The organism is Acinetobacter sp. PFS20, assembly GCF_052261015.1.
GTDB lineage: Bacteria > Pseudomonadota > Gammaproteobacteria > Pseudomonadales > Moraxellaceae > Acinetobacter.
On the sequence record NZ_JBPVZE010000001.1, the window covers coordinates 2882841 to 2940511 of the forward strand.

A 57671-nucleotide genomic window follows, 5' to 3' on the forward strand; every position below is an offset into this window, starting at 1 on the left:
TCTCCATGAGGAGTGGATAAACTAATTTTTAAGTTTATTTAAGGATATAAAAAGAATAGAGAAAATACCGATTTATGAGATTTTTGTCCGCAAATCGGACAATAAATATTCTAAAAAATCATTAAATGACCTCCTGAACCAAAGCTGTCTTTTGACTTTTTCCCTTAAAATTTTTATTGAAATGTCATATCTAATCTAACCAAGATTTATAAAAATAATTTTTATAACTTAAATAATGGATAATTAAATATGGATCGTTTTAAAACTATTTTATTTATTGCAAGCACATGTTTAACAACAACTATTTATGCCAAACAACAAGAAGTCTGTGTGTTTGACCCAATTGGTAAATCGGGAGACGCTTTCGCTTTAGCCAAAGACTATGCACTTGAAGCCAAAAATTGGGGAGCTGATATATCCTTAAAAGCATATGTTGATGAACGTGTTGCGGCTGAAGACTTAAAAGTCGGCAAATGTGATGGTGCTATTATTAGTGGCTTACGTGGCCGTCAATTTAATAAATACACAGGCTCTTTAGATGCGGTTGGCGCATTAACAAATATGAAAACGGCAATTAATGCCTATAAGCTGTTGTCCTCACCTATGGCCGCAAAAAACATGGTGGTAGGTCCTTACGAAATTGCAGGTTTAGGGACGATTGGTCCTGCCTATCTATTTGTAAATGATAGAAGTATCAATACACTTGCTAAGGCTGCTGGTAAAAAAATTGGGGTATTTAAATACGATGAAGCACAGCCAAAGCTTGTGCAACATGTTGGAGGTCAAGCTGTATCTGTAGACGTCACCAATGCCGGTGCGAAATTTAACAACCATGAAATTGATATTGTGCCTGCTCCTATTGTTGCATTTAAACCTTTTGAACTACACAAAGGTTTAGGTGAGAAAGGAGCAATCATTCGTTTTCCTTTAACTCAAATTTCAGCAAACTTCATTATTCGTAAAGACCAGTTTCCAACAGGTTTTGGGCAAAAGTCGCGAACTTGGGTAGCCAGCCAACTAAATAGAACGTTTGGCATTATTGCTAAATATGAAAGTGATATTCCTTCAAAATATTGGATGGATATTCCTAAAAATGAACAATTAAATTATATGAAAATGATGCGTGAAGCACGTATACAGCTAACCAAAGCTGATATTTACGACTCTAAAATGATGAGTTTTTTGAAAAAAGTAAGATGTAAAGAAAACCCAACTAATTTTGAATGTGCATTAAATGATGAATGAATAAAATTGCCCAATTTATACTTTTGAATTGGGCAATTTTTATAATGTAATGCTTTTTTCATCCTATGTAGGCTTATTCATCTTGATAAAGTCTTGTTCCCCATTAAGCCATCTCAACTTAGAAAATAGTGATAAAGAATCTGGGTCACGTTCTAACAATTTATCTAACAAGCCATCTTCTGCTAAAGCCCAATGAAGCATCATAAAATGACTACGACCATCATTACCAAAATAGACCATCTCATACGGTACTTTAGGATCTTTTATTTCGATTTCTCTCTGCTTAAATGCAATTAATTCATTACTCTGTTCCCCGAAAATTCCATAAAACAATACATCGTTATTACCGTGGTATATGCCATATATATAAATAGTGTCACCACTCCACTCTTCACTTAAAGATATACCTAACACATTTTAGTTTTAAAATTTTAATTGTTTTCCAAACCATACATAAGAATAAATGCAAACTCTAAATTCCAAGAATTTGCATAAGTAAATGGCCGAGTTGTGAGTCAATAATATTTATCTTGGAGACACTAGTAAAACATTCAAACCAATAAAGTTTACAACTTAGGCAAAGCTTGTAAAGTAGATACTACTGTTCCTTTTGGCAAAATAATTTCAGAATAGCTTTTTTCATAATCAAAAGTATAAAACAATCTTTCGCTTTCCTTGTTAAAACCTAAAACCATACCAAAGCCAAATTGGAATAATTCGCCAGTATCTAACCATATTAAATCCTGACTATCAAAAGAACAAAAATCTATTCTCTCAATTGGTATATTACCTATATCACTATTAAGTTCTTTAATCTCTTCAATATTACTACTTAAAATATTAAAAAGAGAATTTAATGTAATATTTATCCCTTTTACTGGATAACATGTATCATTAATCCAAAAATTAAACACTCCAAGATTTAAATCATTTTTTAATGGATAAACAACATCCCACTGTATAAAAAAATCATCACTATATTTAACTATCATTTCGATGCTTTCGATGTGTAACTTATTCTTCGCAGCTCTCTAATTTACTATTCAGTAAAGATTAGAGAGCCCGCACATTTCTTCTAATTAAAATCTGCATGCTCAATTTCACAAACTATCTTTTCTAGTTCATTTTTCTTAATAAAGCACTCATTTATTTCATACTGTTTTAAATCTTTTAGAGAGAAATATGTATTAGCAATTTTATAAGAAATTAACCTTACCTCATCTTTATATCCAATACAAAATAAATCATATCTATCCTCCCCAAACAAACTACTTTCTAAATTAGCGCTATAAACAAATTCATTATAATCATAATTAATCCAATCCTTATCATTGTATTCACTCTCACTTTCAGCAACAAAATTTAAATAACGATATGAAAGCATAGATTTAAAACATTCATCCAAATTCATATAGTAATAGTCACTATTATCAATAATATGATTTAAAGCTCCTTCTATAATAGATTGCCTTTGTACATTAAACATTACAGATACATCAGAAATATAATCATTATCATTTATAAAAAAGCCACAAAGACAATCATAATCATTCATTCCATTTATATTACCAATTGGATTCATGACTAGAGCTAATTTTTCTTTATTACCAAAAATCATTATTTATTTACCTTCTTAGGATTAATGCCAAAATGTTTAAATACTTCATTAGGGATCGTATTTACTTTCATTATCTGCTGAGGGTTTTGATCTATCCCTGTTCGTCCTGCCCAATGGTAAGTATTTGAACCTGCCCCCTCATAGGTAAATTGATGTATATTCCCTTTCGAATCAACCGAATAGCGTTTACTAGAATCCCCCGAAATTGAAATAGACTTTTCAAATAGTTCTAATGAGTTTTTCGGCTCAATTCCCGCATTCGGTCTATTCCCCTCACCACCTGGAGTATGTTTAGGATTAGATTTATAGAGTAAACCATTCTGGGCTACGGTAGGTGTGGAAACAGGTAGTCTTTTATCAATATTGGCTGATGATTTTTCTTTTACACCTTTAGCTCCAATACCTCCTGTTACTGCAGCCATTACAACAGAAGCTGTTAACTTGGCAGTTTGATCATCCATTCCATATTTTTTTTGCAATTCTTTTGCAAAAACAGTATTCGAAACTGCTCCTTCTGCTTGTATTTGCTGATATAGCAATACTCCTTGATCAAAACTAGGAATATTCTGTGCTTGTATAATAGTATTTTTTATAGAATTTCTTTCTAATAAAATATTACCGTACAATTGTTTGCATAATGTGGCATTCACAGAACATATGGCAACCAACTTATCATCTTGACTATTAGCTATATTTCTATATTTTTCAATAATACTATCGCAATTCCCACCATTAGTTTTACATTGCTTCATTTCAGCATTATATTGACTAATTTGCTTACTAGTTAAATAGTTATTCTCAACCGCATTCTGTCCAATCACACCTGCTAACTGTGCATTCGATGCCGAATCTCCAACTGTGCCCCCTACAACTGCACCAATCGCTGCCGTTAAGTCTCGTATACTCGATTTCACATTTTCTGGTAATAGATTCGCATCAAACTTACCTGTTTCAGGGTTAATAGCGGTTTTGCCATCGTTGTATTGATTCGCAAAATAATCTGCCGCTGCCTCACTCGCAACTGCGGCACTGCCTCCTGCTGCTGGATTGCCTCCATTTAAGTAAGCTAAAGTTGCACCCAGAATTGCATGTGATGCTAATTGTGCAGCCTTGTTCTTGTCTTCTCCATGTCCAAACTTCTCACCAATTATATTGGCTGCATAAGGTGCAAGTGTATTGGCTGCAACCTGAATATCAGTTTGTCCACCAAGTGCGCCAGTAATCACTGTTGTAACAGCATTCAAGGCACGTCCTTTATTACCTCCCAGCCCCCATTGCTGGGTTACTGCTTTTTCATTTGCGAGCGCAGCATCATAAATACCATATTGTGCTAAGTATTGATCCTTCTCTGCCGCAGACATTTTTTTAATTTCTGCTTGTTGTTCAGGACTTAATTGACTGGCAATCTGCTTTCCAATCGTTTCTTTTTCTGCTGCTGCATTCTTGATCTGGTCTTGCGCATAGGTACGTGATGCCGCTGCAATCGTAGAAGTCGCATCTGCTACTGTCTTTTGCTTATCTAAAATAGTTTGTAAATTCGGTAAAGACTCAACCACTCTGTTGGCTGTTGCTGCATCGCCATGAATGCCCAATTGCTCAACCGTAGTCGACTGACCACCAACTTTAATATTCCCCTCACTTAAAGTGGCATAAGTCGTACTGCTGTCTTTATCAGACTCATGTTGCGGTAAGCTTGGACTAAAGCTGGTTGCATTACGCCAGTTATCATTATTGGTTGGTGTTGGTGCTTTGCTATCTCCAGTTTTACCTTTACCTAAACTTGTGCCTCCAGATAGGCTGACTGTAGTCACATCGTACTGGCTTTGATTTTCGATATTGCTAAAGGTTAAACGGTTCGTAGTCAGGTCATTTTTATCTTTAGTTGCAGTCGAAACAATTGCACCACCTTTTAAGTCAACACTATCCGCTTTTACATGGTAACCACCATCTCCAGCAAATAAACCAGACTGTTGATTAACGCTATTGGAATCACCCGAAGCCTTGCTACTACTAAAATTACCAGATGCCTGCCAAGCTGTACCAAACGAAGCTTGCAAGCGACCTCCTGCTCCAGTTTGTTTGGTATTTTGCTCAACAGTGTCTTGTAAACTTTCAACTTTGAGCTGACCACCTACATTTGCATCAATACGATCTGCTTTTGCCTGTGCTCCACGTAGTGTGGTGTCACCTTTACTGGTTAAGCTAATATTTTTTGCATCCAAAGTCGTTTGGCTATGTGTATTACTGTCTAAATGATTGCTGCCTTTACCAAAACCAGCCTCACCATAAATGTAAGCACCTGTTTGCGCACCGACAGAAACACCAACACCAACACTTAAGCCTGCATTACTGTTTTTACCATCGGCTTTATTTTGGCTTTGACCAGATTCCAGAATAATATTTTTTGAAGAATCTAGATTAATTTTATCTTCTGCTTTGACCTGCGTATTTTGAAGATGAATATCACCATTAGTACTGGTTAAGTTGACATTGCCGCCAGCTTTTAAGTTGTTTTGTTGAGAAGTGGCATAGCTACTATTTTGCTGATTTTTGCTGGTGCTAAAGCCAATACCAGATTCAGCTTTAAATAGTGCGCCACCTTTTATATCACTATAGGTTTGGTAACCCTGAGCACCTGCTGCAACAGCTTGTAATGCTTGGGTACGGTCATCTGCTTTACTGTTTTTCGCTTTATCTGCTGCATTCAACAAATCAATGAGTGGTGAACTTACACGACTGAATTGTCCAATTTTTAGGTCTTTGCTATTTTCAGATGAGCTACCTGTGTCATGGCCTTCTAAAACCTGAATATCTTGTGCCTTAATATTTAAATCTTTCGCAGCTACAACATCAGCGACTTGTTGAGTATATTGACGGCCTGCCTGAATATTGACATTGCCTTCTAAACTGCCCACTTGACTGCGTTGCTGTTCAACACCTTTACTATTGCTTTGGTTCTGACCATTCATATAACCATAGAACTGCTCAGTATCTGAAATCTGCGCGCTACCAATACCTTTGTTTGAACTCTGCTCACTTTGGCTTTGGCTGTTCTGGCTCGATTTGATATTGATATCACGAGCAGCATTAAGGTTCACATCACCTTTTGAGGCAACTGAACTACCTATAATATTAATATCGCCTTGCCCAGTTTGTAGCGTTGTTTTTCCACCCACCGAAAGCTGAGTTCCTGTCATTTGAGTACTACGACCATCACCTTGGTTTTTGTTTTTGAATGTTCCAGCAGGTGCAGCCCAATCACGGTTATCAATACTAAAACCACTTTGTTTACGGTCAGCAGTTTGCTCTGAATGACTCTCTGCAATACCCAGATTAATATTTTCCTTAGCATGCAATAATGCATCGCCTTCTGCAGAAAGCTCGGCACCTTGGCTATTAATACTTCCTTCTGTTGCAATAATATTTAAATTGCCTTTAGCGGTAGCTTGAGTGACTACAGCTTGAGTGCTGGATGTATTACTGACCTGATTTGTTTTATTGCTACCAGCTTGGATAGTAACTGGTGTCATTGCTGCCATAGACGCTTTTCGTACAGCTTCACCTTGAGCCATCACCTGACCAACGGCGCTATCCGAGAATTGACCATTGTTCATACTGTTTTTGTAAGCAGATGCGGCAGCCATAGCTGGAGAATAGGTCACACCAACCGAAACGCCAGATTGTTTGCTATGAACTTCTGAATGTTGCTCATCGGTTGCATATGCTGCATTTAAATTAACATTTGCACCTTTTAGATTAAGGTCTTTACCTGCATCTAAAATAGCTGCTTCAGTGGTCAAATCTTTACCAGCAATAATGGTCGTATCACCTTTTTTGCTACGAACTACACTTTGAGTTAAGGTTGTAGATTTTCCATCCTCTTTTGTATTTAAGCTCGATTTTCCATAACCTACACTTGCCACTCCATCAGAGAGGCTCGCTTTAAATCCTGTTTTTTTAACAGTCTGCTCTTGTTGATTTGAATATTGATTTTGTGCAGCAGTAATGTTCACATTTTCTTTGGCCTGAATTTGAGTCAATTCATTCGAAACTACCTGACTACCACGAATATTGACATTCTTGGCATCTAGAATGACTTTGTTACCTTCGACCGTACTTGCTATTGATTCATCACGTTGATCATGGATAGACTCACTTGTAGTTTTACTACTTAACGTACCTTTATGTTTATTATAAGACTGATAATCATACTGGCTTGCTTTACGGCCTTCTTCAATATCTAACTGATTAACTGCAGAAAGTTGAGTTGTACCTTGTTCGCTATTTAAACCAGAACCTTGTACTTTTATATTTTGTCCATTTAACAATAATGAGCCATTGCTATTCAGCTGACTACCGACATCTTGAGTTTTCTGGCTAGTCGCATGATTTTGTGCATCACGGTAAGTTGTAAGTTTATAACCCGTTTGTACTGTGCCAATGTCAACATTACCTAACGTATTGATCACCGCTGCACCATTGCTGTTGTTGAGTTCCGCAGCTTTAAGAACCGTATTTCCGGCAACATCAACAACTAGAGTTGCCTTATTCGGTTGAATCTTATTACCACTACCTACATAAAGCCCAGCAACACGATCCACTCCTGTTGTACTTGAACCAAAACCACCTACCTGAGTTGTCGATGTTCTTGTCGTAGTCTCAATTTTGAGATTACCGCCGACTTTAACAGCCATCGCATCTTTGGCACTGATTTGACCACCAATGTTATCGAGGTCTTTTTTCGTAGTGATATCAACGGTATTGCCCTGAATACGGCCCATCAGGTTATTAATATTATTTGCAGTAATCTGAACAGCTTCTCGTCCAGCAATGGTTGAACCATTTAGTAAGTCACCATTTAATTTAAAGTTAACACTATTACCCGTAAGTAGAGAACCGTCTCCTTTTAAGTCTCCTACACGTGCTTTTACATAAACTTGCGGAACAAGCGCTTTTGTTTTCGTTCCATCCTGTAGAGTCACGTCTTTTTCAACTAGCCAGACAATATCACTGGTCAATTGCGCAATTTGTGCAGCACTTAAAGCAATACCCGGACGTAAACCATATTGTTTGGCAAAAGTCACCCCGTTATTCATTAAGGCTTTATATTGTTCCTCATCAGATGCATAACCTTCCAAGAAACGATAACCAGTTAAGTTAGCTATCTGGTCTTGCACCATATGCTGCTCATAAAAACCATCTCCTAAACGTTTTTGTTGCAGTGCAGGATCAAGTCCTAAAGCATTCAACATATAGTCTGAAGACAACCATTGGTTGTAATTGGTAAAGTTCGGGTCAGTCTCAATGAGATAACCTGCTTTACTATCCGCCCCTGTTCTATACAAGGCGTTATTTGCAACTTTAATATTGTTGTTATTAATGGTACGAATTTCGAGTTGCTCTCCCGTACCAGCTTGATCAGGTGCAGTGGCCTGATCCGAAGCCGAGGCACCTGAAACTTGAGAAGCTTTTTGACCTTGTAATTGGTCCAAAACAGAGATTTGAGTAATATTATCTTTCAGTTGAACGCTAGATGAGTTTCCATTTAGCCCTGAAGTTTGAACATCTGTTTTTACAGAAGTTTGACCTGCTGCTTGTAAATCTTTGTTTTGTGCTACAGCTGCTTGCTCAACAACAGTTGTATTAGATGTAGCTGTTAAATCATTAACCTGAGTTGTTTTGGTCTGTGCATTAGTAATTGGGCCACTTGCACTCTTAGAAACAGCCGTAATATCTTGATTCGTTTGGTTCAGCTCATAATGATCGGCAACTTGACCTATTGGCACATCAATTGTTGTTTCAGTTGAAACTTCAAAAGGCCCTTCCCAATCACCCTCATGTTCCCAATGTTTATATACTGTTCCCTGATCTACAACCTTTCTGGTCCCGTTTATACCATTAGCTGAAACAATGGTGCCTCCCAAATTTATAAGCTCGCCTCCAGCTAAAATTTGGCTCTTATCATTAAATACCTGTGCACCGCTTAAATCCAAATTACCGCCAGCTTTAATTTGCCCCGGTGCAGACTCAACCATTTTAGTTTCATAGGTAATTTCACTATAGGTGTATTTCATCCAGTCTTCAAACCAGTTGCCATCATCATACTGGCCATCAAAGGTACACCAAGCATTACAGAATTTTTCTAGGCCATCTATACGTGATACTTCAACATTATCATCGGTTATAAAATGCTTATTAATATTATTAATCTGGGCGGCAGATAAGCGCATATTGCCTAAAGATTCAATGGTCGCGCTTTCATTGTTAACCGCACTGGCTTGACCAGTCGCTTTACGGTTCTCATCTAAAGCACCACCTAAATATAAGTTTCCGGCACTAAATATAAGCGCCTGACTTGCATAATCTTGCGTATTCGCCAGATTATTCAACACACCTACACCAAGGTTCATATCACCTCGTGAAGCAATAACAGGAGCCTTACCTTGAGCATCTGGCAAGTTATTTAAAGTGTTAGCACTAATCGCAAGATCTGTACCATAGATACGGCCCGTACCTTGGTTATTTACAGTATTTGCTTTTAGTGTGGTGTAATCACCATTAATTAGCCCAGTGTTATTAATCTGCTCTTGTGCTTCAATTTGTGTATCGTGACTTTCAATCTGAGCATTGCTATTGTTGGTTATATTGGCTGCATTTAATTTTAAGATATTGCCAGCATTAATTTTTCCATCGTTGGTAATATCCGAAGCAGTACTTAAACTAAGATTTTTATTCGCTTGTAGTTGTCCGTCTTGAGTCTGCTTAAAACTTTCTTTCAGTGTAATATTCGCATCACCCAAACTGGCAATCTGACCATCACCCGTAAGCGATTGAGCTGTAATATTTAAATTTTCACCTGATAGTAATTTGCCTTTTTGGTTATTAATAACAAGCTGATCGCCTTGTAAATTAAGCTGTTTAACGGCGCTGATTTCACCAGATTGGTTATTCAACTGTCCATTAACATTAAGTACAGCATTTTGGTTACTACGGATTGCACCAGACTTGTTATTCAAAGTTTGGGTGCTCAAATTTAGATTTCCAGCATCAATACCTTGAACAAACGCGCTATCCGTAGTTAATGTATTTTGGTTATCTAACTGCTGAGTTACAAGATCTAGCTGCCCCGTGGCCATAATATGGCTATCTGGGTCTGTTGCCACCAATTTACCTTGGTTGTTGATCTGTTCAATGGTCAACTGCATATCACCCATCGACAAAATCTGGCCAGATTGGTTATTTAGCAGTTGTTTTTGACCCGTCCCTTGTAATTTCAGGTTTTGGGTTGCAAGCAATGTTCCTTTGTTATTAATAACCTGATTCGCACTTAAATCTAAATTTTGCCCACTTGCAATGTAACCTTGCGTATTATCGAGAGCAGTAAGATTTTTTAAAGTGAGATTACCTTGGCTAAGTAATCCACCTTGTGTACCGCTATTGGTATTCACCAGATTCTGCCCGTTGGTATCAAGCACAAGTGATGTTTTCGCTTGTACAAGGCCCTGATTATTATTAAATAGACCAGATGAAATCGAAACCAGATCTGAGCTAATTGTACCTTGTTGGTTATTGAATGCTTGTTGTTGGCTATCTATATTTATCGCTTTTAATGATGTAATTTTGCCTAATTTGTTATTTACACCACCTGCTTTAACATCAATTACGCCAGTCGACTGTAATGATCCTGATTGATTATTTAAAAGTGAAGAACCTGCATTAATATTTAATGCACCATTCACACTTCCAATTTTACCTTTTGTGTTATTTAAACCATTAATGTTAAGCGTAAGATCCTGTCCTGCTGCCAAAACACCTGTTTCATTATTCAAAAGACCTGTGCTTTGTAGAGTAGCTCTACCTTGTGCATTAATCTGTCCTGATAATGAGTTATCAATTGAGCCAGCTATCACGGACATATCTTGTCCAGATTGAATAATACCAGCTTGGTTTTGTAACGCTTGCGTACCCGCTTGAAGCGTCAAATTATCTTTGGTTGCCAGCTTCCCTTGATTGTTAATCAAACCTTGACTATGGATATTGAGGTTTTGATCTGCAACAATTGAACCTTGAGTATTATTAATAGTTTTCTGGCTATTTAAATCGATTGTACCCTGAGCACTGAAGTGTCCAGCTGTATTATCTACAGATAAGGCTTTTGCCGTTAAATCAGTTTTTGCCTGTAATACGCCAGACTGATTGGTGAGAGCCTGATCGCCAGCATCAATAACTAATCCGCCTTGGATACTGCCAATCTGGCCCTGATTATTATTTAAACCTTTACTGCTCAAAGTTACATTTTGGTTTGCAACCAAAGTACCTGCTTGGTTATTAATAAGGCCTGCACTAATGATATTTAGTGCATCTTGTGCACTGATTTGCCCTTGCTGACTATTATCTAAAGAATTTACTTGTAGGTTCAAGCCAGCACCACTTAGTAATTGGCCTGCTTGACTATTATCTAATGCCCCATTGATCACCAAATCTAAAGCTGAACCACTACCTGACTGAATGGTTCCAGCCTGATTAGTTAAATTCTGAGTTGTAATTGTGGTATGAGCATTCGATGCAATTTTCCCTGCTTTATTGCTGATGTCACCCGTGCTTGTAATTGTACTATCGGTAAGCGCAAGAATAGTGCCCGAATCGTTATTCAAGCCACCACTCGTGATTTTCAGACTCGTTCCTGCTTGAAGTGAACCCGAAGTATTTAATAATTTTTCTTTTTGAGCATCAATGGTTAATGAACCTTGAACACTACCAATTTGCCCACCTGTATTATCCAAGCCCTGACTTTGAATAGAAACGTTCTGATTAGCGGCCATTACGCCATTTTGGTTGTTAATCCCTTGTTGCGATAAAACAGTTAGAGCATCTGTAGCATTAATTTGACCTTTATTACTGTTATTTATCGAGCCTGCTGTAATTTTTGTAGTATTGCCCGTCAATTTTCCTGATTGACTGTTATCTAATGCACCACTGATATTTAAAGTAAGATCAGCATTTGTCTCAATTGAACCACCTTGGTTATTCAGACTCTGCCCCGTAATTTCTATCGCATCGCCACTTTGAATTTGCCCTTTAAGGTTATTTAATTTTTGAACTTTTAAGGTCAAATGTTTTTGAGCAGAGATAAGACCAGACTGATTATCTAAATTTTGAGCGCTTAAAGTCAGATCTTGAGCAGCAAGTATTTTGCCTGCTTGATTATTTAAATCGCCTAAACCTGCATCTAATGAAACATTGCCCTGAACGCTACCAATCTGTCCTGAATTATTGGTCAAACCTTGACTGTGTGTAGTCACATCTTGTTTAGCAATGATTTGTCCAGATGTATTATTAACATCTTTACGACTACTTAAACTAAGTGAGCTTTGGCTATTCATAAGACCAGATTGGTTATTAATCTGATCAGCAGTTACAGTTAAATCTTTTTCAGCTTGTAGAGTTCCAGAAGTATTATTAACTACACCAGATCCTGCATTAATCGCTACAATGCCTTGGCTACTACCAATTTGGCCACTGCTATTGTCTAGGCCATTAGAAGTAAGAGTGACATCTTGATTCGCTACAATTTTACCAGACTGGTTATTAATGATTCCTAAGCTGGTCAGAGTTAATGCATTTTGTGCAGAAATGAGTCCACTTAAACTATTATTAATAGAACCAGCTTGAATAACGCCATTCTGACCTGCATAAATTTTGCCTGATTGACTATTATCGAGTAAGCCTGCCACATCAAGTTGTACATCATAATTAAGAGCAGAACTTAACTGACCACCCTGATTATGAAGAGTAGTCGTTTTTAGTTGTAAACCCGATTGGCTCTGAATAAAACCTAATTGGTTATTCAGTTGATCTTTAATCGCTAAGGTGAGCGGTTTCAATGTTCCGCGCTGAACCATTTGACCTTTTTGATGACTCAAACTATCCGAAGAGATATTGATCTGATTCGCCGAAGTAATTGCACCATCTAATACAACTTGTCCACCTTTGAATAATAACTGTCCATTACTGAGAATCTGGCCTTGTGCGCCTTGCAATTGATCGGCAGTGATATTCAGTTGCTGATTCCCTGCATGGATAATCTTTCCAGCTTCATTATTCAGAGCAGACGTGTTCAGGTTAATTGAAGATGCATTACTGCTAATTTCACCTGATTTGTTATTTAAACCGTTTATAAAATTTAGGGTAAATTCATTGTTCCCAGTATGCTGAATTTTACCTTGACTGTTATCAAGTTGTTTGGTGTTCAGCACTATATTTTGAGCACTCAATTGTCCTTGTTGATTATTAATGAGGTTCTGGCTAACTAGGTTGAGTTGATCTTTGGCAACTACGCTTCCAGCCTGTGTAGATATATTGCCTGTCACACTACCTAGCTCAATATTTTGTGCCTGCAATTGACCTTTTGCTGCATCAATATTGCTTTGCGCTTGTACTTTTAAATTACCGCCAGCTAAAGTTTGTCCATGTAAACCGATTTGATCAGAACTAATCGAAACATCACCAGCATTAGCTAATTTGCCTTCACGATCTAGGCCCGCTGCAATCAATCCACCTACACTATGTTCTAAAGTTGAACTGGTAATCTGGACATTTTTTCCAGCCGCCAAAGTACCAGCATTCTGAGTATTTTGTCCTGTAATCGTTAAATCTTGATCTGCATAAATACTACCCGTGTTTTTAAGTTGATCATGCTGTAACTTTATTGATTTAGCTTGAATCTGACCTTGAGTATTATCAAACTGCTGAGCAGTACTGTTTAAATTTTGCTGAGCCGCAATAGATCCTTGATTGTTATTAACCATCACATGTTTCTGATTAATTTGATTTGCAACAATTTGTCCAGCAGTATTATTAAGAGATTGGCTATTCAGATTTAAATTAGTTTTAGCCTGAATGAGCCCCTCAGTATTATCAATTGCTTTGTTTGCTTTGATATCTACAGCTTGGTTTTCTGAATAAACAACACCTGACTGGTTCTTCAAATCACTTGCAGTAACATTGACAGTTGCTCCACTTGCAATTTGTCCATCAACATTATTCAACTCACCAGTTACATCTAAATCAAGCTGTCCAATCGACTGGATTTTTCCACCTTTATTGTTGGCAGACTGACTTTGAATATTGAGACTACTATTAGAAGCAAGCTGGCCTTGTTGGTTAGTAAAACTTGAGGTTTGGATATTGGCACTTTTAACAGTAAGCTGACCTTGGTTATTATTAAAGCTATTTCCTTTAATATTGATAGCACCTAAATTAAGTTGGCCGCCTTGGTTATCTAAACCATTTTGGCTGTCTAAATCTACACCACCATTGGCAACAATTGCACCTTGATCATTATTCAGTACATCTGACACATGGATAAAACCAGTATCGTAAGTTTTTGGAGTTGTATCTACTGGAGTTACAACACCTAAACTTCCACCATCTTTAGATGGATCTGTTGGGACCGTCGGAACACTTCCACCTGTAGATCCCCCCGTACCGCCACCAGTATTACTCTTAGCAATTCCGATTTTACCGCCAAGGTTTGTCATTGAGCCTGATTTTAAATCAAGCCCTTGTAAACCAGTCTGTTCGATAGAACCGCTATTTTTTAATTTTGTAGAGTTAATTGCTATTCGGGCAGCATTTAACGTACCACTATTAGTAATTGTATTCTGATTTTGAAGATGTAACTCATCGGCACTACTGATTAGACCAGAGTTATTTAGATTTTGGCTCTCAACTGAAATTTGTGAAGTTGCGCTACTGATATTACCTGTATTCTGAATGTTTTGAGCTTTAAGTTGCACCTGATCTTTATTTGCAATCAAATTTCCACTATTGACCAGATCACCTTTTGCATTCAGGGTAAGGGTGCTTTGAGTACTGTTAATCGAGCCAGCATTACGAACACCTAACCCTTGCTCTGTCCCCACCAAAAAGATTTTACCAGCATACATTCCACCAAGCTGGCCCACATCTAAGGCAAAGTTCGGCTTAGGTGTAGATGTAGCCCCTGTAGTTGCTGTAATTTTAGGAGTAACTTGGTCTCTAACTTGAATATCATTTTGTCCAAGTACCGTGTTAAGTTCATTGGCATATAGCCCCGCGTTGACCTTTAAGGCACGCGTATAAATATCGGTATATGGTGTTAAGCTTCCATTTAAGCCTTTACCTTCAATCGTAACTTGCCCTTCACGAACGCGGAATGATTCAAGATAACCTTGATTCATTACTGCTTGGCCTGTAGTTAAAGTAAAACGGTCTGCGTTAATCACACCACAGCCATCACAAATTAGACCTGAAGGGTTTGCAATTACGACTTGAGCTTGTTTTCCGGCAACTTCGATATAACCTTTAAGCTGACTTGGGTTACTGCTATTAACCTCGTTCAAAATAACTTTGGCTTCACCTGTGGCAAGCCAAGGGTTGCCTTGTACCCATCCACCAATCTGGGTTTGAGTATTATTACGCGAATTATTTAAAATCGCGCCTTCTTGCCCAACATCAAACTGCGTATAGGTATTCCGCGAAACCCCACCCGCACTAGGTGTCTGAATATTGACTTGAGTTGTTCCATTGGCACTATTTAAAATAGTTGGCTGCTGTGATGTCGGAGCACCTTTGTCTGCAACGATTTGAGTTCCAGCAACACTACTCATTGGCAAGCTGATTACCAATGCCCCTAAACAACCAATAACTGCAAAGTTAAGTGGATTTAATTTTTTATAATGAATAGGTGGAACAGAAGACTCCACAGCACCTGTTTCCATTGTTCCCTGACTTTGCCCTGCTTGCTTAGTTTTACTTTTTACAATCTCGGCAACAGCAATAAACATACCGCGAGCATGACTAAAAATAATACGGTAACGGTTCTTATTCATTTTAAAATCTCACTAAATCTTTTTTTAATACAATTGATTGCGTTCAGGACCTTTGAACTTAAATTAATAGGTCCAGTTCACGCTAAATCCAGTCGTGTAATCATCCGTTTCAAAGTGATCTGGCTTTTTCAACGGTGCTCCGACAAAAACGTCATAATTCAAACGCAGAGGGGCAATTTGTCCACGCAAACCGACAACTGCACCTAACAAACTAGTACCTGGTAAAGGGTTCGGATAATGCGCGGTTTTTCCACCTACTTCACCATAATCAATACCTGCATACCATGAATATGGTTTATTCATGATTGAGCCACTCAGTTCATTGCGAACTAAAAAGCCATTATCTGCCAACAAAGTTTGCTCACCGTCAAAGCCTCTTACGGTATAACGGTTTCCAATCGAGAAACGGTCTTGTGGTGTTAGAGGTTTATTACTGTGCTGGGTACGCCATTCTGTAAGATATTGCAGGTTCTGTTGCCCTACTTTAAAAGGAACTTGTAAACTGGCATTGGCCTGTAAAATCCCGACATGTGTATAAGCTTCACCAAAATCTTCTTCTGGTGCTCTCATTGCATTAAGCCAGCCTGTACCACGCTTATAAGTCACATTACCGCTTAAAGTGGCATTAGAAAAATATTCAGTATGATCAAGACTTGCTTTCCAGCCCGCAGTTTTTCGGCGTTGTACTTCTACTTCGACATCATTGATATAGTTTTGTGATTCACGGTACCAACCACCAAAACCTACGGCAGTTTTACGGTGCGCATCGCGATAAATAATTCGGGACAAATCTGCATTAATGAGTTCGCTTTTACCGCTATATTGATAGGTCTCACTACTTCCAGCAACTGTTTGTAAATAGTTAGAGCGGCTATAACTGGTTGAAAATAACCAATAATCAAATGGAATGGTATAACTTGCATAAAGGCCATCTGTACCATGCTTACCAGAGCCGCTACCACCTAAATCATGGTTATAACTAACGTAAAATAAATCATTTAAAATCAACACATGATCAAGTGACAAAGTCGCTGTACCTTGATATTTTCCTGTAGCATCAGAACCTGAATCATCAATTCCCACATGTAAGCGATAAGGTTTAGCCTGTTGCCATGCAAGAATCACATCACTATAGCCTGGCTCATTTTTTTGTTCTGCTGGTTGGATTTTAAAATCAGCCTCAACCGTAGGTACTCTTTTAAAGTTTTCTAAGCCTTGCTCCATATCACGAATATTTAAAAGCTCACCCGACTTCATCGGTAAAGCGTTCCATAAATGAGCACGTTTAGAAGTACCTTCCGCAAACTTAATCTGATCAACTCGGCCTGGAATAACACGAACGCGTACTGTGCCAGATGCGATATTTTGCTGAGGAAGCAAAACTCGTGTTGTGACATAACCATCTGCAATAATTTTGTTTTGAACAAGATCAAGTGCCTGATTTAGGCCATTTACCCCCAAGCAACGTCCAATAATATTGTTCTTACCAGTCGTAATCACATTAAAATCTGATATGAATTGATGAGCTAAATCACCTTCTAAAAGTATTTTTTTAATTTCAAAACAAGGAGTTTCACTATTAGAGCGTAAATATTGTAATTGTTGAGCTAAATTTTTATTTTGTTCTTGCCCCAGATTGACATTCACATTGGGCTGGATTTGTTTTTCTAGTGCCGTATCACGTTGTTGTTGGCGAGTAGACTGATCAGCCTGAATTCGCTGTCGAATCGGGTCATCAGGATCTGCAGCGTAACTTAATCCCCCCATAATCGATAAACAGATAAATAAGGCACTTTTATTAAATTTGTTATAGTTCACCATAAACTAGGCAATCCGTGATAAATATCAACTTAATTTTATTTTAACAAAACCTTAACAAAGTGGAAGCATTTTTTATACAGATTTGTCTGTATATAAATCAAAATTCAATGATTTTCGTCGGAAAATATTTAATAAACTAATAAATTAAACGTTTGATGCATCTTATCAATTCGATGCATTTCATTTGACAGAACACTTACTCACTCCCCCCTTACAAATTGTAATTGATGATATAGCTGGTATATTCGGTTCTTATCGTGACGGTTATGATATATAGCAAAGCTGCTTTTAAAGATAAAAACCTTTTTATGGTTAAAGGTGCGAGCCATTATGACTTATATGATCAACCTGAACCTGTTGCTCAAGCTTTAGAAAAAATTATTCCGTTTTTTTAAAAACATCTTTAAGTGAAATATTGGAAAGTTTCTCAATCGGGGAACTTTGCAACCTTCATCGTGTGCATCTAATTTAGTAAAAACAATTAAGAAAATAATATATTGATTTCCAATTTCAATAGTTAGAGAATCACTCGCAATCATAAATAACTACAATAGAGTTTTATATGCTTTCTAAGCAGAAAAAGAATATAGCCCTTTACTATATTCTTTCTTTAATTTTAGTGATTGGCTTCTATGCCTTTTTTCGTGTATCTATTCTTCCTTATATTTATACCAAGATGGATAGATGGAGGACAAGTCGTACCAAATCCATCCTATACCAATCATGAATTTACAATCACATCTGCGACAAGACGTAAAAAATGAAACAGCAATTAGCACTATTTATTATTGGTTCAGCACTTCTAAGCGGCTGCAGCAACGCCTCTGAAAGCACGAAACAAACCGAAGTAAAAACTGAAACTCAGGCACCTAAAAAGCTGTCTGCTAAGGATCAGCAAATTTTAGATAAACACAATGATTATGTTCAAAAGTATTCTCTTGAAAGTCCAGAAGTTTTAAAAAAACGTATGAAGGAACTATTGCCTGAAATTAATGCAATGGAAGACCAGGGCAAAAGAGAAATGCTTCAAATGAATGTGTACTTAGCTGCACAGATGTACGATGAAGCCTTAGCTTTAACTGATAAACAAATAGCAAGAAAGCCTGAAAATCCTGCTCTATATATCGCTAAATGCCAGATATTAAATATCCAGCAGAAAGATAAGCATTTGATTACTCAATGCTTTGATGATGCAGCATACATTTTAAAAGCAGAGCTAGATAAGCCAGAAAATAAGACAGATCCTGATTATAAGCAAGGTGAATTTACCTATTTACTAGCCAAGTACAAAGGCGGACACCCAGAGTACAAAGAGAAAATGCAAAAGTACATTGATGGAACTCAAGATGAAAAACTAAAGACTTCGTTTAAAACTATTTACGAAGTTGAAGTAGGTAATTAATTAAAAAGCCCTGATTCCTCGGGGCTTTTTTTTAAAGTGCTCTAACGTAAATAGAAGCATCTGACTTAAGCACTCTAAGCTAGCTATATATTTCGTTAGTAAGGCTATGTTCTATATTTCACTATAGTTGTATATGCATTTGAATAGTTACTTCTAGTTTCAAACAAGCCTCTTATAATAAATAGCTGTGCCGTCGTAGTTCCCATTTGAGCTTAATGCAAAATCTGGAATTACACCCACACGGACAAATCCAATTTTACTATATAAAAGTTCGGACACATCGCCTTCACGTGTATCTAAGACAAGTAAGCGCAGACCATTTTCTCTTGAAAATTTTTCTAGTTCATTCATTAGTAACGTGGCTATTCCTTGTTTTCTTGAAGATGTCAGAACCATGAGTTTTTCAACTTCTGCTCTATGAACGCCGTTCTTTTTACTCACCAAAGATAATTGAACACTACCTACAATTTTTCCTTGTTGAATGGCAATCCATAGACGGCTATTACCTTGTGCTAATTTATGGTTGACCTCACGCCAATAATTTAAGACATCATTCTTTTCTAGAGGAGCTAAGAAGCCTATTGAAGCTCCGTTATTTACAGAATCTTCTAATAATAACGTTAAGCCTTCTTCATAATTGCCAATTTCTTTTATTTCTAAAATTTCAATGTCTTTCATATTTTTTCTCAAAGTTATTTGAATGAAATTCAATCTAGCCATTTATAAAATGATTATCAGGTAAATGATAAAATTATTTAATTAATTGAAAAATTATTTTAATATAAATTTTTGTATATACAAAATCGAGGTAATTTAGTTGAAAGATAATTACATTAATTCTCTCACTCAGAAGAAAGCTTTTGATTATTCAAAAGCTTTTATTTAATCCTAAACTTAGATATGAATTAAAATAAATTAACTAATTATTTAAAATTTAAAGCAATCCTATCAAGAGGGTATTAAAGTCAATATTTAGAGAGTTAAGAATTTTTAACTAAAGCATCGATTCTAATCTTAAATAACGATCTATCTCTAAAATTTCATTTTCAATTCCATCAATTAAATTTAATTTTTCTTTACTTTTATCAGTGAGTAAATTCAGAATATACCAATTACGCTTACCTTCAAATGTAAGAATACTAGCATTTGAAAAATCTCCTCCTAAAAAAGTTACTAATGCTGATTTATCATCTAATATTTTCTGCATCCATTTTTTTGCATAAGGGTCATCTTTTTTTACATTTTTATAAGCAAAGTTAAATATACCTGCTATTGCATCTGCCAATTGAATCCCATGTGCAATTTTAGAATCAATCATTGAAATTGGTTGTTTTAAATTAAATGTTATTGGTTGTTCAATTTCTAACTTTTCATGAATTTGACTTTTCTTTTCAATTCTACCAATCATTGCATTAAATATATCTTGATTAGCATTTAATGGTTTTGAATCATCACAATAAACATCAAGACTATTAATTTTTTCACCCCATTGAGCTAGTGATGAAAATAGACACGTTGTTGTTAAATCTAATAACCACTTTCCAGAACCATTACCTAAGTATCCATCCATTTCATTAATGAAACTATTTTTATGATAATAAGAAAAAGTTTTTATTTGATCCAAAAGTGGATGGGTGCTATTTGAAAGTGGTTGGAATAAATCCATTGTAGGTGTTTCTACACCTTCTTTAACAATAGTATAGAACTCATCAAACAAATCTTCAGCAGGTTTATCTTCTAAAGTCAATGCCAAATGTAAACCATCAGTTATAAATCTATGAAAATCAAGATTATAAAAAATAGAGTTTTTATTAGCTAAGGAGGGCTCAAAAATATATTCAAAAAATTTTCCAGCTATCGAATATTTTTTATCACAAATACATATTTTAAAACGACCATCTTTTAAATATTCAAAAATTTCGTCTAAGGCTTTTTTTCCATTTTCATATTGCAATAATTTATTAGATTTAATTTCACCATTTTGAATATTATACTTATCAATAATATAATTTACAAAATTTTTAGCATCTTCATCTGTTGACAATACTGATGCATAAGTGAAAATAGGTTGTTCTTTATCTAACAATCTATTTCCAGTAAATCCTGATTCATCACAAAATATTTTTAATTCCATATCAAACTCTATTATAGGTAACTAGAAAATTACATGAGTTTATTATATATAAACAATTAATAAAATAAGAGCATATACCCAGTACTGTGAACTCTTTTACTTATAACCAATAAGCTTTAATTTCAGTATAATTAATCGCTAAATTCAAAGCCCCAAAGTTCCCAGGATTTCCTAAATTTCCTATATTTCCAAAATCACCTAAAGATCCAAAATTCTGTAATTTATAGGGAGAATTAGTATCGTAAACCAAACGTTCATCAAAAATAATTTCCCCTAAATAGTTACCCTTCATATCAATAAAAATTTCCAAATCAGGTAAATAATGTCCAATATTTTCACCAGTCGGAGCATATAATTGTTCATCAACCCAATTAGCAATATGTTTACCTGTTAAGTCAAAAATAAAATCAGGTTGCTTTTTATTAGTCATAATTTCCTCAAGTATTAGTTTGCTTTTAAATTCAACAACATCATTCTATATGAAAAAATATATAAAAACTGCACTACATATCAAATTTTACTTATTTGTTGATACGCTATTTCGATCAAAATTATCCCTCACCCAAACCCCAACAAAAAATACTCAAGCAATCTCTTCCGTTCATCTGGTTTGTTTGGGTCTAAAAGCTGAACCATTGCCCCATCAATCACAAACAAAAACATGTGTGCATCTTGTTTTGAAGCATTTTCATTGCTTTTTAAAAGCAAATTATAAATTTCATTAATAAACCAGTTTCGATAGTCAACCACGGTCTGATAAGCCTTAGGATGTGTTTTAGCAATTTCAAAAATCGCTTTAAACGGCAAATGGTAAAGCCCATCTAAATCGGCGTGTAAGTAATAAATTTTGCGGAGTTTTTCAACTAAGGTTAATTCTTTTTGAACATTGATAATCGACATGACCTCATGTTTAAGCCCATCTTTTTGAAAGGTTAGGCTCATTTCAATGAGACGTTCTTTAGAGTGAAAGTAGTTATAAAAAGTCGCTTTTGGAATTTCAGACTCTTTAACAATTCTATCGATGCCGACCAGATGAAACCCGTTGTAGTGAAATAACTCAATTGATTTATTTACGACTTTTAATGCACGTGTTGGGAGAACTAAATGCTGCATATTTTTACCGTTATAAAATTATTTTTGTATATAAATGAGATATAAAAACCGCTGCCTTTTGGGAGAAAAAAGGCATAGCAAAGCCGTAAAGACTATGCGCAGCACATCTCAAGTTTTAATTGTCTAAGTTTTAAGTAATAACGAGCTAAAGCCTGAAAAAGCCTTACGGCGATCAAGCTGCGTTAAATGTTTTAAGCTGTGTTGTTATAGCTTTTGGCAATGGTTGCCAAGAAATAATGGATGTGCAAAGCCAACTCCTTATATATGGAGTTCTGCCAAGACATTAGAATTATGGTGGCAGAACGAAAGAGGGTTCGCAGACTGGTTTGGACTCCAGCACACCCGAAGGTGTCCCTCTCCCGTCCTACCGCTACGGGAGGGAACGAGATTTACATGCAAAACTATTCCTCAGAAGAAATAGCTCTGATGTAGTCCAAAAAAACGGTCTGCGAGAACCGACTGGCAATGTAGGCCAGCCCGCAAATGGTAATCTCCAATATTTGAAGTGTCAATGTGAAATTGGCTAGAAATTATTTAAATAGTTATTGTTTTTCATTTAATTAGATAATTAAGGAAATTCTTAATTAATATTTAACATCTACTTTTATATCATTAAGTTAAAGTTCAAAATTTTAGAAAGTTAAGTTTTAAATTGGCTCCTCTTAACTAAGAATGAATATATAAAAATGAGTGACTAATCTTATTAATAGATATTTTTTATGAGTGGCTATTCAGTATAAAATTGTGTTTAAGCTTCCAATCTCACCAATTAGACCGCGTCATATACTAAAACTGATAAGAGCAAAAAATGACTCAAAATAAAGTTGAATTAGCAGAGAAATTATCAAAAGAATCGCATCAAGGTCAAAAGTATGGTCCTCATGATTACTTTGAGTACCATATTAAAGGTGTGGTTAATTCATTAATTGAGCACCGATTTTCACAAGTCTATATTATTACCGCCCTTCTACACGATAGCGTTGAAGACACACCTCTTACGCTAGACAAAATCGAAAGTTTGTTCGGAAAAGAAGTCCGTGATGCCGTTGATGCATTAACTAAACGAGAAACTGAAACACGCGAAGAATATTTAATTCGTTGTAGTTTGAATCCGATCGCTCGAGTTGTGAAACTTCATGATGCAGCTTTTAATGCGCATAACTCTCATAAGGACAATAATCACTCACGTGTAGATTATTACCTTCAAACGATGCTAATTGTTTCAACGGCGCAAGATAGATTGGAGTAAAAAGACAACGAAATGAATCCGTTGCCTTTTTATTTTTTACGATTGTGCAAATGCCCAAATGTCTTTTGATGCAACTGTGTCAGATACGAGTCTAAAACTCATAGGTTCTAAGTCTTCATCTACCACAACATAACCTTTTAAGTTGTTTTTTAGCGCATCACACTTATTATCGGTAAGTTGATAATTTGCAGTGTCCGCTAATGCACTTTCAGTAATAACACCTGTAAACACACAATTTGGGTCTTTTGAGACAATCTGTCCTTGTGCATTGACCTCGGCATTGACCGTTGTTCCATCTGGAAACGATAAATCATAGGTGCCGACCAATTGATTCAGAGAAATTTTCTGATCATCAATTTTTTCATAATGTGCTAATTCAACGGTCATTGCTTGGTTAGACTGATTGCTCTGCCAAGCTTTGGTTTTTGCATCATAGCTCATCACAATCTTGGCGCGATTTTCGTCATCATCTAAAACCAATAATTTAGAACCATCTGCACCAGAGTAATATTTACCCGCCATAGGTAACTCTTCATCAGTTTCGGTACTAATAATATAAGTACCGACATCTAAGCTCGGAGCTAGTACAGGTTTTTCAGTCGAAACTTGGTCATCATGATCATTGTCATTACAAGCCGCCAAGCCAAGCCCAAGAAGTAAAACCAACAAACAACGTTTCATGGTCTTTCCCCTTACTTGTTAAATAGGCTTTTTAAACGAATTTTGAGCCATTCTTGAGCTGCTGGTCGCTGGTCGTAAGCAACTTGCATTGCAGTTACAGCAATTTTGCTTTGCATTACGGCGCTTTCATCCGACATTTGCGCGGCGGTTGGAGCAGATGGTGCCGCATCAATTCCTAGGCCAAATTGATTGTTGCCTTTATTGTCTTTAGTCACTTGGAATTTCAGCTTATATAAGTCATACGTCCCAATTTTTGAAAAAGCAAAAGGTGTGCTGGTTGTTAAATTTTTAGGAAAATTAACATTTAAGGTAATGCCTTTTGGCAACAATTGGCCCTTACCTGCCTTAGCTTGTAATTCTTTTAATAACACTACAGTTTGTTTTGCCACAATCGCAGAGTTAGGGTTGTTTAGAGTTTTATCATCTACCGTGTTTGTATCTGCGCTTAAGGCAATAGATGGAATGCCACGCCCTGCTGAAAACTGTACATTGCCAATCGTGCCAGAGTGCACAACGACTTTTCCGACATTTTGTCCTTCATTCGGGCCAGATAGAACTAAGTCTGGCGCTTTACCCCAACGCTTTGGCGCAACCACATCCAGTCCATAAACTGTTGCCATCACTGGTGTGCCATGCGTGTAGTTCCAGTCACCATTGGTATAACCCGCTTTGGTAAAAATTCCAGCAGCAGGTGCGCCGATTGGTGCTGCGCCATTGTGACAACCATTTTCAGTCGCAATTTGCTTATCATTATCTGCCGAAATAGTCGTTGAGCTGTACATGACAATTGCGCCACCACGACCACTTTGTGGTGAACACGGTACAGACACAAGCACGTTATGACCATTTGCTTTTAATTCATCATAAAGCGCTTTGACATTGCTGGTTAGACCGTCATCGTTAACCAATAAAATATTTAGTGCAAAAGCTGGAGTTGTACACAAAGATAGAATCAGACCGCCCAATAAACTTTTTTTCATCACTTAACTACCATGTTCTTAAATTTCGATTTGTATAGTAGTTGCGCTATATGTACGTTTAGTGACTACGCATCAATAAAAATTAAAATAATTTTCCATTAAAAATTAAATAATTATATTATAAGTTATTGCTATATTTTCTTTTATAAACTGATCTTCAACTTCAGTGCTCATATTCAAAATGACAAAACCCACATTCGTGGGCTTCATTCAAAGTATCACTTCAAGCTTTAAATCAAATACGTCCAACCTCTAAGTACGGAATCAGGTTTTTATCAAAATGTGGTCGTGGGTCGCCTTCATAACTAATAAAACCATGCATACCCGTTAGGCGTTCACCTTTATAAAACTGGTTTAACTGATGGCGCGGATCTTTATGGGAAAGCGTAAAGCTCACTACACCAACGCCCTGCTGTTTTGACTGGTTATAGGCATCTTCAAGCATTTTATGATGCAAAGCTAAATCTTCTGGATGGCACATAAGCGTATGTAGCACATGGTATTGAATAGAGTCACCGAGTTTAGGCAAACGCATACCCTTAGTTAACGGAGTCAATAAGTTATAAACGGGTCTAAAAATTCCAATGACTGAACTGTAATGCAAAATTTTAGTTTGCTTAATACTATGCTGATCCCATAAACCAAACATGCCCACTAGTTTTTCACCCTTAAAATAAAGTGAAAAGTCTGAGAGTTTTATTCCTGAAAAGTACCGATGCCCTTGGGCCAGTTCTTCAAAGTTATAGGCGGGAATAAAGTTATAAAACTCTGCCATGTTGGCAATAAACTGATTCATGGCTTCCACGTGCTGAGCTTCTGCAACACAGCTACGAATCTCTTGAAGATCAATCTGTTTATCAACTTGCTTTAAAAAAGCCGTGATTTTTCTTTTTGCGCCTAAGTCAGTCAGGCTTAATGTCTCAATGAGCCCTTCGTCATAATAATCAGGCATTCCCGTTTTGCCTGTTTGGATGGCAGCGCGCGCGGCGTGGTTATCATCAAAAATAATCATTTGGCTATAGTTCGGTTCATGCATGGTTTGTTTTACATGCTTTGCTAAAACCTTAACCAGTGATTTGCCACGATAGTTGTGATCTACCCGTAAGTCACCCGCGTACCGTAAGTTTTGAATGTTCCGATCGACATAACATGGGCGGTAACCGTTGCTATAACAAGCGAGCTTCTTTTGACTCTCGGTGTCTTCAATCACCACATGTAATTTATGTCGATACACAATGTCGGACGCTTGAAAATAACTCGGTTCACGCTGAAAGCTAATTTGTATGCCTTTGGTCGTCATCGGCACGGCAACTAAATCTCTTAATGCCTGATCATCTGCCAAATTTGCTTCTCGGGTAATCAGCGTATTATCAGCAAGTGGTGGATTTGTTTTATTCATTATTCACCTGTTGCACGGTCTGTACAGGAACTAAGTTATTTAAACGCCCCATTTGGTCGAGTAGCTGATAGACAAACACCACTTCGTCTTGGTCATTCACGGTTTTCTGAGTTTCTGCATCGAGTAACTTTTGCTCGGTATTGAGCAAATCAAACGTGGTTTTGGTGCCGACATCAAACTCTTTACGCGTGTAGACAAAGGCAATAGACGCAGCCTCTATGGCATTTGCCAGTGCTTCTTTATTTTGTCGAATGGTTTGCAGCTGTGCATAGGTCGTGCGTGTACGCTTATTCAAATCCAGTTCAAGACTTCGCGTTTTTTGGTTAGCCAAATCTATATCGGCCTGTGCTTTTTTAACGTTGGCGCGATTTAAACCATCGTCATAGAGCGGTATATTGAGCTGCACCCCAACCATATAGTTATTACTTTCAGAACCAATATAGCTTGCTTCATCTTGCTTTCCGGCACGGCTAGTCAGCATGACCGTTGGCCAGAGTTCCCGTTTAGTTAAAGCATATTGTTTCTCGGCGGCCTGCTTTTCGTATTTGCTACGCATTAAAGCGGGATGGTTTTTGGTTTGCGCCAAAATTTCATCTAAGTTAGCTGGAATAACTGGCAGTTGTTTAATCGCAACAAGGTTATCAGGCGTTACACCTGTCACTTGGTAAAACTGTGCTTCGCTTACGGTCAAGTTAGATTGGGCCTGTGTAATATCGGCTTGGCCTTGTGCGACTTGTGCCAAAACCTGAGCCAAGTCCGCACGGGTAATCATGCCCACATCAAAACGGCGCTTTGACTCATATAAAGACCTTTGCAGATTTGCCATGGTTTTTTGTCTGAGTTCTAAAATGGCTTTCTTCTTTAATACATCGGTATAGACCATCACGGTATTTAAAATGGTTTCCGATCTCTGATCTGACAAACCTTGGTTTTGTGCAGAGAGCTGACTTTCGGCAACATCAATTCCTAAACGGTGTCGTCCAGACGTATAGATCGGATAATCAGCCTGCAATTGTAAGCTTCGGCCTTTACGGTTTCCTTCGGTTGGAAACAGGACGTGTGAAGGTGTTTCTATTTTTTCATAGTCAAGTTGCCCCACTAAATTGACTTTGAGTCCATCACGCTGTTTGGCTTGTTCAAGCATAGCGGTGGACTGGTTCACGCTTAAACGACTGACTTCAAGCTGACTTTCATGTCTTAAACTGGCTGACAAAGCCTCGTCTAAAGTCATAGCATGTGTATTCGACACAACCAACACGCCTAAATATAAGGCGTGTCGAAGTGTTAAAAACCGAGTATTAAATGGCTTCATCCCTTTCATAGTTGTTCCAAACTATTGAGGGTGACTTTTTTGAGTGGCTCAGGTTTGATATTGCCTTCAATAATGCCATCAAACATGACAAGTTTTTTATAGGCATTCCAACCATTATTGGCTTGGCGAATTTGAGGCTGGTCAAGCTGTCCCAAATTTCGAGCAAGTTCGTAATGGAAGTTTTGACGCAAAATACTGTCGATATATTCATTGTTAATGCTGTGATGAATTTCGCCTTCAAAAAGCACACAATAAAATGGTTTAACCTGCTGTTGGGTATCAATCGCGAGTAAAGAAATCGCTTTCGATTCTGTTTCATTTAACTGCGACAATAACTGATGAGCTGTTTCAGGCGCGAGTTTTTCACCGACCAGATCTACCCCAAAACGGCGGCCTTGGAACTCAAAACACGGGATTTGCTCTATAAAGCCCGTGACCCGCAAGCAATCATCCAGACAGTAGCGAAGTAAACCATTACCCGAGGTAATCAGCGGGCTCACCACATCGCCTTGTTTAAGCTGCCACGACGGAATGATTTGTCCTTGTTTATCGCCTTCTAAATATTCAAATTCATAGAAATGACTTTGGTATGCGAGTGGATATTGGTCGTTATAGGGAATCGTTATTACGCCTTCGGTTGCCCATAGGCCTTTGCCTTCAAACTGAACACTGGGCAATTTTTCTTTTAATTTTTCAGCCCAAGCTTTTGAACCTGCTGTATCCCAACTCGACACTAAACTTAATTTAGGCCATAGCTGTTTGAAGTCAATCTGTTCGCCATTTGAACTGTCAATTAAGGCTTGAGCGCTTTCAGGACTATGCGGTGCAGTCACTTCTTTTAATGAAGCCTGACGATTGCCCCATGAACCACTTTGTAAAACTTCAATCACGTCTTGTTGTAGTAACTCTAAACGTTCAAGCAATTGCAGCGCAAAAGTTGGACTCCACACCGAAATCATGGCTAAGTTACGGTTTGCCACCAAATAACAAATGGTGGCAAAGAGTGCATCATCGGCATTGGCTGCAAAAGCAACACTACTTGGAACCGCTTGAGTAAACTTAGATAAAATTCGCTTACCTACGCCCAGTAGCGCACTATCATCATTTAGGTTTTTATCTTTTAAAACTTCACGCTGGCTTTCAGGTAACCATGACACCGACCAGTAATGCGTTCCCGAACTAAGCTGCGGACATTTACGGTATAGACTTGCCATCCACGGCGCAATCGCATGATCAAGCTCATCTAAAAACAGTTTCGTATATGGAATAAACTTGATCTGTTCACTCGACCCACTGGTCGGCTGGAAACGAACCAGTTTACTGCTAGATAGTGAAAGCTTTTGTTCACGGTAACGTTGAATGTCTTCTCGCCATGCACCATAACGTGTCGCAGGAAATGATTTTACAAATTGCTCATAGTTTTGAACTTTTTTGTCTTTAGCAAACGTAGAGGTCTGTAAAATCGAATGCAGGATTTGACGTTGTGTCGCTTCTAAGGCATTAAACTGTTTTTGAAAATTACGATCGGATGCATCACACCATTTTTTTAAAATCAGATGCGAACCCAAAGTTAGCCATTCATTAGATTTCATTGGATGGCCTCTCTACGTTTTGTTTTATGTGTTACACAGGCTTCAAATTTTCCCTTACTCGTGGGTTTTGTGATGAGCTTTACTGGGAAACGCGCAAGATCTTTCCAGCCTAATCGACCAATACACGGTAATTCTGTACCCGCACTCCATGTTGGATTCATTTGCTCAAAGAAATGAATATTTGGGTTCTTCTGTCTCATTTCGGCAGTAATCGGTGCAACTTCACCTTTTAATGGTTGATAGTCATCACCAAAGTTGAGTAAGCCAGCTTCACGGTCGTAGTATTCCCCAAAGAATTTCTCACAGTAGTGCTCAACCACTTCTGAGAGATGCTGATTTTCATCTTTAATATTTGGGTAGTAGACATAGTAGTTATTGGCGAGTAATAAGTAGGTCTTATAGCCTTTAGAAATGAGTAGCCAATAGAGTTCGTTAAATGGATATTTGATTCGAAGCTTGATCATGAGTTTGAGCATGGTACTTTGCAGACTACGCGTGCCCCAAAACTTCTTCAAAATGACCGTATCACCGCTAAATAACACGGTGTAGTCTTTACCGTTTAAGTAAAAGTGCTGCACAACAACGGTTGAGAACCCCACAATCTCATCTGTTTCCGAGTCAAAAATTAAGATCGCACCACTTTTATTTTTAAAATCATCTACGAAAATAGAAAATCTCGTATTTTCATAATACTGTTCGTAAATGGAATACATCACTTTTAATCGCTCTGTATCGATTTGCTCTTTTTCAAAATATTGACCATAAGTCGTGTTTTTCAGGTTCAATTTTGAAATCAATTTATACGTTGTATTAATCATAATCCTTTAACCTTCCACCTCTAATTTGCGAGTTTCCCGATCTCATCTACCGATATAAGAAAACTCATAAAAATGTTCTTTTTCTATGAAGGGATACGTTTTGATATGCCCTATTGTTTTTCATTCTTTGAAAGCCGCTCTTTATTTCTAAATAGCTACATATTCATTTTCTTCCCCCGATCCATAAAGATGGTTAAAAAGGCGGTCACAAACATGATGATTGCGAGCATGCGTAATAAATCATTAAAACTAGATGTAAGCGCTTGAAAATGAATGTCACGATAGATCACGCTGAGCGCAATTTGCTGTGCATTTGAGCCGACTTCCTGATATTGCGCCGTGAGCTGATCGAGTCTTTCTGTAAAAATCCAGTTCTGCGGGGTCATCGACTGATTAATCTGGGTAACATGTAGCGCAGTCAGCCAATCTAAAGATGAGTTAATCAGCGCTAGTCCAACCGCTCCACCAATATTGCGCATCAGGTTATAAATACCGCTGGCATCGGCCACTTTACTCAGTGGCAAAGTGCTCATTGCTAAATGTGAAACCACAATCAGACAGATCATGAGACCAATACCACGGTAAATTTGCGGCCAGAACATAAAGTCATAATCGCTGTGAATGCTGAGGTGAGAATTGAGCCATACACCAAAACCAGCCAGAATCATTCCGACAAATACAGTTTTGCGGGTATCAAAATTGGGAATGAGCCACGCAAGAAACGGCGCAAAGCAGAACATGACAATGCCTGTCACCATCATGACGTGACCAATTTGGCTACTGTTCATTTCACGCACTTGACCCAGAAATACTGGAATCATGTAACCCAAGCCATAGAGCGCCATACCAATCACAAAAGTTGTGATGGCACTTAAGGTAAAGTTTTTGTTTTTAAATACGGATAAATCGAGCAATGGCTTAGGCTGGGTAAAACTTCTAGAGAAGAAAATCATGCCGCCCACAACACAGACCATAAAAGCAATCCGAACGCCTGTGTCGGCAAGCCAGTCGTGCCGTGCACCTTCATCAAGGAAATATTCAAGCCCACCCAAAAACATCGCCATGCCAACGAGGCTAAACCAGTCCATGCTTTTGATGAGTGAATGATTCGCACGGTCAATATTTGGACCTGAATAGATGACCGTAGCAATGATAATGCCCGGAATGATATTGATCAGGAACATCCAGTGCCATGAAAAATTATTGGTTAACCAGCCGCCAATGGTTGGGCCGATGGCTGGACCTAAGGTACTGATCATTCCAAACATGACTAAAGGCAATGAGCGTTTTGCTTCAGGGAAAAGTAAGTACAACGCAGTCATGGAGGTCGGAATCATGCCACCGCCCATAAAACCTTGAATGCCACGAAAAACCAATAAACTTTCTAAGTTCCATGCCAACGCACAAAGTAAAGAACTGACCGTAAAACCAATTGCACAGATGGTGTAATACACCCGTGTTGAAAGCACCCGCGAGACAATACTCGACATTGGAATTGCGATAATCTCGGCAATTAAATAAACCGTTTGCACCCAAGTCACTTCGTAACGACTTGCACTCATTCCAGCTTGAACTTCGTTTAAAGAACTCGCCACAATCTGAATATCAAGAATCGCCATAAAGTTGCCAAAAATCATGGCAGCAAAAATTGCCCATGCCGTCTTTGCGGGAAACATCCACTCGGCGTCAACGTGCTTATTCATGTCTTATTACCTAAATTTTTATTATTAAGTTCTTAGGTCAACGGTGGCACTGACCGACATACCAGGTTTTATCAAATCGATATGCGGGCTTGAATCTATGGCAATACGTACAGGAATACGTTGAACAACTTTGTTAAAGTTTCCTGTGGCATTGTCTGGTGGCATGAGTGAGAAAGTTGCGCCTGATGCTGGTGAAAAACTCTCAATTTTTCCGCTATAGGTTAGGCTTGGATAGGCATCAAGTTTGAGTTCAACTTTCTGACCAATATGCATTTTTTCAATTTGGGTTTCTTTGAAATTCGCTTGTACATACAAACTATTTTCAGGAATGATCGCCATTAAGCGCGTTTGCGGAGAAACACGTGAGCCTTTTTGAATTGCAAGGCTACCGATTTTGCCGTCTACAGGACTGACCACTTTTGAGGAAGCCAGATCAACCTGATATAAATTTAAGTTTGCATGAGCACTTTGAATATCAGCTAGAAGCTGCGCTCGACTGGCTTTTAAGCTCCCCAACTGAGCTTCTGCTGCATTGACGGCTGCTTGTGCCTTGCTGAGTTGTGCCTGAGCTGTTAAATATTGAGACTGAATGCCTTCAAAGTTTTGACGGGTAATCACGCCATCTTTTAGTAAATCTTGATAACGTTCAAAATCTTTTCTTAAACGAGTTAAATCTGCTTGCGCTGCCACTACACCACTATTTGCTTCAGCAATGGAAGACTTAGCAGACTTTTCATTTTGCTGTTGTACACCAAGGGCCGCTTCTTTTAAGCTGACGACAGAACTCGCCTGATCATAACGAGCTTGGTAATCGCGGTGGTCTAATACCGCCAAAGTTTCCCCTTTCTTTACAAACTGATTATCGTTAATTAATAACTCAATCACTTCGCCTGAAATCTTTGGCATGACCCAAGTAACATCAGCTTGTACATAAGCATTATCAGTAGATTGATAAAATCGGTATACAAAAAAATAATATATAATGCCTGCGATTAAAAATAACAGCAGGACACTAAAAACACCCCAAGTTATTTTCTTTCGACTTTGGAAATTAGTGTCAGTTTCTAGCTGAGCTACGTTATCCATATTCATTCCGTTTATTTGTAATATTCGATTTTTTATTTACACCAATAAACTATTAGCGTCTTTTTTACGTAACTTTTCACTTGGTTTATTCAATGAATCGTGACAGCGTAAAATTTGGTGCAAATTATGGTTCTTAAATCGATTAAATATCATTGACCCTTTTGACATATATTTTTTCTATTTACGCCAATACCCTGCATGCTATAAAAAATATGTTTAAAAATTATGTAATTTTATATTTTCTAAAAAATTTAATTATAAAAACTTTCTTTAATAATTAATTTAAATAAACAAAATCAGTAACTTGTAAATATAATTATTTATGTAAAAGTGATTAATTGGTAGAAAAATTTATTGCATTAACATTAAAAATTGGCGTTTACTTTGTATAGATTATGTTGATTAAATTAAAGCAATATGTAATTTAAAGAAATTCTTCGAGAATTTTTATAATATTTATAGAAGCATAAAATATAAAAATTATGGTTTATCAACAATAGTAAAGCACAGCTTATTAAAGATGTATCTATGATTAACAATATTAAATAATATAATATAAAAACTTTCCGACCAAATCCAAATTATTTTTAAGAAACCAAGTATTATTCAAAAACAAAATTAATCTAAAAAAGAGTTACTTTTAACTCTTTTTTATTTAGAAAATAGAGAATTATCGGTTTATTTTTTTACTTATTTAAAACCTTAAATATTTCTTCTAAAGTCATCCCAATCGCAAGTATTTCACTATCATGATGAGGTAAACCATCAATTTCTAATCCAACGGGTAGTTTCGATTTCGCTCCCTTTCCAATCGGCAAACTCAGCCCTGGTAATCCGATATTACTGCCGGGGTCCGTATTTCGAATGAGTGTCTGGAAATTTTCAATTGAATTGGATTCTTCATTTGCGAGTGGTGCAACAATCGGTGATGTCGGAAATAATAAAGCATGTAAGTTATGCGCTTTAAATGTGTTTTGGTAGAGTTCAAGTAGTTGAGGCCGAGCTTCACTAATGGCTTTTTCATAGAAAGGTAAAACAGGAACAAGTTGCCCCGTCTGATCTTGAATTAATTGAGGAAGGATATTCTGTTTAAAAATTGCCTGTACATCTGGGCTTAAAATTTGATCAACTACAGTCTCAATGGTCAAATTTACATCATGATCTTTCAAATATTGAATAAGGTCATATTTGCCTTCATAGACAACCACTGGAAATGAAATCGCATGATTGAGTTGTTCTAAATTCGGCATATCGACATTAATAATTTCGACTCCTGCCTGTTTTAAAAGCCCAAGTGCAATATGTGCCTGCTCACGAACATCTTCATCTAAATGATTCCAAAAATATGTATTGATACCGAGCCTAATTTGATGAGGCTGTAATGGTCCTTTTTTTGGCTCTTGAGTAATAAGCTGATCAATTAAAATAATGTCAGATACGGTGTGTGCAATCGGGCCAGCAGTATCCCGCGTATGTGAAATTGGGGTAATACTGTCTCGTGAGTATCTTCCTACCGTTGGACGAAAGCCGACACAACCATTTAAGGCACTTGGCAAACGAATCGAAGCACCCGTATCTGTACCAATCGCAATTGGAACCATTCCAGCGGCAACAGCCACAGCACTACCTGAAGAAGACCCACCAGCAATGTGCAATGGGTTTACAGCATTTCGTGTACCCACAACGCCTTCAATGTGCATTGCAGTATTATAACCGGTTACCCCAAAGGCCAATTCATGCATATTGGTTTTACCAACAATGATTGCGCCGTGCTCAATAAGTTTTTGAATAATCGGTGCGGAGCTTTTAGGCTTAAAATCAGCTAAAGCTGGTGTGCCTGCACTATTTGAGAAACCAGCAACATGAATATTATCTTTAACCGCAATTAAAATACCCATTAAAGCTGGACATGGTTTTCCACTCAGTAGATATTCATCCCAATATTGAGCTTGTTGAATTGCTGAAGCTTTATCTATGCTAATAAATGCATTTAAAGACTGTTGTTTTTCAATAGTGTCGAAGTAATGATGCACAAGTTCTTCACAAGATACTTTTCTCTCATGAATCAATTGAGTGATGACATCTATTGAAGCATTTGCTAAACCCTGTAACTCAATCCAATTATTTTTTTCAACTGCATTTGACATGGTGACTTAAAATCCATTTAAGTTGTGATCTTAAGAACTTAGTACAAATTGCTCGATAATTCGTATCCTCAAAATTGAGGATTGCTTTGCTTTAATGTTGAATGAGTAAAGCCATTTCAGTGCGATTATTGCAGCCTATCTTTCTCATAGAATTATTCAGATGGGTTCTTAATGTGGTAAAGCCAATACCAAGTAAATTTGCCACCTCTTTATCACTTAAACCTTTAGAGACCAAATGAACCACTTCTTGTTCACGTGGAGTCAAACTATATTGTGTTGATAAATCTAGTGGTAAGGCTTGGGTAAAATAAGGTTCAAGTAGATTTAATATTCTTTTTTCACGCTCACCAAACATTTCAGCGTCTTGCGCACGCCAAATGCGTAAATCACCAATATCCATACCATTTCGGACAAAATAAATATTTATACCGTGATACAAACCATAGGTTTTTAAAAACTCATTGTAATAGCCTGTTTTTTTCAGGTCTGCGAGAGGCATGACTTCGTTTACAAATGTTGGTTTCTGGAGCTTATGAAGCTGTGCAGTAATGGGGTCATCAAATTGCCAAATACACTCATAATCCTCCATCGCTTTGGGATCGATTTTCCATATCAAGCCTTCTTTTGATAAGTTATGTGTTGAATCCCAAATATAAGACGCGGCAAAATCAGCTCGCAACAAGATGGCAATATCTGCAATGATATTTTCACGTAAATTATATTTCCCTTTTCCTGAGCCAAGTTTCCATAATATTTCAGAAAACAATGTAAACTCAGAGGGGCTGAAATCCTTTTCTAAAAGTGCGGTCATCGTCTACCTATTTAACGAAATCCATCGAATTTTAAGAAGATCGGTTAAGTGCTTCCTTTGAACTTAATACCAATCCCATCCTTTTCTATAACATATCTATTTTTTGATTTGGTAGGTAATAGCTATATTTTGTTCGTAAAAATATTAATTTTCTAGTTTGATATGTTCATTATATAAAAAGCCCACCGAAGTGAGCCTATTCTTTAACAATCAATTTCAACAGAGTAGTTCATTGATTTAAAAAATTATATCCTCTAAGATTTCTTATTTCTCATCTTGAAATATCTTAAAATCCGCAGCTCTTATTGATTTTAAAATTTTTTAATCTTGCTCCGGATCACCACTGCTCTTTGTAAGAACTACCACGAGCGAAACATTTTTATATAATTTTATACGTGCCTCTGCTGTTAGATCTTTTGCTCCTAGTTTTGCGGTTTGAGAAATTAGATTTTCCTCATTTGCATGGATATTCATGCTGAGACTTATAGCAAATAGTCCACTTACTAAATATCTTTTTATCATTATTTATCCATAAAATTTTTAATTATTTAAAGACTAAAGGTCCCAGCTTTAGCTCCCGACAGACATTCAGCTAATTTTACTGTGCTGCTTAATCCATAATATAATTTTACCTCTGAAGGACTTATAGTCTTACCTAAAAAGGTATAGCAATTATCAAAATTATTTTCTAATTTACTTTCTTCTAAATATTGAAAGTACTTATCTGATAAAATTTCTATTGCTTGATTTGACCAATGAAGTTTATTTGCCTTCAACATGGTTTCCTTTGAAAATTAAAGATATGCTAAATTTTATAGGCTAATCTATTCAATTAGAAGTAAAACACGCAAGTTTACTTATTACTTATTACTTATTACTTATTACTTATTACTTATTACTTATTACTTATTACTTATTACTTATAATGATATTCTCTGCTCAAGACTATATAATAAGCAATAATTTTCAAATACTTGATTTTATCAAAAATGAAAAAACATTTCTTAAATGTTCTTGATCATTATTTATATGCAAAACAACAGCCATATAATACCAACAAGTTACAGGGGCATTATCAAGCCCTGTCTAAGGACATCACAAGTACAGTTAAAACCTGGCTTAATAAGTATTCTGACTCCTCTATTAGCTATGACGTCAGCTGGTCACATGGAAAAGGTAATTGGGCAGAGATACCTTGGGTTTTATGTACAAATACAGATATAACTAACTCGGCGCAACGTGGTTATTACCTGGGTATATTGTTTGCAGCTGATATGAGCTCATGCTTCATGGGACTATTGCAAGGAGTGACAGATGCAAATCAAGATGATTTAGTAGATTTCGCTTCTCTTGCATTAGAATATGTAGGCTCAAACTCTCCTTACTCAAATCTAAAATTAGGTAGTATTGACTTAAAAGCGACTAAAACCTTAGGTAAAAAATATCAAAAATACGCTATTAAAAATTTTGAATACAAAAAAGATTTATTAAAAACTATAGATGACCAAATTATCGAAGATCAATTCAAAATTCTAATCAAAGATTATGAAACACTATATGCGAATGCAAATAAAAATCTTGCTAATTTAGTTCCAGTATCAGATCACTCATACCAGGCTTTATTACAAAGTCATGAAGAGCAAGTTGATATCACACAGCTTATTGAAGTTAAAGAGACTGTACCTAGTACTTTATCGATACAACAGAATAAGTTTAAACGTTCAAAAGATAAAAGTAGAAAGGCTTTAAAACTTGCTAACTTTCAATGCGAAATTGATCCATCTCATATGACATTTATAACTAAAAATAAGAAGTTTTATGTTGAAGGACATCATCTAGTACCTATGAGTCAGCAGCCAAATTACAACGTCTCTCTCGATGTTACTTCAAACATCGTTTGCTTATGCCCAAACTGTCATAGAGCCCTACATTACGGCGATAAAGGGGTTATTAAAGACAAGCTTCAAATTTTATTTGAATTACGCAATTCACGTCTCATGGAGCAAGGGATTTCTCTATCTCTTAAAGAATTGCAGAAAATTTATCTTAAGACTGGACTAGATCAACAATACGATTAACTGAAGACACATATGAAAAAAGTTAAATTTGAAAATATAATTTCTTTAATAGCCATTTCAACTCCTATCTTCTTAGGATATTTTTATGTTTGCGGCCAGGCATTTTTAGAAGGAATTACATTAAATACAGGGTTTGATGCTAGTTTTTTAGAGTTAGAATTTAATCAATACTTCTATTATGGTTTTTTATATAGTTATCATTACTTTATTTTAATACCCATAGCAATATCTTTGATTTGGTTTACAAATTCATTCTATAAGAGTTTTCCTAAGAAAATATATAAATCTCCATTTCCAAGTAATACAAAAAATATTTTAACTTCAAAATTAAAAAGGATTAAAAATCAAGAAAATAATTTAAAAAATGACTTTGGTTCAGAATTCGTTATAATAATTACATTTTTAGTTGTTTCTATAATTGTGCTTCTAATTCTCCCATTAAAACATTGGTTAAACCTTTCAGATATGGGAGTAGATAAAAAATACAAAAATATACTTGGATCAACTACTTATACCATTCAGAACAATAAAAAATATTATCCATTAATCTGCGGCAAAAATAGATGTATATATTCCAACAAAAGTCTTAATAATTTTATATCTATTAAAGATGGGAATTATGATCATTTAAAGTTAGAATCTTTTCCTGTCGTAAATTATTTTAACCGCTCTTCAAGCATATATGCATTTAAAATTGAAGAGGAAAAAAAAGGAAATTTTAAGATATTAACTATACAGATACCAACTAACAGCAAGTTTAAGGCTTCTCTTTATCTTTTTAATATAAAGCTGAGAACAACAAATGGCAGGCACTATGTTCCTACTCAAACTTCTCTTTCAACCCAATTAAATGAGATAGCTGATCTAGAGGGGACTCCTATATTTGTGTCTTTTAAAGTTTGTAAAAATGAGAATATTGATTATCTATATTTACATAATAGCTTTTTAACTAATTAAATATCTTTAATTTAACTAAACTCAGAGAAGGTGTGGTTGACGCTTTCTCTTTTAACTTTTTTCAGATAGAAAAGTCCTAACTATCTTGATCCGATGATAATTCTTGAAAATTATCAACATAAAAGAAAAATAAAATCTTTAGTTTTATAAATGAATGAAAAATCTTTCTTGAATTCAAATTCACTTATCTTTTTCAAGTTGTTCCAACTGTTGATCTATTTTTGAAATCTCTTTTTGGTACTCCTCAGAAATTCTTTTCAACTCATCAATTCTTTTTGCCAAACTTTCTGCATAAGCTTGATAAGCATCTAATTGATTTTTAGTACGTGTAAATTCAACTTTTTTACTTCTTAATTTATCGGCTTCCTTTCTTCCTCTGCCATATCCATAATTAAATTCACGACTTTTCATAAATTCAATTACTTCGTTATATTCCCCCCAAGTATTTACAAACTGTATTCCACTTGAATAGTCACCTAGCTTATCCTGAATATGCCCTTTTTCATTCTCAGGACAGCATATAATTTCAATATCTTCATATGAAAATTCAAAACCTGTATTATTTTTTTCATAATATCGCCACTCTCTTTCCCAAGTATATCCTTGCCTATCTTCATCTTGAAAAACTGGAGTGATGAATGGGATTAGTCTATCCAAAAGCTTTTTTAGTTTTAAATTCTCACGACTATATTCTTCAACAGATTCTGGTAAGGAATCTTCTAAAGTTTTTAATGAACCAATCGTTCTAGTATCTATATATAGGGCTGGTCTAACATTCTCATCTAACGCCAATTTTTTCTTTGAGAACCCGATACCATAAAAAAGATTGGATTTAAAACGATTAAAAGCAATATATCTAAATGAATCAATAGAATGTAATACTGATTCGGTAAAACATACTATCTTTTTTGTATACCATTGTGATCGGGATTGAGATGGGATCTCCGCTCTAATTAATCCATGATCATCACTGTCACTAGAGCTTAGTATTTGTAAAATTTGATCTTTTCCAGTCATATGGATTAAAAAAGGTGACATATCCGGTTTTTCGATTGGAGATAAATTTAAAGCTTTTTTAGTAACTTTATAATCATTCCAGATGTGGGTATTAAAACCATCAAATTCAGGTAGACGATTCACTATTAGTTCCTAAAATTATTTGTGCTGCTTATCTTGGTCTTTTACGAATGCATGAAGCATGTGCGGGCCTGAGAATCGCTTTACTTTTGTGATAATTGACCCAGCCATTATGCAACTCCTCATCATCAAAATATCGATATGCATATTCACCATCTTTTATAACTATATTTTTAATTTGCTCATCCTCACCAAAAAAGCTTTGAAGTAATTGATCAAATTTTGGTTCAAAATGACAAGCTTCTATTGTTTCTTCTATGTATCTATTACATAGACAACATGTTCTATCTGTATTGCTATCTTTAAAAGCAATTATCTGATCATTAACAGCTTGTACAGCCGCATTTCGTATGTTTTCTTTTTGAGAAGATGCACCACCCGGACCAAGAGCTTTACGCCAACTGATATCTATTTCGGTTTTATCTTTTCTAATAATCCATAGTTCTTTATTTGATGCTTTTACTTTTGAACGTCTCACCTGTATTTCAAAATCTGCAGAGTAGTTAGTTTTTTCATCGTATTCATGATGGTGTGATAATACCCATATCACGATTTCTTTAGACTCACTATTTTCTACATAATGATTATCTGGTATATCCTTAATGATCGCTTGCATGACTTCTGTTAGTTCTTTTTGGGTTTTATAGCCTCTCTCACGCCACCATTTCTCTGTTGCCATATTATTTACCCTTTAAGTGATATTTAATTTTTTTAACATACACTTGGTGCAAGCCAAAGTAAAAAACAATCTTAAGAAAAATATTCTGTTAATTATTTACTCTTTCTTTTTAAGAATTCTTTTAGATATGTCATCAGTCAACTTTTCATATTCAATTACAGATGAAGTATCAAATTCAAAATCTGCCAAATGTGCTGCACGATTTCTTAAAGTTCTCAGCTTAAAAATCAAATAATACTCATCTTTTGTTAGTAATTTTTTATCCAATAACAGCTCCGTAAGATATTCAACTTTCCTTTCTTCATGATCAATTTCTGTTCTTGATGCAGCAAGAGCTCTGATTGAATCTTCCAACTTAATCCAAGTACCAAGTACAAACTCTCTAGGATGCTCCAATATTTTTGATAATTTTTCTTCGTCTAAATTCTTATTTTCCAAATCTTCAGCTATTTTTTGTAATTCTTGGACTCCATCATTAAAACTTAGTTCAACTTCACCTGCCTTTATAGTTTTTAAAGACCTTATTAAATTCAAAATCTCTGAATGATATCTTATAAAAACAATAGCTAAAATTCCCGGCCAAGCCAATGAACTTATTACAGATGCTATAAATGTTTTCCAATCCATATTTACCAACTTCTAAATTTTTATAAAGTCATAATCTTTAAGTATAAATAACAAACCCATACCGACAATGCAACAACGCTAACCCACACTTCACATCACTAAGTACATCTGACCGTGAACGATCTTGTCTAACCATCTCAGGCCATGACTTCGCTCTGCCCCATTAAATCTAAAACCAAACGCTGTACAGCACGTGCTTCATTGTTATCAATCTGGTACTTGGTTTTAAATTTAGAGTTCCGAAACGGCTTTGATTCAATCACAAAGTAATTAGCGATAATTTCCCGTTGTTTTTTCTTGCCCAACCGCTTTAAACGTCGCTGCTTTTCCACCTGTACCATCGCTCAGGCAATTGTGCGTTGCAACTCAGGATGTTGTGAGAGTTTTTGTATGAAGATATGAATCTGTTTGTGACTCAAATGGCGCAGTGCGCTTTTTAAAAACTAAAACCCACTCATTGAGTGGGTTTTTTATTGCTAACCGTTTTGCCTGAGGTGATCTTGGAACTCTTGGTCGTGTATTTTGTTGTAATTAACAGGGTCGTAGACACATCCAGTTAAAACAACAATTACAGTAAGTACAGCAACCAACTTTTTCATTGAGACAGCCTTTCTTTTAACGCAAAAGATTTGCTTTAAGTATACTCCTAGGTGATCACTTTGATTGGACATAATTAAGGCAAACGATTGTTATTTTTAAATTATCGCGACGCTTTAGCATCCCATTTGATTTTTTGAACAAAATCAAATCAAGGATTAATACCAAACTTAAGCCTCAGTCGCTAAATACCAATTTTTCCAAGAACTGGTTCCTCTGGTTTCAATTGGTACAGTTGGAATGAGTTTCTCTTTTAATATTTCAGTTTGTGCAACAGCTTTAGCAAGTCTTGCTTTGACTGAATGAATACACTCACGGTCACCAAATTCACAGCGGTCTAAAGTTGTACCGCCACAAGGCCCATTGGCTAAACCTTTTGGACACGTTTCCGGGCAAATATATAAAGTATCGCTTAGACGACATTGACCACAGCTTTCGCAACCGACTAGGCTGTGTTTACTTAGTACTTCTGTTTTAAGTAGTACTTTGGCGACCAAAGCATTTTCCCAAAAAGATGCTTTGAAAATAAACCGTCCTACACCTTTGGCAATTTTTGATTCAAACATTGCTTCATGCATAACATGCAATTGGCGATATTTGATTAATTGTTTAGAAGTCGGCTGACGCGAAAAACGAGCAATGTCAGGTGAAAACTCTTTGCCGGACGTGACTTGCCAAAGTGAATTCCAAAGCTCTTCTAAAGCTTTAAGCTCCAAATGTCTGTATTGCTCGACGTAGCTTTCAAGCAGCATTTGTTCTTCTGGCTTATGGCAAGCAGATAAGTGAATTCCTGCAAACCCTAAATGTTTACATATCAAAATCTGTAAAGCGCAGCGTAAATAAACTCGGTCTGTATGTCCTGCCTGTTTTTCATCTGCCAAGACTTTTAACATGTGCGGAGTAATGACAATACCTGCCACTTTATGCTTCACCATAAAATTGGCACGCCCCAAAGTTAGTGGCATGACACAAGCCAGTATTTGCTGTGAATAATGATGTTTGGTCAAAAATGATTTGGCTTGCTTTAAGGCTTCAATATCATAGCCCAATTGGGTAATGATAAAGTCAGCACCTGCTTTAATTTTCTTATGTAGTTTTAAGTACTGTGCATCACGCTCAGCTTCAACATATTTAAATGGGTTAAAAGCAACCCCAATACGAAACCCGCCGTGTTGCTTGGCAGCCATTACGGCGTTTACCGACTCTAAGTAACGACTACGAGGTTGTCCATCTCGACCATTATGGTGTTCTTTGAGTTTATCGCCTGTAAGTAATAACAAGTTTTGAATATTGGCTGCTTGAGCTTGTTCTAAAAATTGCTCAAAGTCTTGTATGTCTCGGGCCTTACCTGAAAAGTGTAAGACTTTATCGATTGAGTCTGGGTAACTTTTACTGGCTTCAAGCGGTGCAATATCATGATCGGAATGTACACGATCTGCCAATGTCATTGCAGCCGGATATCCTGCAAACTCATGTTTCACAGGATAAATCTCATGCAGTGAAGTGAGATATTCCACCAACACAAAAAACTGATTTTGCTGGAAGCAGGGAGAAACGTGTGACATAGGCAAAGTGCTGATCAAAACATGACATCAATCATAAGCGCGGCATTATAAATCAAAGTGCATCAATATGCGCTAGTCAGAAAGCTCATTGTTTTGCTTATCTTCACCCTCTTTATTTCTAGGTAATTCGAGTGAGCGAGGAAATATAAAATCGAAAGAATCGAGTGCATAGCGATAAAGCTGAGCTGGTCGTTTGCCCACAATTTTACTGTGGTTGGTTTCTTCAACTGCACCCGCTTCTATCATACGGCGTCTAAATGCTTTTTTATCTAACGATTGCCCAAGAATAATTTCATAAATGGTTTGTAGCTCAGTCAGCGTAAATAATTCAGGCATGAGACTGGCTGGTAATGCAGTATAGCGAGTTTTATTGGTTAAACGCTCTAATGCCAAGTTAAGCAACTCATTATGATCAAACGCCAATACTAAATCTTGTGCTTTTGTCACTGGCACCCATTCACTGTATTCAGCTAATGCTTGATGTTGATAGGCATTAAAATCAATTAAAGCAAAATATAAAATCGTCACAGCCCAGCCACGTGGGTCACGTTTAGCATTGCCGACAGAGGCAACTTGTTCCAAGTAAGGTGAAGCAATCCCTGTTTTTTCGACCAGCTTACGATAAGCCGTGGCCATCAAATCTTGGTCATGAGTTAAATCGGCAAAACCGCCCGGTAAAGCCCATTGATCTTTGGCTGGAAAGTTGGGTCGCTTAATGAGTAGTACCTGCAACTGACCATTAAATACCGAGAAAATAGCCATATCGACCGTGAGTAAGGGTGCGTCATAATCTCGGCGATCATAACTGGCAAGGAATTCTTGTTCAGTTTGAATAGTCACGTTCAGCCTCTCAATAAAAATGATGAGCCGATACACACGCAACGGCTCATCTAAACTCAGTTATACGATAGATAAACGCTCACGAATTTGATCTAGAGTACACTCATATTGAAGTTTACCATTTTCAAAGACTGTTTTTAGTACTCCGCCTTGTTCTTGTTCGGCTGTTTGCTCATCAAACAAGGTAAAATCATTTTCACTTTCTTCGATGCGTAAAAGACCTTTCGCAGATTTTTTCACACCTGAGTCAGTAATTGGGTCTTTAAACAACTCACGGCCTACCCCATTCACTTGTCCCCAAGTCGCTTTTACAGCAAACCCAAAGGTGTCGCGAGTTAAGTAATTATAGGTAAAGCTGCCGATACCAAACACCAAGTTGTTTGATGCAAAACCTTTGGCTTCTAGCCCTTCTAAAATACGCTGTGCGCGATCTAGGGTAATTGAGTCACCGTAAATTAAACCGACACGCTCATTCAATACTTTATAGCCTTGGTCTGTGGTTGTACCGCCAAACACTTCCCATAAACATTCAACCGCGCCTTTATAAGCTGGGCTGCCGACTTCGGCGTCTGGGTCACCACAAATAATTTTAACAGGGTCGCCAGAGTCTGGACGGAAAACCAATTTAGCCAAGCCTAAAGCATTAGGTTGTCTTGCCAGAATTTCAGGTTTTAAAGCCACCGTAAACTCGGTAATCACTCGCCAAAAATCCCATGTATCAGATACAACACTAACCACACCAGACGGATAAAGCTCGCAGATTAAACGCTTAAATGTTTCTAGCTCACTATTTTCTGTGCCCATACACATCACACTATGTTCGGTCGCTGGTACAGATACACCAATCACACCTGTTGCATTGTAATATTCTTCAGCGTAGTCGATTGAAGCAACTGAGTCTGTTCCAATAAAACTGGTTAAGTGACCCACACCAGATTGCGCCGCATCATAAATTCCGCTCATACCACGGCTACTAAAATCGTGTCCTTGCACAGGTACAAAATCAAGCGGTGCGCCAGTTTTTACAGCATATTGAGTTAATAAGCGTTTGTACTCATAGGCAATCGTTGCAGTAGTACAGCTTTTCCAAAGCTCAGCACTTAACACCGTTTCAATATAGTTAGTTAGCCAAAAGAAACGCGGATCGGTATTAATTACAGTAAGCACGGGTACACGCATATTGACGCGGCTACCTTCTGGCAATGCTTTAATGCGTAATGGTAAATAGCCCAAGTCGTGTAATGCTTCAATGTGATCAACCGGTACAGCACCTTCACCTAGTGAACTATCCATACGGCGTTTATAGGTAGCCACCACTTTATCTTTAGGTTGCTTGAAAAAGCCTTCATTCCACGTATCGATTAAAAAGTGTTTAATAAAACCCTGAAGCCCAAAGAATACAACTTTATCGTCGAAGTCAGGCAACATTTTAGCGAGTCGAGATGAACGCGGCGTAAAGTTTGCGTACACGTATTCTGTACCTGCTGGATACTGACGTCTGTGATCAGCTTTATAAAAATCGATAGCGTTTAATGGATTAAGTTTAATAGTCATCTTTATTATCTTTATTTTGCTGCAAAAGCAATTACTGAAATTTTGTCTGATGGTTGTTGTGGAAAGCTGTCCGAGGTAAATAGCTGGTCAAGCAGTCCATCAAAAACCTCTATTCCTTTACTAAAAATACCGTGGGTCACATATAGAACGACCTTATGGCAATTGAGGTGACGGAGTTCTTTGGCAATACCAATAAAGGTTGCACCGCCGTCACAAATATCATCGGTAATGACCGCTGTTAGGCCTGATAAATCAGTCGCATGTACATGCGTACCTAAAATTTTGCCAGTTACTGGGTCACGTTTTTTATCACACTGAACAACAGTGATGGGTTGTTTGCGCTCCAGATTAAAAGCGTCTGCAACCATTTTTGTGCGTGCTTTTGCGCCTTTGTCTGGGCAAATCAGTACTGTTTTTTCATCTTTTAATAATGTGCTTAGCGCTTCACTCTTTGCGATAATGTCGACTGAACTAACATTTACAACTTCGTTAAAAGAAGTATTTGCAGCAAGCAAGGCTGTTGTTACTTCACTATGGCAATCCCAAACAGTGATTTTGCCTTGTTTGCCCGCTTTTTTGTCTGCGTTAATGTTAAGTAGCTTGGTCATCACATCAAGTGAGAACGCTTGGCCGACTGCACAAATACGGTCCTGACGCGCATATGGAAAATACGGAATTTCTAGGTCAACGGTTAAACCCAGATTTAGCAATATATTTTCAAGTAGTAAATAGTCCATCACATCGTGACTTGAGGCCATCTGTGCACGAACCAATACCTTGCCAGATAGTGAACCTAATGTTTTTTCATCAATTTGAACATGACGCTCTCCGCCAGAAAACTGCGTGAATTTCACTGGAATTTCATTTCTTGCCGCATCTAAAAGCTGGATAGCCATATCATCCTCTTTTTGTCTGATGACCTTCGATGAATATATAGTGGCATAAAGCCACTATATATTTCAAGTCTATATTTCAAACTTTTTTCAAAGCCATTTAAGACATAAAAATTTGGGGTTTTAGAGCATTTAGAGATTCAATTTTTAAGAGATATTATTCTTCAATTAATTGAAATAAAAAGTTAATTTACAAAAATCATGATGAGTAGAACTATTATTAAAAGTAGCGGATACAACTTTGCCCGCCATAAATCTGGCAGTTTTGAAATAAATTTTTCTGAAAAATATAGCCCAATCCATGTTCCAGCAACCAAGAATAAAGCAGCTTCAAACCAGATTAGACCGATAAATCCACTAGGTGTCCATGTAGATTGCCAAAGTGATAACACACAATAGGTTAGCGTTGCAGTTAAAGACAAAGGCAGCGTGAGAATGTTTGCGATAGCCGCGGCCTCTGCCATAGAACTACCCCGACGCCGTAATAACGGAACCGTCATTACACTGCCACCCACACCTAAAAGCGCTGCAACCCAGCCGATAACTCCGCCTTTAATGAGTTCGCTGTTCTGCCCATAATTTTGCTGTTGCCTTGATGTCTCCATAAACCCAGATCGGTAATAACAATCAATAATCGTTACGAACACATAACCCATAAATATCCAGCGAAGCCAACTGCCATTAAACAATGAGGCCATTACTGCACCGACAATTCCACCAAGTGCAATACCACCCCATAAAAAGCGGATCTTTTGCCAATCTATATGTCCAGACCGATAGTGCCGAAAGGTTGCAAAACTTGCCGAGCAGAGCATGACAAAAGCTGATGTAGCTACGGCGATTTGCATCGCATGTATGCCGACACTACTTTCATTGCTCCACTTTTGAATAATGACTGTATAAAGCAAAGGTACAGCAACAAAACCGCCGCCAAAACCAAATAACCAAGTGGTTATGCCTGACAGTAGTCCAAATAAAAATAGCTCATATAGCATGATTATCTTCCTCATATTTATAGAGGCATGATATAAAATAGCTCTATGGCAAACTAACGTAGAAAAGCCATCTTTTTATTTGTTTCAGCCAAAAATATATGCGTAATATTCCAATTAACGATGTAGACCATCTACCGCAAGCGGTTCTAGCGTTAGGGTCAGACTATCCTGCTGATACCTTGTTAGATACGCATAGTCATCGCCGTGCACAGTTCTTATATGCACCCGAAGGTCTTATGAAAGTTGAAACTGAAGATGGACAATGGCTTGTGTTACCTTACAGTGGTGTATGGATACCCGCAGGCAAACCACATCAGGTATGGCTATCTAAAGTCAGTACTTATAGTTTGTATATAGAAGCGAGCCATGCGCCAAGACAGGCAACATATTGCGAGGTTATCCAAGTCTCGCCTTTGTTACATCAACTGCTCATTCAGGCAAATCAACTGCCTGTTGACTACCAGCGTGCAGGTCGTGACGGCGCTCTTATCGATTTATTGTTATATGAATTAGAAGCTGCACCAGCACTACCTCTGTTTATTCCTATGCCTCACAACACATTGTTATCTAAACAGTGTGCTGAGTTTATGCAGCATCCTGACATTCATAGCAGCCCTAAAGATTGGGCACATGACCACAATAAAAGTGAGCGGACTTTTCATCGTTGGTTTAAGTCTGAAACTGGCATGTCCTTTCAAGCTTGGCGTAATCGAGTCTGCATTATTTATGCTTTAAATGCGTTAAAAGAAAATATCTCAATTACGGAAATTGCCTTTAGTTTGGGCTATGAACACTCGGCAGCTTTTAGCGCAATGTTCAGTAAAATTATGGGTTATCCGCCTACCCATTTTCAAAAAAGATTTCATACGCATGATAAAGCGCTATAAAGATTTACTCATGTGAATAGTGTCATAGGTCTCGATCCATTCCCGTTTGATAACGTCAAAGCCTTGTAGAGTCCAAAACTCTTCAGCCGCCAGTAAAAAAGGATGTGTGTGCAAATACAAGCGAGTAATCCCATTGTTTTTTGCATAGCTAAACAACATGTCACATAGCTTGGTTGCGATGCCCTTACGGCGGTATTCAGGTAATACAAATAACTTAACCACTTCTACCGTATTGGACGGCAAATTTAAATCAAAACGATGGTCATATACCCGATATGCAATGGTGCCAATAATACGGTTTTGATCTTTTACGGTAATGAAGCAGCCCAATGGATCCTGAACATAATATTGCTCAAAATTTTGTAAATCTTTGGGAACCTGCCCATGATAGATTTCTGGGAATAAAAGCTGTCTTGTATAAAGCGTAAACTCTACCGCAGATACATAGTCCGGTTTTTCAACCAACTGATAATCAAACATATTTATAGCCAAGAGTGGTCAGGTATCACAATGGTTTTGTCTTGAATCATGGCTTCATGGAATTCAACATCATAGACACTTTTTAAAAACTTAGGATCGGTGACTCGAGTTTTTGACTCAGGCTTAACCACCTCATGTTGACGCATAAAAAACAGATGATCTGCAAATAAAAAAGCCAAGTTAGGATCATGCATAATTGCAATCACGGTAAAATTTTGCCGCGATAACTGACGCAATTTTTTCATTAAATAAGATTGATAATAAACATCTAGATGATTGGTTGGCTCATCAAGCAAAATGACTTTCGGTGCTTGTACTAAAATACGCGCAATCATAACCAATTGCCTTTCACCGCCCGATAGCTCGGTATAAGGACGGTCACGCAAATGCTCGATGTCTAAATCAAGCAAGGCTTGGTCTACGCGTTCCCAGTCTGATTTTGAAGGTCTATATCTGCTAAAAGCGGCACGTCCCGTAATCACCACATCTTTAACCAAAAATGGAAATACGGTTTTATGAAACTGCGGTAAAAAACCGAGTAAGGCTGCCCGATCTTTCCCTTTAAAATCCGATAGTGGTTTTCCAGAGTAGCGAATCAAGCCATCTTTTACAGGTTCTAGGCCCGCCATCAATTTAAAAAGTGTCGATTTTCCGCAACCATTACGCCCTAAAATGACGGAAAATTGATTTTCGGGAAACTCTAAATGAATATTTTTAAGGACGTGTTTGTGCCCATAGGCATAATTTAACTGATCAATTTGAATCATGCCCAATGAGTCCTCTGTGTTTTCATTAATAATAAGAAAAATGGCGCGCCAAGTAGCATAGTAAAAATACCAATCGGTATTTCAAACGTCAGTAAAACCCGAGAAAAGTTATCAATTATTAGTAGAAAACTACCACCCAAAATCATATTGGCAGGAATACTATAGCGATGATCTGGCCCAACCAACATTCTCACAATGTGTGGCATAAACAGCCCATATAGACTAATAATGCCGGCCGCAGCCACAGAAGTTGATGTACATACAGTCACCAGCGCAATTAAAAGAAGCTGTTCCCACCTTGGGTTAACACCAACCGCCTGCGCTTCTTCAGCACCAAGTGCCATTAAGTTTAGACGCCAACGCATCGCAAATAATCCAGCAAGACCAATACAAATCGGTAGCACGGCGTATTGAACTTTTTGCCAAGAAGCCTGATGTAAGTTGCCCATCGTCCATTGCACAATGGCTTGCAGTTTAAATGGATCACTTAAGTATTGAATAACTGTAAGTCCTGCCAAAAACAGCCCCGAAACAATCATGCCCGATAAAATTACCATGACTAAAGACGTCTGGCTTTCATGTTTCTGATGTGCAAATAAATAGGTTAAGGCAACGGCACAAACACCAAAAATAAAGGCTGATAGATTTGGCGAAAGCCAACTTAAAGAAAGTGCTAAAGCTGCCCCGAATGCTGCACCAGATGAAATACCGAGTACATAAGAATCAACTAAAGGATTACGAAACAACGCCTGCAAGCCATTCCCCGCGGTTGCTAATGCAGCCCCCACCATAAAGGTGAGTAAGATTCTGGGCAATCTGACATTGACCAGAATGTTTTGCATCAGCCTAAATTGTTGCGAGTCAAAATATGGCGTACCAAAGACTGCTTGTACACCCCACCGCATATAGTCCCATTCACTCAAGGTCTGAGTTGGCCCCATAAGCAACGAGATAAAAATCATGAGGAACGGTAACGGGTAAAACCAATAATATTTGAGTTTTTCCATATTCATTGCCCAAACGCTTTAGCAAGGTGCTCACCATACAACTTAGTTAAAATACGCTGTTGTAAAGCACTTACAGGTAAATCAGACTGTTCAGGATAAATACTATGATTCAAATAAATCGCCGTAATAATGATTTTGATGGTATGTGGGTTATATATAAATGCAGGACTCAAATTAAATACCTTACGGTTTTGTACAGCGCTTAAACCTTGTAATTCTTTTCGTTCATAAATCAGTTTTGGGTTTGTATTCCAAAGCACAATATTATCGGGGTTCCATTCAATTAAAGTCTCGGGGTTTACATTGGGCTGGTTAGCATCGGTCTGAACAATGTTATAAGCACCTGCCAGCTCAATAAAATCATTGGTAATCGACTGACGTCCAGAGGTAGAAAAAATACGCCCTCCTGACCATGCATAATAAATCGATTGTTTATTTGGCTGACGTGCAGTTTTGGCTGCGACCTCCGCCACAATTTCATCTGAGAAATTTAAAATTTCCTGAGCTCGCTTTTGGGCGCCGCTCAGAACAGCAATTTCAGATAACTCTTCTTTTACTTGCTGGTAAGTACCTGACTCCATGACATATACAGCAATGCCAAACTGCCGTAACAGGTCAATCGTTTGGGTTTGCCCGCTCCCCAAAATCACCAGATCAGGTTTTAACAACACAAGACTTTCAATATTGGTTGCATTTGCCCCTTGTGAAGGCGTCGCAAGCTGCTTATTGGCAATACGCTTATCTATTTTTGAATAAGCATTGAATAATAAAGGCTGGATGTATACTTCGGCTGGTATGCCAATCACTTTATGACCTTGACCTAGCATATATAAGCCATCTAAACCCGATTCAAATAGAGAAACTATTCTTTGCGCTGGTTCGGCTACACAGACTTTTGTATTTGTACTATCAAAAACACATATCGAATGGGGTGCTAAGTTTTCTTTAGTTTTTCTACTTTGTTCAGATGAAGAGCATCCACATAGAATGAGTAAAGTGAGTATTGAAACCAATGACTTCATTACAGCATCCAACGCACAAATACAGTGCAAAATAAAAAGACGTGTCTATTTGGTGCATTTTTCATATGAAAAAGACACCATAAGAGAGCAAGACGGTTTGAATCATCATTTATAAGTTAGTAAATCAAATGTTGTACTAAAGATAAGAGTAATTAAGCAATAAAAATGCCAAAATTACAAAATAAACTTAATAATCATGCAATTGTAATTTTTATTTTAAAAGTCAAAATATAGATAGCCCTATACAAAACCTTTAGAGCATGCATGCTAACCATTCAAATAAAATAATTTTTAATATTTAATTTTAATCAAAAATCTTCACATCTAACATTTCATTTAATAATGAGACTTTAAACCCATAAATTTTAAAGAACAAAACAAATTAAGCAAAAATATAATTATTTTTATTTTAAAAACCTTTTGATTATTAATAAAAAACTATTATAAATAATATACCAAATATTTAAGTTTTTCTAAAAAATTACAGGATTTAAAATTAAATTTTTTCATTATTAATATTAAATATAAACCTTTAATAAAAACTTCTTTATATGCTAGATTAGATTAAGATTTACCCAAACCAAGGGTAAATTCATACATTACTAATAATCAAATATAAGAATATTAAACATGACAAGGATTTAAAATCATGAAGAGAAATTATTATATTTTAGGAACTCTATTGTGTGGTATGAGCTTAACGACTCATGCTGACTCACTACGAATGAGTGCCACGGAGTTTGCAAAAGATCCAGCCAAAGTAAGCGCATTACAAAAGGGTTTGGAAAAAATGCGAGCAAATAATAATGCTCCCCCTTTATCACCGGAGTTTCGTACAAGCTTTAATTACTGGGCCAATACACATGGCTATTTTGGTACAGGTAAACATGCAACAGACAAAGATTATTATGTTAATCAATACCGTATGCCACAGTGTTTAGAGATATATAGTAAAGCAGTATGTGACAGTTACTATAAGCATATTCAAAATTCACCAGTCCCAAATGATGGCTTTACCGATGACGTTTGGGGTACATGCCAACATGGCAATTTAAATTTCTTACCTTGGCACCGTATGATGCTTTATTTTTATGAGCGGACAGTACGTAAATATGTTGGGCAAGATTACTCTCTTCCTTATTGGGATTATTACCAAGAAAAAGCTGCTAATGGTAAAGGCTTAGCACTCCCTCAATTGGTCCGGGGTAAACAGGCTGGGACTTTATATGATCAGTACCGTACACCGGGTTTAAATGCAAATATCAGCGCCATCGATCCAGACAATGCCAGCGCTGCTCAAGCATTTAAATGGGATAACTTCACAGACTTCTCTAACCAATTACAGTCTCAACCCCATGGTGTCATGCACTGTGCAGTCGGTAAAAACTGTGTGCTACCAGATATGGGATTTGTACCTATTGCAGGCTTAGACCCCGTATTTTATATGCACCATGCAAATATCGACCGCTTATGGCAATGCTGGTTAAATAAAAAAGCAAATGGGCAACCAATTACGCTTGAATGGGCCAAGAAAAATTTAGGTATGCCAGATAGTTGGTATGACACCCGATATACTTTTGCAGATGAAAACGGCAACAAAGTCACCATGAGCATTGCTGATGTATTTACCCCCGGTAAAATCCCAGTGCGATATACCAATGAAAATGCTTGTAAAGTTGAAGCTACTGTCATGAGTAGTAAAGGTGCTGAAAAAGCAAACCTATTTAAAATGAATCATAAACCAGTTAGCAGTAATAAAAGCATTAAGCTTATGGGTGTAACTCAAAAAGTAGCTTTAGCTCCTCAAACTGCAAGTTTCCTAGAAAACTCAAGTCAACTTACTCAAACAAAGCTCTCATCAGGACAAACTTATTTAATATTAGATAATGTCCAAATGATTGGTAATCCAAATCTAACCTATAAGATTTATCTATCTCCAAAAAATAAACCTGACCAAAAAATTTATGTTGCCACAATTAACTACTTCGGTGTGTTAGATCATGACCACGGCGGACACCCAGGTCATATTGGCCAATTGGTCTATCAAGTCAGTGATCAAGTTAAGCAATTAGGCATGGCTGCTGAAGACTTAGAAGTTCAGTTTGTTGCGACTGATTTAACACTTGATCAAGTGAAAGAAAAAGTAAGCTCTCAAGGCTTGAGTATTTCTCAGGTTCGCTTAGAAACGTCAAAATAATAATTAAGGGAGAGGCCTGATTTTTTCAGGCCTATATTCATTATGAAAATAGTTCATTTAATATTATGCACGCCTCTAACTTTAGTAAGTTGGTGTGTATCAGCAAATGATTCTTCTGACCGTATATTAGAAGACCCACCCGATATGACTGTTGCACGTAAACATGTTGCATTACTTGCTGCACCCAACCCGAAAGTTTCATCAACAAATACGCCGCAAATGCAATCTTCTAATGAAGCATTATTTACATGGGAGGTTAAAAAAACGAGGAACAAACTATGGAACCCAGCGACAAATCGTTATGACGAAGTTTTTTTACGTAGTTATCAAGGTACAGATACGCAGCCCAATACACCTTATATTGCTCCGACGATTGAAGTATTTCCGGGAGAAACTGTACGAGCAAACTTAGATAATCAACTTGATATAGACCCGATTACTCACAAAAAATTTCCTAAAGACCCAAGTTGTACTGGCGATCATTTTGATGTGAATAAACCCCATTGTTTTGATGGCACTAACATGCACACTCACGGTTTATGGATTAACCCAGCAGGAAATAGTGATAACGTTTTAATTTCGATTAATCCGGGTGTTAATTTCCAATATGAATACAACATACCACCCGATCATCCAGCCGGAACATTTTGGTATCACCCGCATCGACATGGTTCAACCGCTATTCAAGTTGCAAGTGGTATGGCAGGTGCTTTAATTATTCGTGGATATCGTCAACCTACCCCCAATAAGACAGGTGATTTAGATTTACTCACTTATGGTTTTAAGGAAAGAACGCTAGTTTTTCAGCAAATCCAATATGCTTGCTATGATGCTAACGGAAATATCGAAACCGATAGTAATGGCAACTATATTTGCCAAAACAATCAAATTGGTGAAATTAGAGATTATCAAGGGTTTGGCCCGGGTGATTGGGGGAAATCAGGCCGATATACGAGTATTAATGGCGAAATACAACCTTTCATTACTCAAGCGGTTGCAGGACAAGTTGAGCGTTGGCGAATGGTACATGCTGGTGTGCGCGACAGTATCAACTTAAGCGTTCGTCAAATGCAAAATATTCCTTCCAAACTCGATTTGACCCCAATGGGTGAAAAGAGATTATTAAGTGAGAGCTGTACAGGGCCTATTGTGAACCAACACCTGATTGCAGCCGATGGTCTAACCTTTAAACAGGTTATGGATAAAACAGTTACCGTTTTTCAACCGGGTTACCGTTATGATGCATTGATGCAATTCCCGCAAGAAGGCCGTTATTGTCTAATTGATGAAGCTGCATCAGCTTCGGCGAACGTAGACCGTACATTTTCGCAAAGACGCTTACTAGGTATCATTCAAGTTAATAAAGCCACTTCAACACCTCAGTCTTTAACAACGGTATTAAGCAATAATGCAGCACGCAATATTGCCCCAGATATGCGTCCCGCTGTGCTTCAAGATTTACAACAAAATTTGAAATTTAGTCACTTTGTTCCTCATCAGGACTTACCCGCTACACCGTATAAACAATTTTTAGAATTTAATATTGATACAAATGCTGATCCAGTTCAGTTCCAGGTGAATGGAAAACCGTATCAACCAGATCGAATTGACCGTACGCTCGAGTTAGGCAAAACCGATGAATGGATACTCACCTCTAAATTAGCCAGCCATCCTTTTCATATTCATGTAAACCCATTTCAAGTCGTGGCAGTGTATGACCCTAACGGTAAAGATGTCAGTGATATAAACGCCGTAGATGACTATGACAAAACAGCGGCCCCTGACCCACAATATCGCGGTCTAAAAGGAACATGGAAAGATACAATCTGGGTTAAAAACGTACAAGGAGCCAGTTATAAAGTGATTGTTAGAACCAAGTACGAACGCTACATCGGTGACTTTGTATTGCACTGCCATATTTTAGATCATGAAGATCAAGGCATGATGCAAAATATTCGAATTAGTCTTTCAGATGGAAATGGTGGTATTTCCCAAGGCCATCATTAATTGGGGATTGTATACAATTTTATTCTAATAAAACCGCTTATCCTAAAATAAGCGGTTTTTTAAATATTAATTCTGATATTTAGATATCTTCAGTTCTTGTAGAAAAATTTACGATAAAAAATCCAGATTATTTAAATAATAAGTTGTTTCATTATTAAATATGTCATGTAAATAAGATCTTAAGGCGTAAGTAAAAAATATATAATTTACCAAGTAATAAAAACCATTTAATTATCAAACCAGACAATATGCCTAAGAGCTACTCAAATAATTTAATACTGGTTACAGCTCAATCAGCATCAAGATAAATAAGTCGTTATAATCCGCCCACCACCTGACAAACATTCTTTTCTGATGCTGACTCAATCATCCTTCTGGCGTAGTCTTTACCGTTTAATTCATATTTATGCTGGTATTTTTATTGCGCCATTTATCTTGTTCGCAGCAATCACTGGTTTACTCTATGCAATTACGCCTCAAATAGAGCAAGCGATTTATAAAGATGTTCTATATGTTGAGCCACTGAAGCAACCGCCACATAAGCTGAGCCAGCAAATTGAAGCCGCAAAGCAAGTAATGCCTAAGTCTGCACAGGTGATTGAAGTTAGACCAGCGCCAAGCTCTGACCAGACAACCCGTGTAATTTTCTCAGATCCTATATATGATTTTACGAGTGAAGCCGTTTTTATTGATCCTTTTACACTTCAAGCCAAAGGCCATCTAGCGGTTTATGGTACCAGTGGGGTTCTGCCGTTTCGAACTACACTCGACCAGCTACATAGTAATTTATTACTAGGAAAATGGGGTCGCTTTTATAGTGAACTGGCAGCAAGCTGGTTAGCCATTTTGACTTTAACTGGACTCTATAATTGGTGGAAACGTCGTCAAAATCTTAAAATTAGACAAACACAAAAAAATAGATTACTGAAATGGCATAGCACGTTGGGTTTAGCATTATTCCCTCTCTTATTAATAATCGCCATTACGGGTCTTACATGGTCTGAGTGGGCTGGAGATAATATTCGGGTTGCTCGTCAATGGCTTAATTGGCAAACCCCGACATTGGCAACTTCTCTTCAAGAAGATAATTTACCTACAGTGATGCACCATGAGCATCACGACATGCCGCACAGTGAAAACGTTAACTTAAATATTATTTCAAGTGAATACGATAGCGCTCTTTCAATAGCCAGAGCACATGGCATTGATGCAGCACAAATACAAATCAAGCCACCAACCAGTGGAAATCAAGCTTGGACCGTAGCCGAGATTCAGCGCAAATGGCCAACTCAAGCAGACAGTATCGCCATTGATATGGAACAACATAAAGTCATCGATCAACTTGCTTTTAAAGATTATTCACTGATGGCAAAGCTCACTCGTTGGGGAGTAGATGCGC

The 57671-nt window shown here is 37.1% G+C and carries 43 protein-coding genes and 2 pseudogenes (1 of these 45 only partly in view); 11 read left to right on the forward strand and 34 right to left on the reverse strand.

The genetic code is table 11. From position 1 onward, the window contains the following. Positions 1-249 precede the first annotated feature (249 nt). Positions 250-1245 (forward strand): putative multidrug efflux protein AdeT1, encoded by a 996-nt coding sequence (gene adeT1, locus ACS125_RS13570; protein WP_443272675.1) that lies wholly within the window; start codon positions 250-252, stop codon positions 1243-1245. A gap of 63 nt (positions 1246-1308) precedes the next feature. Here adeT1 and ACS125_RS13575 read toward each other — a convergent pair whose 3' ends face one another. From ACS125_RS13575 to ACS125_RS13595, 5 genes are all read right to left on the reverse strand, one after another. Continuing rightward, the gene (locus ACS125_RS13575) at positions 1309-1659 is read right to left on the reverse strand and encodes a hypothetical protein (RefSeq protein WP_443272677.1); all 351 of its coding nucleotides are present in this window, start codon (positions 1657-1659) and stop codon (positions 1309-1311) included. 152 nt (positions 1660-1811) lie between these two features. Continuing rightward, positions 1812-2237 (reverse strand): Imm42 family immunity protein, encoded by a 426-nt coding sequence (locus tag ACS125_RS13580; RefSeq protein ID WP_443272679.1) that lies wholly within the window; start codon positions 2235-2237, stop codon positions 1812-1814. 83 nt (positions 2238-2320) lie between these two features. Then, positions 2321-2863 carry an Imm42 family immunity protein gene (locus ACS125_RS13585; protein ID WP_443272681.1) on the reverse strand — a complete coding sequence of 181 codons (543 nt, stop codon included), beginning with the start codon at positions 2861-2863 and terminating at the stop codon, positions 2321-2323. Next, positions 2863-15735: a hemagglutinin repeat-containing protein gene (locus tag ACS125_RS13590; protein ID WP_443272683.1), complete on the reverse strand. Its 12873-nt coding sequence runs from the start codon at positions 15733-15735 to the stop codon at positions 2863-2865. Before ACS125_RS13590 ends, ACS125_RS13585 begins: the two co-directional genes overlap by 1 nt. 63 nt (positions 15736-15798) lie before the next feature. Continuing rightward, complete coding sequence (locus ACS125_RS13595; protein ID WP_174730133.1) at positions 15799-17556, reverse strand: ShlB/FhaC/HecB family hemolysin secretion/activation protein; 1758 nt, start codon at positions 17554-17556, stop codon at positions 15799-15801. A 157-nt stretch (positions 17557-17713) separates the two neighbouring features. Between ACS125_RS13595 and ACS125_RS13600 the strand changes: the two are divergent. From ACS125_RS13600 to ACS125_RS13610, 3 genes and pseudogenes are all read left to right on the forward strand, one after another. Continuing rightward, positions 17714-17951 (forward strand): annotated as a pseudogene (locus ACS125_RS13600) (alpha/beta hydrolase); the annotation flags it as partial. Between the two features lie 167 nt (positions 17952-18118). Next, positions 18119-18232, forward strand: a pseudogene (locus tag ACS125_RS13605) (alpha/beta hydrolase family protein); the annotation flags it as partial. Positions 18233-18316: 84 nt separating this feature from the next. Beyond that, positions 18317-18958 (forward strand): hypothetical protein, encoded by a 642-nt coding sequence (locus ACS125_RS13610; RefSeq protein WP_174732671.1) that lies wholly within the window; start codon positions 18317-18319, stop codon positions 18956-18958. A gap of 159 nt (positions 18959-19117) precedes the next feature. Here the strand turns inward: ACS125_RS13610 and ACS125_RS13615 are convergent, their stop codons facing one another. The 4 genes from ACS125_RS13615 to ACS125_RS13630 all read right to left on the reverse strand — a co-directional run bounded on the left by ACS125_RS13615 (position 19118) and on the right by ACS125_RS13630 (position 22205). Continuing rightward, positions 19118-19636, reverse strand: coding sequence for a GNAT family N-acetyltransferase (locus ACS125_RS13615; protein ID WP_443272686.1), 519 nt, complete (start codon positions 19634-19636; stop codon positions 19118-19120). Positions 19637-19952: 316 nt separating this feature from the next. After that, positions 19953-21092, reverse strand: coding sequence for a DUF3800 domain-containing protein (locus ACS125_RS13620; protein WP_443272688.1), 1140 nt, complete (start codon positions 21090-21092; stop codon positions 19953-19955). Positions 21093-21192: 100 nt separating this feature from the next. Then, positions 21193-21522, reverse strand: a complete 330-nt coding sequence (locus ACS125_RS13625; RefSeq protein WP_443272690.1) for a hypothetical protein — start codon at positions 21520-21522, stop codon at positions 21193-21195. 128 nt (positions 21523-21650) lie between these two features. Next, the gene (locus ACS125_RS13630) at positions 21651-22205 is read right to left on the reverse strand and encodes a TetR/AcrR family transcriptional regulator (RefSeq protein WP_443272692.1); all 555 of its coding nucleotides are present in this window, start codon (positions 22203-22205) and stop codon (positions 21651-21653) included. Between the two features lie 808 nt (positions 22206-23013). On the opposite strand from ACS125_RS13630, the gene ACS125_RS13635 reads away from it, so the two are divergent. Beyond that, positions 23014-23454 (forward strand): HD domain-containing protein, encoded by a 441-nt coding sequence (locus ACS125_RS13635; protein WP_443272694.1) that lies wholly within the window; start codon positions 23014-23016, stop codon positions 23452-23454. 36 nt (positions 23455-23490) lie between these two features. Here the strand turns inward: ACS125_RS13635 and ACS125_RS13640 are convergent, their stop codons facing one another. The 12 genes from ACS125_RS13640 to ACS125_RS13695 form a co-directional block, all read right to left on the reverse strand. Next, positions 23491-24135: a hypothetical protein gene (locus tag ACS125_RS13640; protein WP_443272696.1), complete on the reverse strand. Its 645-nt coding sequence runs from the start codon at positions 24133-24135 to the stop codon at positions 23491-23493. An 11-nt stretch (positions 24136-24146) separates the two neighbouring features. Beyond that, positions 24147-25118 (reverse strand): 5'/3'-nucleotidase SurE, encoded by a 972-nt coding sequence (gene surE, locus ACS125_RS13645; RefSeq protein ID WP_443272698.1) that lies wholly within the window; start codon positions 25116-25118, stop codon positions 24147-24149. Positions 25119-25350: 232 nt separating this feature from the next. Beyond that, on the reverse strand, positions 25351-26514 hold the full coding sequence (locus ACS125_RS13650; protein WP_443272700.1) for a hypothetical protein: 1164 nt from the start codon (positions 26512-26514) through the stop codon (positions 25351-25353). Next, positions 26507-27835 carry a TolC family protein gene (locus ACS125_RS13655; protein WP_443272702.1) on the reverse strand — a complete coding sequence of 443 codons (1329 nt, stop codon included), beginning with the start codon at positions 27833-27835 and terminating at the stop codon, positions 26507-26509. Before ACS125_RS13655 ends, ACS125_RS13650 begins: the two co-directional genes overlap by 8 nt. Then, positions 27832-29418: a GH3 family domain-containing protein gene (locus ACS125_RS13660; RefSeq protein WP_443272704.1), complete on the reverse strand. Its 1587-nt coding sequence runs from the start codon at positions 29416-29418 to the stop codon at positions 27832-27834. The genes ACS125_RS13655 and ACS125_RS13660 overlap by 4 nt, the downstream gene beginning before the upstream one ends. Then, positions 29415-30203, reverse strand: a complete 789-nt coding sequence (locus ACS125_RS13665) for a hypothetical protein (RefSeq protein WP_171056769.1) — start codon at positions 30201-30203, stop codon at positions 29415-29417. Before ACS125_RS13665 ends, ACS125_RS13660 begins: the two co-directional genes overlap by 4 nt. A 188-nt stretch (positions 30204-30391) precedes the next feature. After that, a complete protein-coding gene (locus ACS125_RS13670) occupies positions 30392-31939 on the reverse strand; it encodes a DHA2 family efflux MFS transporter permease subunit (protein WP_443272706.1) in 1548 nt (515 codons plus the stop codon). Between the two features lie 24 nt (positions 31940-31963). Beyond that, on the reverse strand, positions 31964-33025 hold the full coding sequence (locus ACS125_RS13675) for an HlyD family secretion protein (protein ID WP_443272708.1): 1062 nt from the start codon (positions 33023-33025) through the stop codon (positions 31964-31966). Positions 33026-33711: 686 nt separating this feature from the next. Continuing rightward, complete coding sequence (gene iaaH, locus ACS125_RS13680; RefSeq protein ID WP_443272710.1) at positions 33712-35172, reverse strand: indoleacetamide hydrolase; 1461 nt, start codon at positions 35170-35172, stop codon at positions 33712-33714. Between the two features lie 91 nt (positions 35173-35263). Next, positions 35264-35983: a response regulator transcription factor gene (locus tag ACS125_RS13685; RefSeq protein ID WP_174742103.1), complete on the reverse strand. Its 720-nt coding sequence runs from the start codon at positions 35981-35983 to the stop codon at positions 35264-35266. Positions 35984-36304: 321 nt separating this feature from the next. Next, positions 36305-36505: a TonB C-terminal domain-containing protein gene (locus tag ACS125_RS13690; RefSeq protein ID WP_440202469.1), complete on the reverse strand. Its 201-nt coding sequence runs from the start codon at positions 36503-36505 to the stop codon at positions 36305-36307. Positions 36506-36531: 26 nt separating this feature from the next. Beyond that, the gene (locus tag ACS125_RS13695) at positions 36532-36762 is read right to left on the reverse strand and encodes a hypothetical protein (RefSeq protein ID WP_065718663.1); all 231 of its coding nucleotides are present in this window, start codon (positions 36760-36762) and stop codon (positions 36532-36534) included. A gap of 210 nt (positions 36763-36972) precedes the next feature. Here ACS125_RS13695 and ACS125_RS13700 point away from each other — a divergent pair, with 210 nt between their 5' ends. Together ACS125_RS13700 and ACS125_RS13705 are read left to right on the forward strand one after the other, a co-directional pair. Continuing rightward, positions 36973-38061 (forward strand): MrcB family domain-containing protein, encoded by a 1089-nt coding sequence (locus tag ACS125_RS13700; RefSeq protein WP_443272713.1) that lies wholly within the window; start codon positions 36973-36975, stop codon positions 38059-38061. Positions 38062-38073: 12 nt separating this feature from the next. After that, positions 38074-39018, forward strand: coding sequence for a hypothetical protein (locus tag ACS125_RS13705; RefSeq protein ID WP_443272715.1), 945 nt, complete (start codon positions 38074-38076; stop codon positions 39016-39018). Positions 39019-39198: 180 nt separating this feature from the next. Here the strand turns inward: ACS125_RS13705 and ACS125_RS13710 are convergent, their stop codons facing one another. The 9 genes from ACS125_RS13710 to ACS125_RS13750 form a co-directional block, all read right to left on the reverse strand. Next, complete coding sequence (locus tag ACS125_RS13710; RefSeq protein ID WP_443272717.1) at positions 39199-40158, reverse strand: hypothetical protein; 960 nt, start codon at positions 40156-40158, stop codon at positions 39199-39201. 28 nt (positions 40159-40186) lie between these two features. Further along, a complete protein-coding gene (locus ACS125_RS13715) occupies positions 40187-40834 on the reverse strand; it encodes a DUF3223 domain-containing protein (RefSeq protein WP_443272719.1) in 648 nt (215 codons plus the stop codon). A gap of 96 nt (positions 40835-40930) precedes the next feature. Further along, positions 40931-41461 carry a hypothetical protein gene (locus ACS125_RS13720; RefSeq protein ID WP_440202465.1) on the reverse strand — a complete coding sequence of 177 codons (531 nt, stop codon included), beginning with the start codon at positions 41459-41461 and terminating at the stop codon, positions 40931-40933. Positions 41462-41598: 137 nt separating this feature from the next. Further along, entirely contained in the window at positions 41599-41793 is a 195-nt protein-coding gene (locus tag ACS125_RS13725; protein WP_443272721.1) for a hypothetical protein, read from the reverse strand. Positions 41794-42228: 435 nt separating this feature from the next. Further along, positions 42229-43623, reverse strand: a complete 1395-nt coding sequence (locus tag ACS125_RS13730; RefSeq protein WP_443272723.1) for a methylenetetrahydrofolate reductase C-terminal domain-containing protein — start codon at positions 43621-43623, stop codon at positions 42229-42231. A gap of 72 nt (positions 43624-43695) precedes the next feature. Then, entirely contained in the window at positions 43696-44463 is a 768-nt protein-coding gene (gene ntrR, locus ACS125_RS13735; RefSeq protein WP_443272725.1) for an ADPR responsive transcriptional repressor NtrR, read from the reverse strand. A gap of 60 nt (positions 44464-44523) precedes the next feature. After that, on the reverse strand, positions 44524-46017 hold the full coding sequence (locus ACS125_RS13740; protein WP_443272727.1) for a nicotinate phosphoribosyltransferase: 1494 nt from the start codon (positions 46015-46017) through the stop codon (positions 44524-44526). Between the two features lie 11 nt (positions 46018-46028). After that, positions 46029-46913, reverse strand: coding sequence for a phosphoribosyltransferase family protein (locus tag ACS125_RS13745; RefSeq protein WP_443272729.1), 885 nt, complete (start codon positions 46911-46913; stop codon positions 46029-46031). A gap of 182 nt (positions 46914-47095) precedes the next feature. Next, positions 47096-47905, reverse strand: a complete 810-nt coding sequence (locus ACS125_RS13750) for a sulfite exporter TauE/SafE family protein (protein WP_443272731.1) — start codon at positions 47903-47905, stop codon at positions 47096-47098. 98 nt (positions 47906-48003) lie between these two features. Here ACS125_RS13750 and ACS125_RS13755 point away from each other — a divergent pair, with 98 nt between their 5' ends. After that, complete coding sequence (locus tag ACS125_RS13755) at positions 48004-48792, forward strand: AraC family transcriptional regulator (protein WP_443272733.1); 789 nt, start codon at positions 48004-48006, stop codon at positions 48790-48792. On the opposite strand, the gene ACS125_RS13760 is transcribed toward ACS125_RS13755, so the two are convergent. From ACS125_RS13760 to ACS125_RS13775, 4 genes are read right to left on the reverse strand one after another with little or no spacing between them, the layout of a single operon-like run. Then, on the reverse strand, positions 48787-49278 hold the full coding sequence (locus ACS125_RS13760) for a GNAT family N-acetyltransferase (protein ID WP_443273983.1): 492 nt from the start codon (positions 49276-49278) through the stop codon (positions 48787-48789). The two genes, ACS125_RS13755 and ACS125_RS13760, sit on opposite strands and share 6 nt — an antisense overlap. Beyond that, positions 49275-50039: an ABC transporter ATP-binding protein gene (locus ACS125_RS13765; RefSeq protein ID WP_443272735.1), complete on the reverse strand. Its 765-nt coding sequence runs from the start codon at positions 50037-50039 to the stop codon at positions 49275-49277. The genes ACS125_RS13760 and ACS125_RS13765 overlap by 4 nt, the downstream gene beginning before the upstream one ends. Continuing rightward, positions 50036-51046 carry a FecCD family ABC transporter permease gene (locus tag ACS125_RS13770; RefSeq protein ID WP_443272737.1) on the reverse strand — a complete coding sequence of 337 codons (1011 nt, stop codon included), beginning with the start codon at positions 51044-51046 and terminating at the stop codon, positions 50036-50038. Before ACS125_RS13770 ends, ACS125_RS13765 begins: the two co-directional genes overlap by 4 nt. Before the next feature lie 2 nt (positions 51047-51048). Next, positions 51049-52068: an ABC transporter substrate-binding protein gene (locus ACS125_RS13775; RefSeq protein WP_443272739.1), complete on the reverse strand. Its 1020-nt coding sequence runs from the start codon at positions 52066-52068 to the stop codon at positions 51049-51051. Positions 52069-52717: 649 nt separating this feature from the next. Here ACS125_RS13775 and ACS125_RS13780 point away from each other — a divergent pair. The 3 genes from ACS125_RS13780 to ACS125_RS13790 all read left to right on the forward strand — a co-directional run. Beyond that, complete coding sequence (locus ACS125_RS13780; RefSeq protein WP_443272742.1) at positions 52718-54265, forward strand: tyrosinase family protein; 1548 nt, start codon at positions 52718-52720, stop codon at positions 54263-54265. A 42-nt stretch (positions 54266-54307) separates the two neighbouring features. Next, the gene (locus ACS125_RS13785) at positions 54308-56272 is read left to right on the forward strand and encodes a multicopper oxidase family protein (protein WP_443272745.1); all 1965 of its coding nucleotides are present in this window, start codon (positions 54308-54310) and stop codon (positions 56270-56272) included. A gap of 354 nt (positions 56273-56626) precedes the next feature. Further along, a protein-coding gene (locus ACS125_RS13790; protein ID WP_443272747.1) for a PepSY-associated TM helix domain-containing protein crosses the window boundary here: on the forward strand, positions 56627-57671 show its 5' portion. It continues 299 nt past the right edge of the window; 1045 of the gene's 1344 nt are visible here — the first part of the coding sequence; its start codon is at positions 56627-56629; its stop codon lies off the right edge, out of view.

Coding starts and splice junctions, on each gene's coding strand:
- adeT1 (WP_443272675.1), top strand. CDS start 250: ATGGATCGTTTTAAAACTATTTTATTTATTGCAAGCACATGTTTAACA.
- ACS125_RS13620 (WP_443272688.1), bottom strand. CDS start 21,092: ATGGAATTAAAAATATTTTGTGATGAATCAGGATTTACTGGAAATAGA.
- ACS125_RS13715 (WP_443272719.1), bottom strand. CDS start 40,834: ATGGCAACAGAGAAATGGTGGCGTGAGAGAGGCTATAAAACCCAAAAA.
- ACS125_RS13580 (WP_443272679.1), bottom strand. CDS start 2,237: ATGATAGTTAAATATAGTGATGATTTTTTTATACAGTGGGATGTTGTT.
- ACS125_RS13755 (WP_443272733.1), top strand. CDS start 48,004: ATGCGTAATATTCCAATTAACGATGTAGACCATCTACCGCAAGCGGTT.
- ACS125_RS13770 (WP_443272737.1), bottom strand. CDS start 51,046: ATGGAAAAACTCAAATATTATTGGTTTTACCCGTTACCGTTCCTCATG.
- ACS125_RS13675 (WP_443272708.1), bottom strand. CDS start 33,025: ATGGATAACGTAGCTCAGCTAGAAACTGACACTAATTTCCAAAGTCGA.
- ACS125_RS13640 (WP_443272696.1), bottom strand. CDS start 24,135: ATGAAACGTTGTTTGTTGGTTTTACTTCTTGGGCTTGGCTTGGCGGCT.
- ACS125_RS13660 (WP_443272704.1), bottom strand. CDS start 29,418: ATGAAATCTAATGAATGGCTAACTTTGGGTTCGCATCTGATTTTAAAA.
- ACS125_RS13700 (WP_443272713.1), top strand. CDS start 36,973: ATGAAAAAACATTTCTTAAATGTTCTTGATCATTATTTATATGCAAAA.
- ACS125_RS13590 (WP_443272683.1), bottom strand. CDS start 15,735: ATGAATAAGAACCGTTACCGTATTATTTTTAGTCATGCTCGCGGTATG.
- ACS125_RS13625 (WP_443272690.1), bottom strand. CDS start 21,522: ATGACTAATAAAAAGCAACCTGATTTTATTTTTGACTTAACAGGTAAA.
- ACS125_RS13745 (WP_443272729.1), bottom strand. CDS start 46,913: ATGGCTATCCAGCTTTTAGATGCGGCAAGAAATGAAATTCCAGTGAAA.
- ACS125_RS13780 (WP_443272742.1), top strand. CDS start 52,718: ATGAAGAGAAATTATTATATTTTAGGAACTCTATTGTGTGGTATGAGC.
- iaaH (WP_443272710.1), bottom strand. CDS start 35,172: ATGTCAAATGCAGTTGAAAAAAATAATTGGATTGAGTTACAGGGTTTA.
- ACS125_RS13690 (WP_440202469.1), bottom strand. CDS start 36,505: ATGATAAAAAGATATTTAGTAAGTGGACTATTTGCTATAAGTCTCAGC.
- ACS125_RS13775 (WP_443272739.1), bottom strand. CDS start 52,068: ATGAAGTCATTGGTTTCAATACTCACTTTACTCATTCTATGTGGATGC.
- ACS125_RS13695 (WP_065718663.1), bottom strand. CDS start 36,762: ATGTTGAAGGCAAATAAACTTCATTGGTCAAATCAAGCAATAGAAATT.
- ACS125_RS13670 (WP_443272706.1), bottom strand. CDS start 31,939: ATGAATAAGCACGTTGACGCCGAGTGGATGTTTCCCGCAAAGACGGCA.
- ACS125_RS13720 (WP_440202465.1), bottom strand. CDS start 41,461: ATGGATTGGAAAACATTTATAGCATCTGTAATAAGTTCATTGGCTTGG.
- ACS125_RS13615 (WP_443272686.1), bottom strand. CDS start 19,636: ATGAAAGACATTGAAATTTTAGAAATAAAAGAAATTGGCAATTATGAA.
- ACS125_RS13635 (WP_443272694.1), top strand. CDS start 23,014: ATGACTCAAAATAAAGTTGAATTAGCAGAGAAATTATCAAAAGAATCG.
- ACS125_RS13655 (WP_443272702.1), bottom strand. CDS start 27,835: ATGAAAGGGATGAAGCCATTTAATACTCGGTTTTTAACACTTCGACAC.
- ACS125_RS13650 (WP_443272700.1), bottom strand. CDS start 26,514: ATGAATAAAACAAATCCACCACTTGCTGATAATACGCTGATTACCCGA.
- ACS125_RS13630 (WP_443272692.1), bottom strand. CDS start 22,205: ATGCAGCATTTAGTTCTCCCAACACGTGCATTAAAAGTCGTAAATAAA.
- ACS125_RS13730 (WP_443272723.1), bottom strand. CDS start 43,623: ATGTCACACGTTTCTCCCTGCTTCCAGCAAAATCAGTTTTTTGTGTTG.
- ACS125_RS13610 (WP_174732671.1), top strand. CDS start 18,317: ATGAAACAGCAATTAGCACTATTTATTATTGGTTCAGCACTTCTAAGC.
- ACS125_RS13750 (WP_443272731.1), bottom strand. CDS start 47,905: ATGCTATATGAGCTATTTTTATTTGGACTACTGTCAGGCATAACCACT.
- ACS125_RS13585 (WP_443272681.1), bottom strand. CDS start 2,863: ATGATTTTTGGTAATAAAGAAAAATTAGCTCTAGTCATGAATCCAATT.
- ACS125_RS13705 (WP_443272715.1), top strand. CDS start 38,074: ATGAAAAAAGTTAAATTTGAAAATATAATTTCTTTAATAGCCATTTCA.
- ACS125_RS13685 (WP_174742103.1), bottom strand. CDS start 35,983: ATGACCGCACTTTTAGAAAAGGATTTCAGCCCCTCTGAGTTTACATTG.
- ACS125_RS13785 (WP_443272745.1), top strand. CDS start 54,308: ATGAAAATAGTTCATTTAATATTATGCACGCCTCTAACTTTAGTAAGT.
- ACS125_RS13765 (WP_443272735.1), bottom strand. CDS start 50,039: ATGATTCAAATTGATCAGTTAAATTATGCCTATGGGCACAAACACGTC.
- ACS125_RS13595 (WP_174730133.1), bottom strand. CDS start 17,556: ATGGTGAACTATAACAAATTTAATAAAAGTGCCTTATTTATCTGTTTA.
- ACS125_RS13740 (WP_443272727.1), bottom strand. CDS start 46,017: ATGACTATTAAACTTAATCCATTAAACGCTATCGATTTTTATAAAGCT.